The following is a 54592-nucleotide window of genomic DNA, read 5'->3' as shown; positions in this document are numbered from 1 at the left end:
TCTGACTGCGCGCCTGTCCGACGGAGGCGAGCGCGCTGCCCGCTTCGGCCTTGGCCTGCGCCAATTGACCTTCGAGCACCCGCGTCTCCAGCCGCGCCAGAACATCGCCCGCCTTCACCACGTCGCCCGCCTCGGCATTGAGGCTGACGTAGGCATAGCCGCTGATGCGTGGAAAGATCAGCACCTCCTGGCGCGGCGTCGTACTGCCGGAGACCGTCACCTGATCCACCAATTCGGCGGGCGCAGCGCGGGCCACGGTCACATGCGGCAAGAGCACCGCCTCTGTCGATGTTTCCTGCGCGGTCGCAGGCAGGGCAAGGACGGAAATCAACGCGCAGAGCGCGGCAAGTCGGGAAACAGTCATCGCGCAGGGCTCAATCCAATTCGGCGGTTATCGGATAAAGATACGCCGCACAGGCATGCCTTCAACCACTTTGTTCAAAACAAAATGAACAAACGGACTGCAAGAATGCACAGATCAGCAAGAATTCATTTCTTTCCTGCGGTCAGGTCACGCAGACACGACCCCGCCCAATCACTCATCAATTGATAAAAGTCCGCGAAATCCTGCACCCGCTTGCGCGCCGCCTCGTCTTCTATGGCCGCCGCCGTGCCGCGCACCGTCTCGCAGTTGCGCTCCAGCATGGTCTTCACATGCCGCATCAGGTTCAGATACGGATTGTCGGCCAACTGGAAAAAATCCTGCCGCTCGCCGGGCATCCCGACGCGACGAATCAGACCGCGATCCTCCAGCGTCCGCGTTGCAGTGCTCACGCTACCGCGACTCACCTGAAGTTCATCGGCCAGCGCACCGAAAGACACCGGCACGCCATCGAAAATGAGCAGCCCGAGAATGCGCCCGGCAATGCGCGGCAGTTTCTCGGACTGGGTGATCTGCCCGACCGTCTCGATGAACTCTGCCCTGATCCGTGCCTGATCCGCCATGCCGTCCGCTCCGCCGTTCTGGATCACATATGGGCGCAGCATTGCCGATGTCACGAGTTTGTTCAATTCGTTCTGAAACAGGTGAACTCTGCTCAGCCCATCACAGCGCGCCGCAACAGGTTCAATCCCGCCACCAACAGCACAACAAGCGTCGCCTTTCGGAACGCGGTCTGGTCAATCCGGTCCTGCACCAATCCGCCCAGCCACATGCCGATTACCGCAGGCGGCAGCAGCGCCAGCGACAGCCACACCGTGCGCGCATTGAGGATGCCCGACACGATATGCGCCGCAAAGAGCGCCACCGCCCCAAGACCGTAAATCACGCCCTGAATGCGCATCTGCTCGCGCTTTTCTGTGCCAAGTGCCGTGAGATAGGCCACCGTCGGCGGCCCCCAGACACCGGACACACCCCCGATGAACCCGGCAAACGCGCCGACACCCATCTCCAGGCGCGGATTTTCCGCCGCCAACTTCGGCGACCACCCTGACAGTTGCAGCAGGACGAAGCCCACCACCGGAACCCCGATGGCCAGCAGGAAAAGCTGCGTCGGCAGGATCGAAACCAGCATCGAGGAGACCAACAAACAGACCAGCCCCACCAATAGGAACCGCCGGAAGCGCAGCACCGACTGCACCGCCGCCGACGGCCCCTGCCGCAGCGCTTGCATGCCGTTCGTCACCACCGTCGGCAGGATCAAACCGGCGAGCGCGAGCTGTGGCGGCAGAAAACTCGAAAGCCCGGAAACCAGAATCATCGGCATGGCAAAGCCCACCATGCCCTTGACCACACCGGCCAGCAGAGCAATTCCAAGGGCAGCGACCCAAAGGCCGGGCGTGAGGTCAGGCAAAATCATATCCATGACTGCCCATTACAGCGTCATGGCGCAGACCGGAAACAGGAAATCGCCCGGCGGGCACCCGGGACCGTACGGTACGGCCCGGTATTGATGCTAGACTTGGCTTGGCGCGCAAAACCACCCCGCATCGCGGGGTCACGGCACATGGTCGCGCAAGAATTGAACAACTTGTCGCGCCTCACGGTATTTTTGTTGCGCTGCACCTGCAAAATGGCTATCCAGCCCCGGACAGAAGAAAGAGGACGTGAAAATGGCTCATGATGGACAGACCCCGCCGACGGCGGGCACCGTTCTTCCCGACCTGCTTGCCCTGACCGGTGCGGCGATTGCCCCGGTCGATCAGGTGTTCGAAACGGCCCGCACCCGTGTGCGCGATCTGGTCAGCGAGGGCGGGCGCGTCTCGGGCAGCTTGCTCGAAGCGAACCAGACCGTTGCCCATGGCCTTGCCTGGCTCGCCACCTACCTCGAGTCCCTTCGCCAGATGCAGAAATGGGCTGAACGCCAGACCGAAAAGGGCGTGTTTGGTGAAATCGACCAGCTGCTCCTGCAAATCGGCTTTGGCGAATACCTCGCCCAGATCAAGGGCGGTATTCCGATGAACCAGGGCGAGTTCGTGCGCCTTGCGGACCTCGGCCTCGCGCCCGGGGATATCGCCGTGCTCGACACTCCGGACATCGCCAGACTGATGACCGAGGCCAATTCCATCGCCGCCCGCACCCGCCTTGTCGAGCTGATGGAAGAGCAAAGCGCCGAGATCACGGTGGGCAAATCCGGCCTAGACGAAGAACTCGAAATGATCCGCGAGCAATTTCGCCGCTATGCCGTGGACAAGGTCGAGCCCTATGCCCACGAATGGCACCTCAAGGACGAGTTGATCCCGATGGAAGTCGTCAACGAGCTCGCCGAGATGGGCGTTTTCGGTCTGACCATCCCGGAAGAATACGGCGGCTTCGGCCTGTCGAAGGCGTCCATGTGCGTCGTCTCCGAGGAGCTCTCCCGCGCTTACATCGGGGTCGGCTCGCTCGGCACGCGCTCCGAAATCGCTGCGGAACTGATCCTCGCGGGCGGCACCGAGGAGCAAAAGCAAAAGTGGCTCCCGGCTTTCGCAACCGGTGAAAAACTTCCCACCGCCGTCTTTACCGAACCCAACACCGGCTCCGACCTTGGCGCGCTGCGCACGCGAGCTGTGAAGGATGAAAACGGCGACTACAAGGTCACCGGAAACAAGACCTGGATCACCCACGCCGCCCGCACGCACGTCATGACCCTGCTCGCCCGGACCGATCCGGACACCAGCGACTACAAGGGCCTCAGCATGTTCCTCGCTGAGAAAACGCCCGGCACCGACGAGGCCCCCTTCCCCACCGAAGGCATGACCGGCGGTGAGATCGAAGTGCTCGGCTATCGCGGCATGAAGGAATACGAGCTGGGCTTCGACAATTTCCACGTGAAGGGCGAAAACCTGCTCGGCGGCGAGGAAGGCAAGGGCTTCAAACAGCTCATGGAGACCTTCGAAAGCGCCCGCATCCAGACTGCTGCCCGTGCCATCGGCGTGGCGCAATCGGCGCTCGATGTCGGCATGAAATACGCGCAGGACCGCAAGCAGTTCGGCAAGTCGCTCATCGCCTTCCCGCGCGTGTCCGGCAAGCTCGCCATGATGGCCGTCGAGATCATGATCGCCCGCCAGCTCACCTATTTCTCCGCATGGGAAAAGGATCACGGCCGCCGCTGCGATCTGGAGGCTGGCATGGCCAAGCTGCTCGGTGCCCGCGTCGCCTGGGCGGCGGCCGACAACGCGCTGCAGATCCACGGTGGCAATGGGTTTGCGCTGGAATACACGGTTTCCCGGATCCTCTGTGACGCCCGCATTCTCAACATCTTCGAGGGTGCAGGCGAGATTCAAGCGCAGGTGATTGCACGCAGGCTCCTTGGGTGACGATGTCGCGAATGCTCCGGGGGAGCGTTCGCCTCGCCTGAACGGTGAGATCCAGGCGCAAGTGATCGCAAGACGGCTTCTCGGCTGACGGGCGGTGCGGGCGCGCTGGCCCGCAGCTCTCTGAACCAAGAAAAAGCTCAAGGCCCCGCAGCAGTTGACGGGGCCTTTTCCTGCGTGGCGACGTCAGGGCTTTTGCAGATCCGAAGCTTGATCCATCTCAAAGCCGCAGTGTGGAAATCGTGGTCTTGAACGGCAAACACATCTCAGGAGCGCAATATGTTCTACGCCGAAAAACTCACTGAAACCCGCAATAATCTGCGGGTTCTACGCAAGGCAATCCCCGAAACCTTCGGCGGCTTTGTCCAGATGGAGCAGGCCGCGAGTCCTGATGGCGCCCTGTCGCACAAGCAAAAAGAGCTTATCGCGCTGGGGATCGCCGTCGCATTGCGCTGCGAGGATTGCATCAACAGCCACGTTGGGGCCTGCATACGCGCGGGAGCGACTCGGGACGAGGTTGCCGAGGCGCTCGGAACCGCCATCCAGATGTCTGGCGGCCCCGGCCTGATGTACGCGGGCAAGGCGCTCGCCGCCTTTGACGAATTAGCAACCGCGCACTGATCCCGGGCAATGTCCGGCTTCACCGCCGTTTTAAGGGTTAATGCCGGATTGCATTCGCGGATGATTGCGACAGTGGCGCATCTAAGAGGGACATCGACGCGCGCCTGAATGCGCGGGTTGGAAAGATCAAGTATCCTGTATCGATCCTCGTGAACCGGCGGCCGGTTGGTCCAAGCGACGCGGCCATTGTCCAAATTCCCGGGGCACCGCCATACAAAAGGGGCGCGGGCTCCATCAATCAGCGTGCGCCCCTCTGAACACTTGCCGCCAGGTCAGCGGGCGACCTGCGCGTTACCCGCGCAGCGTGCCACCCGTCGCCTTCTGGACCTTTTCGACGATCTTCGCGCCAACGGCCTCGATATCTTTTTCTTTCAGGGTCTTATCGGTCGGCTGCATGCGTACGGTTATCGCAAGGCTCTTCTTGCCATCGCCGAGGGATCCTCCCACGAACTCATCGAACACCCGCACGCTTTCGATCAAAGCCTTGTCCGCCCCCTGAGCGGCATTCACCAGATCCAGCGCCTGCACGGACGTGTCCACAACGAACGCAAAATCCCGCTCCACCGGCTGCAGGTCACTGATTTGCAGCGCCTTGCGCGTGGCGCCCGTTTTGCGCGGCACAGGGATCTCCTCCGGGAAGAGCACGTAGCCCACCGCAGGCCCCTTGACGTCCAGCTCGGCCAGCACCTTGGGATGGATCTCGCCATAGATCCCGAGGACTTTCTTCGGCCCAAGACACAAAACGCCGTGCCTTCCGGGATGCCACCACTCCGGCCCCGTGCGCATCACCTGCATCTTGGCCGGGGCGCCCATGGCCGACAGAATAGCCTCGGCGTCGGCCTTGGCATCGAACAGGTCAACGGGACGCGACGCGCCATGCACATCCTTCGGTCCGGTGTTTCCGACAAGGATCCCAGCCACTTGCATCCCCTGCTCGCCCGGCTCACCACCGGAGAAGGCCGCGCCGACCTCGAAGAGTGCCAGATCATTGAAGCCGCGCGCCTGATTGCGTGCTGCCGCCTGCAGCAGACCCGGCAGCAACGACGGGCGCAGATGGCTCATCTCGCTGCTGATCGGGTTTGCGAGCATGGTCGCGTCGTCGCCGCCGCCGAACAGCGCCGCCGCAGCACGGTCGATGAAGGAATATGTGACGCATTCGTTGTACCCAAGAGCGGCGCTGGTTCTGCGGGCGATCTGCTCCCGCTTCTGGATCGGCGACAGGATCGGGCGCGGCACGCCCGTAGTGATCCGCGGCAGCGGCTTGCCCTGCAGCTTTGTCAACGATGCGACACGCGCAACTTCCTCAACGAGGTCCGCCTCGCCAAGCACATCCGGACGCCAGCTCGGCACATGCGCCATATTGCCTTCCATCCGAAAGCCCAGCGCGGTCAGGGTCTGACGCTGCTCGCTCTCGGGGATCTCCATCCCAACGAGCGAAATGACCCGCTTCGCGTCGAGCTTGTACGACCGGCTTACATCCGGCACCTGCCCCGCGACCACAACATCGGAAACCTCGCCGCCACACAGGTCGAGGATCATCTGGGTCGCATCCTCCATCGCCTGCATGTTGTAGCCCGGATCAATGCCACGCTCATTGCGGTAGCGCGCATCGGAATTGATCTTCAGCGCGCGGCCCGTCGTGGCGATCTGAATGTTGTCCCAGAACGCCGCCTCAAGGAAGACATCGGTCGTCTCCTCGGTGCAGCCCGTCTCCAGGCCGCCCATGATGCCACCGATGGATTCAATGCCTTTCTCGTCGGAAATCACCACCTCCCCGGCGCTGAAGGTATAGATCTTCTCGTCGAGACCAACGAGGGTTTGACCGGCCTCGGCGCGGTGAATGCGCAGATCACCCTGCACCTTTGCCGCGTCGAAGACGTGCAACGGGCGGTTGCGGTCGAAGGTGAAAAAGTTGGTCACGTCCACAAGCTTCGAAATCGGACGCAGCCCGATTGCCCGCAACCGATCCTGCAACCACGCCGGGCTCGGCCCATTCTGCACCCCCCGGATCATCCGGCCGGCAAACACATGGCACCCGCCCTCGCCGGCGGTGTCCGCGTCGATTGTCACCTTGATCGGACAGGGGAACGAGCCGGAAACGCCATGCTCTCTCAGCGGCTTGAGCGTCCCCAACCCACGCGCCGCAAGGTCGCGCGCAACGCCATGGACGCCAAGCGCATCGGGGCGGTTCGGCGTGATGGCGATCTCTATGACCGGATCGACCTTTGCCGGATCATTCTGTGCCAGCCAGTCGATGAAGCGCTGACCCACGTCACCCGACGGCAGCTCGATGATGCCTGTGTGCTCATCCGATAGTTCCAGCTCGCGCTCGGATGCCATCATGCCGTGCGATTCTACGCCCCGGATATTGCCCACGGACAGCGTCACGTTGATCCCCGGCACATAGTCGCCCGGCTTGGCGAGGACCACCGTGATCCCCTCCCGCGCATTCGGCGCGCCGCAAACGATCTGCTTTTCGCCCTCGTCTGTCATCACCCGGCACACACGCAAGCGGTCGGCGTCCGGATGCTGCTCTGCGTGAACAACCTTGGCCAGAGTAAAGGCCTTCAGTTTTTCGGCAGGGTTTTCAACGCCTTCGACCTCCAGTCCAAGGTCAGTCAGCGCCTCGGAGATCTGATCGACCGATGCGCTGGTGTCGAGGTGCTCTTTCAACCAAGAGAGAGTGAACTTCATGCCAAAAATCCCGGGCTCGTGACGTTGGCGCTGTCCATACCGGAACACCCCCGCAGAGAAAAGGCCAAGCCAGCCATCCGGACCGCGGAAAACGCAAACCCTCGGATTGGACCGCGCCGCAGAGCAGGCTGGCGGCGGACGGCCAGGCCCCGGCCAGGCGGCAGAAACTCCATTCGCTCCGGCCTTGGATCATCCGATCAAGGCTCATACCGGTCGGCAAGATCCTCTGCATCACCCATGGCTGCAAGCTTGAGTTCACGGATCAGCTTCAGCGTTGGCTTCATGGCGAAAAAGAACGAGCCGATGACGAACAGCCAGATGGCCGGTGTCTCATAGGCCTTCCAGAAAAACAGGATCGATCCGATCAGAAAGCAAATTGCCGCGGTGAAATCGACCAACGTGTGGGCGATCTCGAAAGCGGCAAAAATACGCCGGGTCTCGGGGGTCTTCTGACGATTTTCGTGGGAAAAGAGGGTCATGCAAAATGTCCTTTCCGTTCCATCTGCCAAGCCGTCGCAGCAGCACACAGGGACCGCATGGTGCGTGTTTGCAGCATCAGCTCCCTTTGTGGTACAGGGCCCAAGGACAGCGCGGAGCCTGGGAACCGTCTTTGCGACCTAATGTTCATGGGTTTATCGCCGCGCGCAGGCGCAGCGAGGTCCGTCACAGAAAAGCTTAGCGGCTGAGACCACCGTGCAAGGTCGGCACATCCAGCGAGGCAAAGCCATAGTGCTTCAGCCACCGCAGATCCGAGTCAAAGAACGCCCTCAGATCCGGAATGCCGTATTTCAGCATCGCGATGCGGTCGATCCCCATGCCAAAGGCAAACCCTTGCCACGCGTCCGGATCGACCCCGGCGGCGCTCAGCACCTTGGGATGCACCATGCCGGAGCCAAGCACTTCGAGCCAGCCGTCCCCTTCACCGATTTTCAGCTGACCTTCTTCCCAAGAGCACTGGATATCCACTTCGGCGGATGGCTCCGTGAAGGGGAAGTGAGAGGCGCGGAAACGGGTCTTGATGCCGTCGATCTCGAAAAAGGCCGCAAAGAACTCCTCCAGCACCCATTTGAGGTTGGCCATGGAGATGTCCTTGTCGATGGCGAGGCCTTCAACCTGATGGAACATCGGGGTGTGGGTCTGGTCGTAATCTGCGCGATACACCCGGCCCGGACAGATGATCCGGCACGGCGCGCCATGCGCCTCCATATGGCGGATCTGCACCGGGGAAGTGTGTGTGCGCAACACGTGCGGCGGACGCTCGTCGCCCTCGGCGCGGTGCATATAGAACGTGTCCATCTCCGCGCGCGCCGGGTGATGGCCGGGAATGTTCAGCGCATCGAAGTTGTACCAGTCGCTGTCGACCTGCGGCCCCTCGGCCACGGCAAAGCCCATGTCGGCAAAGATCGCCGTAACCTCTTCGGTCACCTGGCTGACCGGGTGAATAGTGCCCGTGCGCATGGCCCGCGGCGGCAGGGTGACATCAAGCCACTCGGCCTTAAGCCGCTCGTTCAGCGCCGCATCGCCCAGCGCAGCCTTCTTGGCGGACAGCGCGGCGTTGATTTCATCCTTGAGCGCGTTCAGCGCGGGTCCGGCGACCTGCCGCTCTTCGGGCGACATCTTGCCCAGCTCGCGCATTTTCAGGCTGATCTCGCCCTTCTTGCCCACGGCCGCGAGGCGGAGGGCCTCCAGCCCGGCCTCGTCGGCGGCGTCTCCAATGGCGGAAATATATTTGTCGCGCAGCTCTTGCATCTCACCTCTCCGGACTGGACCCGCAGGGAGTTACCACAGAGCCGCCGGAATGCAAGCCGCGACGGGCGCGGCCTGCCCGGCCTTATCGCGCGTTCCGGCAGGACCGCAGCTGACGCTCGTACACAAGCGCCCGCTCACCCACTTCGGAGGAGACCCGCAGCAGCCAGGACTTGGCGTTGTAGCTGCCCCGGCGATAGCCCGTGCGCCCCTCGTGATAGGCAAGGTAGTGATTGCGCGCATCCGCCAGCGGGATACCAAGCTGATCGCGCGACTGCACCATGTACCAACCCATGAAGTCCGTCGCATCGCGAATATTGTCTCGCCGCGCCCGGCGGTTGCCGGTCTCCCTGAGGTATTCGTCCCATGTGCCGTCCAGCGCCTGGCTATACCCGTAGGCCGAGCTTTGGCGCCCGACGGGAATCACCCCGAGGGTGTATCGCAACGGCGTCCGCGCATCCGGCACGAATTTGCTTTCCTGATAGATGGTCGCCATCTGAACGTGCACCGGCACGCCCCACTTTCGCTCGGTCGCACGGAACGCGGACATATAGCCGCGACGCTGCTCTAGAATCGAACATGCATTGTCGAGATCGCGTGGCGCCGATCCTTTACCGCCGCCCCCACAGGAGGCGGCCAGAAGAACGATCACCAACGCGCGAAGCCACTTGCTCATCTGCCTCTCGCTTTTGTTTTTTGGTCTTTTGTTGGTCTTTTCCTGACAGTCTAGCCGATTGCGGCTGTGGATGAAATGACATTTCCGCGGGTTTGGACCTTCCCTTCGGCGCGAAACTGCCTGTAGGGAAAGGCTTGAAATTCGCAAAATTTGGCTATTTTCTTACAGACTGTTGGTAACCGCTTCACAGAGTGTTTCCGGCGGGATTGTGTCCGAAAGTTGGACTCTTTGCCATTTTTGGAATTAGATGGACTCCGAGAGGTATGTCATGATCCGCGAACGCGCAAAATATCATCTTGGGCAAGTTGTCCGCCACCGCAAGCACCCGTTCCGCGGCGTGGTTTTCGACGTGGATCCGCAGTTTTCCAACACCGAAGAATGGTATCAGGCCATCCCCGAAGAATCGCGCCCGAAAAAGCAGCAGCCGTTCTACCACCTGCTGGCGGAGAACGATCAGAGCTTTTACGTAGCCTATGTGTCCGAACAGAACCTGGTTGCGGATTATTCCGGCGAGCCAGTGGATCACCCGGACGTGCCGGATCTTTTCGGGGCCTTCGAGGACGGCAGCTATGCGCTGCATTTCCAACTGAACTGAGCCAGAACCCGGCGCGGGTGCGGGGCAGAGCCCCCGCCCTACGTCAGCGACGGCAGAAGCGACAGGAACTGCTCGACAGCGTCGTCGGTCATGGACCAGTCACAGACCAACCGGCCAATCGCGATATCGGTGTCGCTCTGCGGCTCCGCATCGTAGATATGATAAACCGCACCCTGCGATTTCAATGCCTTGTGCTGTGCGCCGGTGGCACGAAAGAATACCATATTGGCCTGCGTGTCGTTGACGATCGCAAGTCCTGCCGCCTCAAGGCCGGCACGCATCTTGGCGCCTGCGGCGTTGGCGTGGGCGGCCATGTCCCACCACAGATCGCGCGCAAGATAGGCCTGCATCTGCGCGGAGAGGTAGCGATGTTTCGAATAGAGCTGCGCCGCCCGCTTGCGCCGCAGTTCGAACTCCCAGGCCTTCTTGGGATCGAACAAGACCACGGCCTCAACCCCCATCAGCCCGTTCTTCGTCCCCCCGAACACCGCAACGTCCACGCCGCGCTTCCAGGTCATCTCCGCAGGCGTACAGCCAAGCGCAACGCAGGCGTTCGCCATTCGCGCCCCGTCCAGATGCACCGGCAAATCAAAGCTCTTGGCCACGTCACAGAGCGCCTCGATTTGATCCAGCGAATAGACGTTGCCCTCTTCGGTGACATTGGTGATCGACACCGCGCCGCGCTGAGGACCGTGCACACCGCGCGTCTCTTCCCCGGCGATCGCCGCATGCAGCGCCTCGGGCGTCATCACATCCCCTCCCGGCACCAGCGTCAGCTTGGCACCGCCGGTATAGAACTCCGGCGCATTGCACTCATCCACGTTGATATGGGCCATCGGCGTGCAGAACACCGTATCGAAAGGCTGTACAAGCGTCGAAAGCGCCAACACGTTGCCGGCGGTGCCAAGCCCGACAAAATAGACCGCCGCGTCCGGCGCCTCGAACAGCGCCCGGATCTGTTGCGTGACCTCGGCGGTCAGCGGATCGTTCCCATAGCCCATGGCATAGCCGTCATTGGCCCGCGCCAGCGCCTCGATGACAGTCGGATGCACTGGCCCGCCGTTGTCGGATGCGAAATTCATGGCGTGTCTCCCAAGGGTTCTTCGATGATGTGGTCGTCCCAGTCCTCGTCCGAGACCTCGAACTCTGCGACTGTACGATGCTGCATGGAAACGCCCGCCGCGTGAACGCTCTCGGGCGTACCGGTCAGCAGCGGGTGCCAGTGCGGCAGGCTCCTGCCCTGGTACAGGCGTTTGTAGGCGCAGGTCTCGGGCATCCAGTAAGCGTGCTGATCAATGTTCGACGGCTTCATCACGATGCATTCCGGTACGAACTGATGGCGAATCGAATAATGTGCACAGCGGCAGGTCGTGTCGTCGAACAAACGGCAGGCGACACGGGTCAGCGCAACCTCGCCGGTGTCTTCATCTTCCAGCTTGTTGAGGCAGCATTTGCCACAGCCGTCACACAGCGCCTCCCACTCCTGCGGATTCATATCCGTGAGTTTCTTGCGCTCCCAGAAACGCGGAGACAGCCCCTTGCGGTCGATGGGATCGTCGCGCTCGGTCATAGCGCACTCAGAATCTCGCGCGCCTTGGCGCAATCCGCGTCCATCTGCGCGATCAGCGTCTCAAGGTTGTCAAACTTCAGTTCCGGTCGCAGATAGTCCACGAGCCCGACGGACAGTGTCGCCCCGTAGAGATCGCCCGTGAAATCAAAGAGGAAGGTTTCGATATTGGGAAACTGCCCATCGAACATCGGCCGCACTCCGACAGAGGCCGCACCGAAATACTGCCCCTTGTGCCGCCCGTCCATCACCTCGACCAACACGGCATAGACACCGAATGCTGGCCGGTGCAGCCCGTCGATGCTCATGTTCGCGGTGGGATAGCCCAGCACGCGGCCGCGCTGCTCTCCGCCGATCACTTCGCCCTCGATCCGGTGCCAATGACCAAGCCCCGCAGCCGCATCGCGCGGACGCCCCTCGCTGAGTGCCGCGCGAATCCCGGTTGAGGAAATTTCCTGCCCGCCGGTCTCCAGAAGCTCGGCAACGGTCACGCCAAAACCCATTTCCTCGCCAAAGCCCTTGAGGTCGGACACCGTCCCGGCACGCCCCTTGCCAAAACAGAAATCCGAGCCGATCACCACATGAGTCAGACCCAGCCCGTCACAGATCACCCGCTGTGCAAAGTCGCGCGGCGTCAGGGAGGCAAGCGCCGTGTTGAAATTCAACTGATAAAGCCGCTCCACCCCAAGCTTCTCAAGCCGGGAGGCGCGCGCCTCGGCGCTCATAAGACGAAAGGGCGGCGCATCAGGCGCGAAATACTCACGCGGATGCGGCTCAAAAGTCAGCACACCCAAACGGGCCTCGGGCGCGGCGTTGCGCGCGAGGTCAATCACCGCCTGATGACCAAGGTGCACCCCGTCGAAGTTGCCGATGGCCACGCTGGCGCCGCGATCTTCGGGGCGGACGTACTGATAATCTCGAATAATCCTCATGGGGTTCGGGTTAGCCCGGCTGAGAGAAAGGCGCAAGCGCCGCCGCGATCCGTGCAATGCCCTCTTCGATGCGCTCAGACGGGATCGAACTATACCCAAGGCGGTAGTAATGGCGTGGCGGCGCATCGCCGTCAAAGAAAGGGGTTCCCGGCTCGATCAGCACACTGTGCTTGCGCAAGTCCGCGGCGAGAGTGCGGCTGTCCACACCCTCCGGCGCCACCATCCAGATGCTGGATCCGCCATGCGCGCCCTTGCCCGCGATCTCCAGCCCATGGGCGGCAATCGCCTGCTCCATGACCTTGCGCCGCTCCCCCAGCGCGCGCCCCATGCGGCGGATCTGGGCATCGTAATGACCAAGGCTCAGATAGTAGGCAGCGGTACGCTGGATGTGTCCGGGCGGGTGGCGCAGGGTGCTGGCCCGAAGCGCCCGCGCCTCCCGGATGAACGGCGCGGAACCAACGAGATATCCAAGGCGCAGCCCCGGAAACAGCGATTTGGAGAAGCTGCCGACATAGATCACCCGCCCCTCCTGATCGAGGCTCTTGAGGGCGGGGCTTGGGGGTTTGAGAAAGGACATCTCGAACTCGTAATCATCCTCGACGATGAGCGCATCAAGCTCCGATGCCTTGGCAAGCATGGCCTCCCGTCGTCTCAGCGGCAATGTCGCGGAGGTCGGGCACTGGTGGCTCGGCGTGGTAAAGATGACCTGCGTGTCCTGCGGGATCGCCGCCGGCGGCAGCCCCTCCTGATCGACATCGACCGCACTGACCTGTGCGCCGCACTGTCGCAAGATTTCGCGCATCGCCGGATAGCAGGGGTTCTCGATCGCCACCCGCCGCCCCCGCGCAGCGAGGATCTGCGCCGAGATCCAGAGGGCATTCTGCGCACCAAGGGTAATCAGGATTTCCTCGGGTCCCGCCTGAATGCCCCGGCGCGGCAGGGTGTGCCGCGCGATGAAGCTGACAAGCTCCGGATCGTCCATGTCGAACTGATCCTGCGTCAGCGCCATGAAGTCCCGCGCGCCGAGGGCCTGCGTCGCGCAAAGCCGCCAGTTTGCGTGATCAAAAAGCTTCGGATCGGCCTGCCCGTAGATGAACGGAAACCGGAAACTCGCCCAATCCTGAGGCTTGTCCATACCAAGGCGCGGACCATTGGAAAACCGCTGCGCAATTGCGCGGGTCCAGTCAACCGTGTCACGCCGTGGCGCGAGTGGCCCGAAATCCGGTGGCTGTGGAGCGTTGTCGCTTACGAAGTACCCCGAGCGCCCGCGCGAAGTCAGGTAATCATTGGCCAGCAGTTCCGTGTACGCCAGCGTCACGGTGATCCGGCTTACGCCCAGATGCTGCGCAAGCCCACGAGAAGACGGCAGTTTTTCGCCCGGACGGAAGCGTCCGGACAGGATGCCCTCGGCGACCATCTGCTGAATGCGCGCCTGAAGCGTGCCTTGGGCGTTGGGACGGAGGCGGAATGTTTCGACGGGAATGGCCATGACCGGCAGCGTAGACTGGGCTTATGTTCGGCGCAATCTGGACCGATCCGCGCAGTGCTCAGTCGTGGGTCCGCTCGCCGAAGATGGCAGAGCCCACGCGGATATGCGTCGCCCCGAAGGCGATGGCCTGCTCGAAATCACTGCTCATCCCCATCGAGAGGCTCGCCAGACCGTTGCGCTCTGCGATCTTGCCAAGAAGAGCAAAATGCAGCGACGGGGTCTCTTCCACGGGCGGGATGCACATCAGCCCCTTGATCGGCAGGTCGAGCGCGCGGCAGTCCTTGATGAATGCGTCGGCCTCGGCCGGGGTGACGCCCGCCTTTTGCGGCTCTTCGCCGGTATTCACCTGCACAAAAAGCTCCGGACACTCGCCCAGCTCCTGCGCCAGACGCGCGATGGTTTTCGCCAGCTTTGGCCGGTCCACGGTGTGGATCGCGTCGAAAAGCTCCATGGCCTGTCGGGTCTTGTTGCTCTGCAGCGGGCCGATGAGGTGAACGTGGATGTCGTCGAACTGCGTCTTGAAGTCCGGCCACTTGCCCGCCGCTTCCTGCACCTTGTTCTCGCCAAACAGGCGATGGCCCGCGTTCAGCACCGCCTCCACGCGCGCGTTCGGCTGCACCTTGCTTACGGCAATCAGCTGCACATCGGCGCGGGCGCGGCCGGCTTCGATGCAGGCCTGTTCGATACGGGTTTCAATCTCGGTCAGTCCCAAGGGTCATCTCCCCATGCGGTCAGGAATGGTTGCAGGTCTTTTTCATATTTTCGCCACGCCTCGCGCCGTCCTGCGTGAATCGGCTGTCGCACCTGAGCCAGGCTCAGCGTCTGAACCGCGCCTTTCGCGAGGTGGAAGTCGAGGCATTGCGGCTCCCACTCCAACCCCGCCGCGGCGATCAACGCACGAGCCTGTGGCTCCGGATCAGAGACCAGGGCCTCATAGCGCACCTCGTGCAATACGCCGGGAAGCCGCGTTTTCCAATATTGGACGGTCCGACGGAAGCGTTTGATTTCATGCGCGACCTCCGCGAGATCGCTGGCGTAGCGGTGGGTGCCGAGCGCGAAGAAATTGCGATAGATCGACAGCGCGATATCACGCGGGTCGCGGTGGACCACGATAATCCGCGCGCCGGGCATGGCGCGGTGGATCAGGCCAAAAATCATGTAACTCTGGATCGCCTTGTCGGTGATCACGCCGGTGTTTGCGCCGCTGTCCCGGCACGCAAGGCGCAGGTAATGCGCGGCGTAGTCCTGCAGGGTTTCGGTCGAGGCATCGGCAATCGGGCGCATGGCTTCGGCAGCCCCAAACCGGGCGTAGGCCTGTTTGAGTGCATGAACCATCTCGCCGCCCGCGCGCGCCTGGCTGTGCGCGGCAATGATCTGTTCGACAAGCGTCGTGCCAGAGCGGGGCATGCCGGTGACAAAGACCGGACGCGGATCGAGCGGCGCGCCCTGCGGCGTCAGATCCCCCTCCTGCGCTTTCAACACAGCGGCGATTTCGCGGTCCTTCGCCTTGGGATCGACAGGCGCGAGCCGGAGCTGCGCGGCATTGGCGCGGGTGAGAAACGGGAAGACCTTGTCTGTCTCGCCCTGCTCTTCCATCGCCTTGGCCAGGGCAAAGCCAAGATGCATCCGCCCGGCGTCATTCAGACGCGGATTGTTCCACAGCTTGATCATCTGGCGCACCAGCGGATCGCCCTTTTTCGCCTTCGTGGCCCCCATGTGAATGCGGTACAATTCCGCCTGGTTCGGATGGCGCTTGAGCAGCTTGCGCAGAATGTCGCCCGCCTCGTCAAACTGGCCGAGAGCCTGAAGGAACCGTGCCTTGTCGGCCTTGGGACCAATGGCTTTCGGATCCTGCGCGATCATATGATCATAGGCTGCGAGCGCGCGCTCGGTCTGCCCTGTGCGTTCGAACCGGCTTGCGGCCGCTTGCCAGAGCTTGAGCGCCTGTGGTGCCAGCCTCAAGGCCGCGTCGGTATGGAACAGGAATCCCGGAAGATCGCCATCCTCGAATGCGATGGTCGACAGGAAGGCATGAGCCGGGGCGTGGTCCGGATCTGCCGCGACGATCCGTTCAAAGGCATCACGCGCCTTGGCGGATTGCCCGGATGCCTGCAGGCTCTGCGCCTGGGCAAAAAGAGCGGCTATGTCCTCAGGGGTGACGGGCTGCATGACAGGTCCTTTCCGACGTCCCTTTTGCACAAAAGAAAAGAGCGGGCGCAAGCCCGCTCTTCCCTTAGCCAACTGGCTGAAAGGGACTTAGAAGTCCATTTTCAGACCCAGGGAGAAGGTGTCTGCGTCTGCGGTCGCGCCGCCGACGGACACTTCGGAGTAGCCGTAGCCGAACTGTGCTTCGAGACCGCCACCCAGATCGTAGTCAACTGCGAGGCCGTAGCCTTTGGACTCTGCGTTGCCCGCGAAGTCGTACTTACCGTAGTTGAAGCCGATGGTCAGGGCGTTCATGGTGTAGCCCAGGCCGATTGCGGCGTGCGTGTAGTCAACAGCAACGTCGCTCTGGAAGTCAGAGTAGTTCACGCGGGCCTGGATGCCGTTGTTGAACGTGGTGTCGAGGCTGATACCCCAGATGGAGCTGTCGAGGCCTGCACCGAAGTCAACGGTCTGGTAACCGAGGCCAACGCCGAGGTCGAGACCGGCGAGGTCAGCGGAGTAACGGAAACCAATACCCCAAACCGGGTCAAAGGTGCCGGTGTCGTCGATTTCAGCCGACAGATACGCGGTGAAGCTGTTGAAGCTGTACTCGAACTGAGCGATCTGACCGTCGTAGGTGCCGTCGAGGCCGGCGTTGCCGGAGAAACCGGTGTGGATGGTTTCGGAGTCGTCGATGGAACCACCGATGTTGACTTCCTGCATGGCTGCGTCGAACGCACCGTCAACGTCGCCCATGGAGAGCTTGGCGTTGCCGTAGGAAACGAAGATCACTTCGCCGCCCTGGGTGGTGTTGCCGAACGCGCCGGAAGCGCCCATTGCGGTACCGGCGGTGCCGGCGATGCAGGACTGGATGTAGTCGTCGCCAACGCCGATGATGCCGCCGCCGTTCAGGTCAACGCCTGCGGTTGCGGTGGTGCAGACCGTGGGCGTACCGGACATGCCGGAGCCGTCGGATTCGTCGAGGTCGATGTTGGCACCGAAGGTCAGACCGTTGTCTGCTTCACCGGACATGGTGAAGGTGACGTCGATGTCGGTGTGGAACTGTGTGTTGTCGCCGTAGCGGGAACCGCCAAGGACACCCATTTCGGCCCAGCCGGTCAGAGCGATCTCTGCCGATGCTGCGCCCGCGGTAGCAACCAATGCGGTGGTCGCGAACAGAATCTTTTTCATTGTTTCCCTCATGTGTTCAAAGGCACGTACCAAACCGGGTTGCCCGGCGTTGATGTGATGTTCTATGCGCCCTGAGACCCGCTCTTTGCAAGCGATCCAAAAATCATCCCGGCAACAAGCAGATCAGTGATGCGCAATTGCCACAAGAGATTTCCCCACCCCGGAAATGCGGCCCGTCGTGCGCAGAAATCCGCCAATATCAACGGGTGGGCGCGATATGGCGGCATTCAGCCCCTTGCACTTTTCGGCGGGCCTTCGCAATCGCGCGCAGGCGAATCCATTTATACTGGCCTGCAGAGGCGGCGCACCACGCTCTACCGGCATTGACGGCTTGCCGCCTAGGCGCGCCGCGAGTATTCAGGGAAAAACCGGGAATTCGGCAGGAGGCTGCAAATGAATATTAAACGTCTGGCACTTGGCATTGGGCTCGCGACGGCACTGTTGGTCCAGTCCGGGTGTAGCGTTTTCGGCAATCGGCCTGTGCAGCCGGTCGAATCCGCCGACCCCGATGAAGTGAATGATCAATATGTCTACGGTGACCGCGGCCGCCCGCGCAGCACCATCTGGGACATTTTCCGCGCCCGTCCGGATCAGGGGCAGCTTGGCCAGGTGAACAAGTACATCTGGAATGCCTCGCTTGAGACGCTTGACTTCCTGCCGGTGCAATCCGTGGACCCGTTTACCGGCGTGATCATCACCGGCTTTGGCACGCCGCCGGGCGGCGGCCGCGCCTATCGCGCGACGATCTACGTCAACGACCCGGCGCTTGATGCGCGGTCTCTGAACGTGGCGCTGATGACGCGCAACGGTCCGGCCGCCGCCGAGACGGTCCGCGCCATCGAGGATGCCATCCTCACCCGCGCCCGTCAGCTGCGCGCGCAGGACAGCAGGTTGTAAGAGACAGCCGGAATTGTCGCGACAGTCCGTAGGGCGGGGTTATTACCCCGCCTTTTTCTTGGTCAGTCGCGCACCGCGCGCGGCTCCAATCCCGCAAGCTGCTCGACCCAGTCCAGATGCTGCGGCAGGCAGATGGTCTTCAGGTCGTAGTTTTCTCGAACGAAAGCCCGGGCCCCCAGGCCCAGCCGTTCGCGAGTCTGCGGATCATCAAGCAGCGCGCAGAGTCGCTCGACCAGCGCCTCTCGGTCGAAGAAATCGACCATTTGGCCGGTCTCCCCCTCTGTCAACACTTCGCGCACCGGCGCCGTTCCCGACGCGAGAATCGCGCATTGCGCGCTCATCGCCTCCAGCAGCGACCATGACAGCACGAACGGATAGGTCAGGTAGACATGCACGGTGCTGACCTGCAGCATCGACAGATACACCGCATAGGGCACACGTCCGAGGAAATGCACCCTGTTCCAGTCCTCCGCCGGGATGCGGTCCTGAACTTCGTCGATGAAGATCTGCTTCCAGCTCTGCCCCTTCGGCGGCTTCGAGCCATAACTCACCTCATCCCCGCCGATCAGCACCACATGGGCATTCGGTCGCTGGCGCAGGATGTCCGGCAGCGCCCGCATGAAGACGTGATAGCCCCTGTATGGTTCCAGATTACGGTTGATGAAGGTGATCACCTCGTCCTGTCGGCTCAATGTCACGGTATCGCGCACCATCAGGCGCGCATCCGCGTCGGGAACGACAAGGTCCGTATCCACCCCGTCATGTGCCACGGTAATCCGGTCCTGCCATTCCGTCGGAAAGCTTCCGGCCTGAAAGCGCGTAGGCGAGATGCCCGCGTCCATGATCTCTTCATGCAGGCGGTTGTTCAGGTTCTTCATGCGAATCCGCAGGGCATCCGCCTCCGGGTTCCGGGTCGGGAACTCGGGATCGAAATTCATGAAGGGCGTCGTGGTCAGGTGATAAAGTTCGCAATAAAGCCCCAACCGCGCCTGCGGCCAGACATCCTTGAGAAACATCGACTCGCCCCAGCCATGGTGCGCGCAGATCACATCCGGCTCGAATCCCTGTCCCTTCAACCCCATGGCGCCGCGATAGCAGGAGGTGGCGCGCAGCAGCTTGGTTTCGAAATCCGTCAGCCACGGGTGGATGCCCTGCGTGCTGTTGCCCTTTACCGCATAAGGAATGATCCGCACACCCTTCCACGTCTGCGCTTCCTTGACCTTGCAGGTCAGCGCCACAACCTCGTGCCCCTGCGCCGCAAGAGCCGGGGCGAGGTGTTTGTACTGCCCTGGAAAGTTCTGATGAATCAGCAGGATTTTCATGGATGCACGGCCTCGGACATTTTTGTCATTCTTGCCACGGGTGCCCGGGTTTGGCCAATACGGATTGGCTTTGGCCGCGACCTGGACTTGCGCCAGTCCTGCCGGCGCGATTGTCTGACCCCCGATCCAGATGAAGGGATGCCCGCATGCAGCTGATCATTCATGCCGGATTTCACAAAACCGGCACCTCGACGGTGCAGGCGACGCTGCTCAAGAATCGCGAGGCCCTGTCGGACCACGTGACGATTTTCCTGCGCGACGACATCCTGCCGATGGTGAAAGCCGCACGACGCTTTTCGATCCGGCGCGATTCGGCGAGTTTGGACCTGTTTTCGTCCTCTTGCGCCGCGTGGCTGTCAAATCTGGAGGAGCGTTCGACACCCATGATCATCGCAACCGAGGATATCGCCGGAGCCATGCCCGGGCGAGCCGGGGTTGCTGATTACAGTGCGTTGCCCATCGTGATGGGCGCGTTTGAGACCGCCGCGCGAAAACGGTTTGGCGATGTTCTGGATCTGACGATCTACCTTTCGACCCGTGCCCCGGATCACTGGATTGAAAGCCTGTGGTGGCAACACCTGCGCAGCACCCGGTTTGCGACCTCTCTGGAAGAATATCGGGACGAGGCCGCCCGCGCGGCGATGCTGCCGAACAGTGTCGCAGCGGTGAGGGACAGTTTGCGGACAGGACGCGTTGTCACCCACGCTCTGGAGGATTTGAAGACCATGCCGGAGGGCTTGATGTCTCCGATCTATCAGCTTCTGGACCTGCCTGCCTCAAAGCGCGTTCTTCCGCTAAAGGCCATGAACCAGCGTCCCGATCTCGGTCTGGAGCCGGTTTTCCTTGCCCTCAACCGCAGTGGGCTTCCCGATGACCTCGTCTCGCAAACCAAACGCAAGTTGCTGCGGGCCGTGCGGCAGCGGTCCGAATAAAGCCACCCAAGGCGGCCCGGCACTGGACGACTCTCGCGCAAAACCCTATCAGACCGGGCAAACCTGCCCGTCAGAGGATTTCCGCATGTCCCGTTACGACCCCGCATCGATCGAGCCGAAATGGCAAGCCGCCTGGGAAGAGGCCGAGACCTTCAAGGCCACCCGCACCGAGGACAAGCCCAAGTACTACGTGCTGGAGATGTTCCCCTACCCGTCCGGGCGCATCCACATCGGCCACGTGCGCAATTACACCATGGGCGACGTGATCGCGCGCTACAAGCTCGCCACCGGGCACAACGTGCTGCACCCCATGGGCTTCGACGCCTTTGGCATGCCGGCAGAGAACGCCGCGATGGCCTCCGGCGGGCATCCGAAAACATGGACCTACGACAACATCGACACGATGGTCAGCCAGATGAAGCCTCTGGGCTTTGGGCTCGATTGGTCGCGCATGTTTGCCACCTGTGATCCGGAGTACTACGGCCAGCAGCAGGCACTGTTCATCGACTTCCTCGAAGAGGGGTTGGTCTATCGCAAGAACGCCGTGGTCAACTGGGATCCGGTGGACATGACGGTGCTGGCCAACGAGCAGGTCATCGACGGCTGCGGCTGGCGCTCCGGCGCGCCGGTGGAGCGCAAGGAACTGACGCAGTGGTTCTTCAAGATCTCCGACATGAGCGGAGAGCTTCTTGACGCGCTCGACACGCTCGACGACTGGCCCGCCAAGGTGCGGCTGATGCAGGAGAACTGGATCGGGCGCTCGCGCGGACTTCAGTTTGCCTTCAGCACCGTCGACGCGCCGGAAGGGTTCGACAGGATCGAAGTCTATACAACCCGCCCCGACACGCTCATGGGCGCGTCCTTTGTCGGCATCTCCCCCGACCACCCGCTTGCCAAGCAGTTGGAGCAGGACAACCCTGCCGTCGCGGAGGTTCTCGCCGAGATGCGCAAAGGCGGCACCACCGCCGAGGCCATCGAAAAGGCCGAAAAGCTGGGCTACGACACAGGGATCACTGTGCGCCATCCCTTTGATACGGCGTGGGAACTGCCGGTCTATATCGCGAACTTCATCCTGATGGATTATGGCACCGGCGCGATCTTCGGCTGCCCCGGTCATGACCAGCGCGACCATGATTTCTGCACCAAATATGACCTGCCGATCATCGACACCTTCCTGCCGGTGGATGGCGAGCATGACATCCAGGCCGCGCCCTATGTTCCCGCCAAATCGGAAAAGGTCCGCTACACCCGTCTTGTTGCGGGTGAAGAGATCCAGACCGGCGATCAGGGCGTCGAGGCGACCATCGACTTTTGCGAAAAGAATGGCGTCGGCCAGGGCGTGACAAAATACCGCCTGCGCGATTGGGGCCTGTCGCGTCAGCGCTACTGGGGCTGCCCGATCCCGGTTGTGCATTGCGAGACCTGCGGCGTGGTGCCGGAGAAGAAAGAGAACCTGCCGGTTGAGCTTCCGGACGATGTGGCTTTCGATATCCCCGGCAACCCGCTCGACCGTCATCCGACGTGGCGCGATTGCACCTGCCCGTCCTGTGGCAAGCCAGCGCAGCGCGAGACGGACACGATGGACACTTTCGTCGATTCGTCCTGGTATTATGCCCGATTCACCGCGCCGCGCGCCGAGACGCCGACGGATATGGCCGAGGCCGAATACTGGATGAACGTCGATCAATACATCGGCGGCATCGAGCACGCGATTTTGCATCTGCTCTATTCGCGCTTCTTTGCGCGCGGCATGATCCAGACCGGCCACCTGCCCACAAGTGCGGCGGAACCGTTCAATGCGCTGTTCACGCAAGGCATGGTGACCCACGCGATTTATCAGACAAAGGGTGCGGATGGCCGACCGGTCTATCACTACCCCGAAAGTGTGGAGCTTCGCGACGGCAAGGGCTTCCTGCAGGACGGCACCGAGGTGGAGATCATCCCCTCCGCCAAGATGTCGAAGTCGAAGAACAACGTCGTCGACCCTGTGGAGATCATCCGGGCCTACGGCGCAGACACCGCCCGCTGGTTCGTGCTCTCCGACAGCCCGCCGGAGCGCGACGTGGAGTGGACCGCCGCCGGGGCCGAGGCCGCGAACAAGCATCTCGCCCGCGTCTTCCGTATGGCGACCGAGATCGCGGGTGCGGATGTGCCGCCGACGAATGAGGACGAGGCGCTTCTCAAAGAGACGCACAAGACCATCCATGACGTGACCATGGGCGTTGAAAGCTTCGGCTTTAACGCAGCGATTGCAAAGCTTTACGGCTTTACAAACACGCTGTCGAAGTCCCGCGCCGGGACCGAGGCCAAGACCTTCGCGGCGAAAGCCCTCGCCCAGCTTATGGCCCCGATGACGCCGCACCTTGCGGAGGAAATCTGGCAACTGCTGGGCGGTGAGGGGCTGATCGCCAAGGCCGATTGGCCGAAGGCGGATGAGGCGATGCTGGTCGAGGACACCGTGACCCTGCCCATTCAGGTCAACGGCAAACGTCGCGGCGAGATCGCGGTGCCAAAGGATCTGCCGAAGGAAGAGGTTGAAAAGCTGGCGCTGGCGCACGAAGCTGTGGTGAAGGCCCTCGACGGGGGCCAGCCGAAAAAGCTGATCGTGGTGCCGGGGCGGATCGTCAATGTGGTTGTCTAGAAGACAGTTTCTCCTTTCTTCTCTGAGCTTTGCCGGGCTGAGCGCCTGCGGGTTCACCCCGGTCTACGGACCGGGCGGGACCGGCAATCGCCTGCTCGGCAAGGTGGCCGTCGATGCACCCGAAAGTCCGGGCGACTACATCTTCAACCGCCGTTTTGAGGAGCGCATGGGCCGCCCCGGCGCCGCGCCTTACACCCTCAGCGTGTCGAAGTCCGTTGATCAGCAATCCCTCGGCAGCACCACAACGGGCAATACCACGCGCTATCGCCTGCTTGGCCGGGCGCGCTATGCGCTCCGGGACACGGGCACCGGGGCGATCCTGCTGGACGGCAAGACTGACGCCTTCTCCGGCTATTCGACGACAGGCTCGACCGTCGCGACGCTGGCGGCAGAGCGCGACGCCACGGAGCGGTTGATGATCCTGCTCGCCGACCAGGTGATAGACAAGCTGATCCTGCAAGCCTACGATTTGCCGGATGAAGCTTAACCCTCGGGACGCAAACGCCTTTTTCGCACGCCCAGACCCATCGGTCGCGGGGCTGCTGATCTTTGGCGAGGACACTATGCGCGTCGCCATGAAGCGGCAGGAAGTGATCGGCAACATCACCGGACCGGGCGCAGAAGAGGAGATGCGGCTGGCGCGGATTCCCGGCGCGGAGCTGCGCAAGGAACCGGCCATGTTGCTCGATGCGGTCAAGGCGCAGGGCTTTTTTCCCGGGCCGCGCGCGGTGTTGGTGGAGGAGGCGTCGGATGGGCTTTCGAAGACCATTCAGGCGGCGTTGGACGATTGGCAGGACGGCGATGCGCAGATCGTCGTGACCGCCGGGCAACTGACGGCGAAATCGGCGCTGCGGAAAGTCTTTGAAAGCAGTCGGAAGGCCATGTCAGCCGCGCTTTACAATGACCCGATGGGCCAGGCGGAGATCGAAGCCGAGCTGGGTCGGGCGGGGCTGAAAGAGGTGCCGCGCGAGGCGGTGGCAGCGCTGGAGGAACTGGCCCGGAGCCTGACCCCCGGAGACTTTCGGCAGACGCTGGAGAAGATTGCCCTCTACAAGCTGGACGACGCTCAGCCATTGACGCCGGAGGAGGTCGACCTGATGGCACCCGCCTCCATAGAGGCCGAAATGGATGAGATATTTCATGTACTTGCCGAAGGGCGCACGACCGACATCGCGCCAGTGATGCAGCGGTTGACGGCGCAGGGCGTGGCCCCCGTCACGCTGCTCATCATGGGCGCCCGGCACTTCCGGACGTTGTTTGCGCTGGCCTCCGCGCCGGGCGGTCCGGCACAGGGGATCGGGCGTCTGCGCCCGCCGATTTTCGGTCCGCGCCGGGACCGGATGCTGCGGCAGGCACAGGGCTGGCGAGTGGCGCGGTTGGAAGAGGCCTTGGAGTTGTTCATGGATACGGATCTCGCGCTGCGCTCGGCGGGACAGAAGGCCCCGGCCATGGCGCTTGTTGAGCGGGCCTTTGTGCGTCTGGCCTTTCTCGCCCGACGTTAACCCGACCGCGCGGCAGTCATGCTTAAGAGACCGTGCGGCACGGTTAACGCGGCGCAGACCACCGATAGCCACAAGATCTGGGGCCCCGGCGTGCCGCAGCACCAAGGCTGTGACAGACGTTAACCACTCCGCAAAGGCCATTAACCAGAGTTTGGTACGATTCGGAGCGCGTTTGGTACAAAACCCGAAAGGCGGCACCGTGAAATCGCCGGAACTGCCGGGTTGGCCCCGCGATCCGGGGAGACGGCGGTTAACGCGCGCAAATGTCGCAGGCGGGGCGGCACCGCCCCACCCCGGGTCTCACGACTTATCGGTGACGTTTTCCTTGAAGGCCTGCTCGAAGGCGGCCTGTTTCTCCGGCGAGGCAGCCGTCTGGCTCCGGGCTTTCCAGTCGTCGTAGGGCATGCCGTAGTAGATCTCGCGCGCCTCGGCCTTGTCCATGTCGATGCCGCGGTCGTTGGCGGCCTCCTGATACCAGCGCGACAGGCAGTTGCGGCAGAAGCCGGCAAGGTTCATCAGGTCGATGTTCTGCACGTCCGGGCGATCCTCCATCAGATGCTTGCGCAGGCGGCGGAAGGCGGCGGCCTCGATCTCGGTGCGGGTCTTTTCGTCCATCGGTTTATCTCCTGTTTACGTGCCTGAGCTATGTCAGTCCGGAACCTGCGCAAGAGCCTGTTCCAGCATTGGCGCCATTCGCTGGCCCCAGAGGTCTTGCGTCGCTTCGGAGCGGATGAGGTCATTGCGGACCTCGATCAACGTGTTGTTGCGCCCATAGTGCAGGGCGTGGCGATCAATCGCGTCGCCCGGCAGATGCCCCGGGTATGGCTGATTGCGGCCAACGCTGAGGTCCGGCTCGGCCTCCAGGCGCGCAATGAAGGGGTCGGAGAGCCGCCGGTCCCAGGCATGCAGGATGCCGATGTGCCAAGGTCGCGGCGGGCGGCCGCGCAACTGGCGGGTGAAGCTGTGCATGGCGACGATGGCGGTATCCGTGCGCCGCCCGGCAAGCCGCGCATAGGCCGCGTGGTACGGTCGGTAGTAGGCATCGAGGCGGCGTTCCTTCTCCGCCGCATCGGCGTGACGGTTGGCCGGAATGATGGAGCCGTCGTAAAGCTTCATCAGCAAGGTCGGGTCGTCCTCTCCCCGGTTCGGGTCAATGACGAGGCGGGAGAAATTCGACAACAGGACCGGCGCATTCAGCGCCCGTCCAAGGGCGCGGGCGACACCGGCGGCCCCCGGATCATAGGCGATGTGACGCATCATGTCGGAGGCATGCAGGCCGAGGCTCTCGCCGATGTCTGGCGGAACGGTGTTTGCCGCGTGATCACAGGTGATCAGCCACCGGCTGTCGCGGTTTTCGCCTTCGATGTGGTATGGATGATAAGTCATGATCTCTTTATCTCTTGCATGCAACAGATAGGACAGATGAGAAGCAAAGGGAATTGCGGGAATAGGCCGCGCGTGTTAGCGGTAACGCGACCCTTACGGAAGCTGGGCCGCTCAAGGTCCGCAAAGGCTCCGCCACGATATAGTCAGACTGCCGCGCCAGGAGAGAGACAATGAAACGAGATCGCAACGTCAAGATCGTCGCGACGCTGGGACCGGCGAGTTCCACCTATGAAATGATCCGTGCGCTGCATGAAGCCGGGGCCGATGTGTTCCGGTTGAACATGAGCCACGGAAAGCATGAGGAAATCGCGGAGAAGCATCGCATCATCCGCCAGGTCGAGAAGGATCTCGACAGTCCGATCGCTATTCTTGCGGACCTGCAGGGGCCGAAACTGCGCGTCGGCGAGTTTGCCAATGGCGAGGAAGAGCTGGAGTGGGGCGAGACGTTCCGTCTCGATCTCGACACCACGCCGGGTACGCACAAGCGCGTGAACCTGCCGCATCCGGAGATTTTCCAGGCGCTGAAGGTTGGCTCGCATCTTCTTGTCAACGATGGCAAGATTCGCCTGCGGGTGGAGGAATGTGGCGCGGATTTCGCCAATTGCACGGTGCTGGCCGGCGGGACGATTTCGAACCGCAAGGGCGTGAACGTGCCCGACGTGGTCCTGCCGCTGGCGGCGCTGTCGGACAAGGATCGCAAGGATCTTGAATTCGTCTGTTCGCTGGGCGTCGACTGGCTGGCGCTGAGCTTCGTGCAGCGTCCCGAGGACGTGGAAGAGGCGCGCGAATTGGCCGGGGGCCGCGCCGCGCTTGTGTCCAAGATCGAAAAGCCCGCCGCCGTGGAAGCCTTTGACGAGATCATGGCGGTCTCGGACGGGATCATGGTTGCGCGCGGCGATCTTGGCGTGGAACTGCCCGTGCAGAACGTGCCACCGATCCAGAAGCGCCTGGTGCGCAAGTGTCGCGCGGCGGCGAAGCCGGTGATCGTGGCGACTCAGATGCTCGAATCGATGATCGAATCGCCGATGCCGACGCGCGCCGAGGTTTCGGACGTGGCCACGGCCATTTACGAAGGCACGGATGCAATCATGTTGTCGGCGGAATCGGCGGCAGGGCAGTATCCGATCGAAGCCGTGACGACGATGAACAACGTCGCCATCGAGGTGGAGAGCGATCCGACCTATACCGAGATCCTCGAAGCCTCGCGGCACGCCAAGCGGGTTTCGGTCGCTGATGGCATCGTGGCCGCGGCACGCGAGATTGCGGAGACGACGGACATCAAGGCGATCTGCTGCTTCACCTCTTCGGGGACGACAGCTGCGCTTGTCGGGCGCGAACGGCCCCGGGTGCCGATCATCGCCATGACCTCGCTGCGGGGCACCGCGCGGCGTTTGTCCCTGCACTGGGGCACGATGACCGTGATGACCGGCGAGCTGGAGCGCTTCAAGCAGGCGGTGGTGAATGCCGCGCGGGCCGCGCGCAAGCATGGGTTCGCAGAGGAGCACGATCAGATCGTCGTAACCGCCGGCGTGCCGTTCAACGTGCCGGGCAGCACAAACATCCTGCGCGTGGCACCTTGCGACGAGCGTTTGATCTATAGCACCGATCCGGAGTAACCTGTTCACAGCGTTGAACAGGAGACCGGAATGGATGCGGATACGACATTGGTTGTCGGCATGGTTCTGGCCGTGCTGGCAATCCCGGCCATGGTTTCGGCCTTCTCCGAAAACCGGGCGCCGCGCGCGGCTGCGGTGGTGGTGATCGTCGCTGGCGGGCTCATGGTTTATGCCATCCAGAAAAAGGAAGGCGGCTACCGCCTGAGCGACCTGCCAAACATCGTCTACCACGTGATCGGCGACCTGATTTAAGGGGGCTGCGTCCGGCGGCGCGGCTCCGACAGAATCCCCCTTGTCAAAGCCATGATCCCCGCCTATACGGCGCGTTCCACCGCGTGGCCGGCCAAAGAGGCATGCCGAGTCGCGCGACGAAGAAGGAGATCGAAATGCCCAAGATGAAGACGAAGTCGAGCGCCAAAAAGCGCTTCAAGGTCACTGCGACCGGGAAAGTGATGGCAGGTCAGGCCGGCAAACGCCACGGCATGATCAAGCGCCACAAGAAATTCATCCGCGACGCGCGCGGCACGACCACCCTGTCGGCCCCCGACGCCAAGATCGTCAAGGGCTATATGCCCTACGACCGCTAATCAGGAGGTTTTGATATGTCCCGAGTAAAAGGCGGAACCGTCACACACGCGCGTCACAAGAAGGTCATCAAGGCAGCGAAAGGCTACTACGGCCGTCGCAAGAACACCTTCAAGGTGGCAGCCCAGGCCGTCGACAAGGCGAACCAGTACGCCACCCGCGACCGGAAGAACCGCAAGCGCAACTTCCGCGCCCTGTGGATCCAGCGTATCAACGCTGCCGTCCGCGCGCATGACGAAGCGCTGACGTATTCCAAGTTCATCAACGGCCTGAACCTGGCCGGCATCGAAGTTGACCGCAAGGTGCTCGCCGATCTGGCCGTGCACGAGCCGGCCGCATTCAACGCCATCGTTGATCAGGCAAAAGGCGCGCTCGCCGCCTGAGGCTGACGCACCCGGGCCTTGGCCCAAGGCAAAAAAGAACCCCGCCCGGTACAGCCGCGGCGGGGTTTGTTTTGAAAGGCAGCCTGCCCGGCTATCAGTCCGGCACTGCCCTGCTTGTCTTTGGTCCTGAAATACCTCGGGGGTGAATTGGCCGAAGGCCAAGAGGGGGCAGCGCCCCCTTTGCACATCGGCCAGCGCAAGCTGGCCGAAACCCCTGGGTTGCTATTGCACCATACGCGCCAGAACGCTCGCGGCGGTCACCTGCCCCAGCACCGCGTCGCCCTCAGTCACGCTCAGCGGGCCGTCCTTCAGCATCGGGATGATGTCGCGGATCGGGGTTTCCGGGCCGACCCCGCGCCCGCCCGCACCATCGACCATGACATCCCGCGCAGTGAGCACGCCAAGCGGGTTCATGTTGGCCACGAACTCCGCCACGTAGTCGGAGGCCGGATTGGAAAAGATGTCGCGCGGAGTGCCAAGCTGCACAATGCGCCCGCCATCCATGATGGCGATGCGGTTGCCCAGTTTGAACGCCTCGTCGAGGTCGTGGCTGACGAAGATGATCGTCCGTTTGAGTTTGCTTTGCAGGTCCAGAAGCTCGTCCTGAAGCCGGGTGCGGATAAGCGGGTCGAGCGCGGAGAACGGCTCGTCCATGAGCAGGATCGGCGCTTCGGTCACGAAGGCGCGGGCAAGGCCGACGCGTTGCTGCATGCCGCCCGAAAGCTCGCCGACCTTGCGGTCCTCCCAGCCGGAAAGGCCGACGAGGTCGATGGCCGTGGCCGGGGCCTCCGCGGCAGAGACGCCATCGGCCAGGTTGCCCTTGCCAAGTTCCAGCGGGAAGCGGACGTTCTCGCGCACGGTGCGCCACGGCAGCAGGCCGAATTGCTGGAACACCATGGCAATCCGCGACTGCCGCATCGACCGCAGGGTGTTGGCGTCGCAATGGGTGATGTCGACCATGCCGGAACCGTCATTGACCTCGACCTTGCCGCGCACAACCGGGTTCAGCCCGTTCACCGCGCGCAGCAGGGTTGACTTGCCTGAGCCGGAAAGCCCCATGAGTACGAGGATCTCGCCCTCCTCGACCTCAAGCGTGCAATCATGCACACCGAGCACCTGCCCGGTGGCCTCCTGAATCTCGGGGCGGCTTTGGCCCTTGTCAGCCAGCGGCAGGGCCTGTTCGGGGTGATCACCGAACATGATGGAGACATTGTCGAAACGGACAGCGGTCATTTTGCATCTCCCCAGCGCAGGGCGCGGTCGAGCATGATGGCCACCACGACGATGATGAGGCCCGCTTCGAAACCAAGGCCGGTATCGACGCGGTTGAGCGCGCGCACGACCGGCACGCCGAGGCCATCGGCGCCGACCAGCGCGGCAATGACGACCATGGAGAGCGAGAGCATGATGGTCTGGTTCAGGCCTGCCATGATTTGCGGCAGGGCCGAGGGCAGTTCCACCTTCCAGAGTTTCTGCGAGGGCGTCGCGCCAAAGGCGTCCGCCGCTTCGATCAGGGCCTGCGGCGTCGAGGAAATGCCGAGGTGTGTAAGCCGGATGGGCGCGGGCACGACGAAGATCACCGTGGCGATGAGCCCCGGCACCATGCCGATGCCAAAGAACACGATGGCCGGGATCAGGTAGACAAAGGTCGGCAGGGTCTGCATCAGGTCGAGCACCGGACGCATCCATGCGTAAAGCTTGGGTCTATGCGCGGCTGCGATGCCGATCGGGACACCGATTCCCATACAGACCACGCAGGCCGAGAGCACGAGCGTCAGGCTTTCGGTGGTTTCCTCCCAATATCCCTGATTGAGGATGAAGAGAAATCCCGCCGCGACCAGCGCCGGGGTTTTCCAGTCGCGGTGCAAGAGCCATGTGGCGAGAACAAACAGAGCGATGACAAGCAATTCCGGCGGCGTCTGCAACACCCAGAGCGTGCCGTCGATCAACGCCTCCATGACAACGGCCATGCCGTCGAAGATGACCGCGCCATTGGTTTGAAGCCAGCCAAAGAGCGCTTCGGCGGCGTCCCCCACCGGTAATTTGTGATCAGTCAACCAGTCCACACGCGTCCCCTTTGTCAGTTCGTAGTTGAGTTATTTTAATTGATTGGACAGTCAAAATAAATCCGATTGTGCCGTTTTCCCCAGCAGGTCACCCGTTTCGCACCGAATAGTAAAGCCTGCTGCGCAAAGCGGGTGCGATACGAAAAAGGGGCAAAGCCTGCGCCCTGCCCCTTTGGATTTATTGCGGCGAGAAGGGCTCAGCCTTCGAGCGCGCTCAGCACGGCGGCCTTGGCATCGCCACCGTCGAGCGTGGTCACGCCCTGCAGCCAGCCGTCGAGCACGTCGGTGTTGGCCTGCAGCCACGCCCTGGCCGCGTCCTGCGGGTCCTCGCCGTCGTCAAGGATCGCGCCCATGATCTCGTTTTCCATGGCGAGGGAGAATTCGAGGTTGGTCAGCAGAGCGCCGACGTTGGCGCATTCCTCGACATAGCCCGCGCGGGTGTTGGTGTAGACCGTCGCGCCGCCGAGGTCGGGGCCGAAGTAGTCGTCACCGCCGGTCAGATAGGTCAGGTCATAGTTGGCGTTCATCGGGTGCGGCTCCCACGCGAGGAAGACCACCGGTTCACCCTTGCCGTCGGCGCGGCCGACTTGGGCCAGCATGCCCTGTTCGGAGCTTTCCTTGACCTCGAAGTCCTTCAGACCAAAGGCATCCGCTTCGATCATGTCCATGATGAGGCGGTTGCCGTCATTGCCCGGCTCGATGCCGTAAATGGTCTGCTCCAGCGCGTCACCGGCTTCGGCGATCTTGGAGAAGTCGGTGATGCCCATTTCAGCGCCGGCGGCGTTGGTGGCCAGCGTGTACTTCGCGCCTTCAAGGTTGGCGCGGACGGTGTCGACGGTGCCAGCCTCGCGGTAGGGCGCGATGTCCGCTTCCATGGTCGGCATCCAGTTGCCAAGGAAGATGTCGATGTCGCCCTTCGCCATGGATGTATAGGTCACCGGCACGGAGAGCACCTTGATGTCGGTCTCATAGCCGAGCGCGTCGAGCACGACGGTGGTCGCGGCGGTGGTGGCGGTGATGTCGGTCCAGCCCACATCGGAGAAGGTGACGCTGGAACACTCGGCAAAGGCGGCAGAGGCGGCAAGACTGAGGGCAAGCGCCGAAGTGGTGGTGCGGATCATGGAAAGCTCCCTGTTTTTATTGACTGATGAGTCAATGAACATCTTTTCGGACGATTTGCAACAGTCGCGGCTTGAAAGCGGCGCATTGCAGACCGATTCCGGCATACCCCAGTGGTAACGCATGTTCTGCGGGCGGGCCATGGGATTGGCGCAGCAGGTTTTGGCAAGGTGCGGGCGTTTGCCGGTATGCCGCCGGGTTTGCCGCCGCGCCCTCTCGCTCATGGCGGGGGGCTGTGGCAGGATGCGGGGAAACAGCCGAAGGGGTTTGAGCATGGCCGATCTGGAACAGCGCATCGCGCAGGGGCGCGGGGATGAGTTGGCGGACGTGGTGTTGCGCGGCGGGCGGATGCTCGACCTGATCACCGGAGACTTGCTCGACGGGGACGTGGCGATTTGCGGCGGGACCATCGTCGGAACGCTGGACCATTATGAGGGGCGCGAGGTTGTGGATGTCAGCGGGCTGATCCTTGTCCCCGGCTTTATCGACACGCATTTGCACATCGAGTCGTCTTTGGTCACGCCATTCGAGTTTGACCGCTGCGTTGTGCCGCGCGGGGTGACAACGGCGATCTGCGATCCGCATGAAATTGCCAATGTGATCGGCGCCGCCGGGGTGCGGTATTTTCAGGAGGCCTCCCGGCATACGCTGATGGACATCAAGGTGCAGCTGTCGTCCTGCGTCCCCTCAACGCATATGGAGACGGCCGGGGCAGAATTGCTGGCGGCGGATATTGCCGGGTTGATGGGCGATCCCTCCGGTCTGGGGCTGGCTGAATTCATGAACTATCCCGGTGTGATCCACCGCGACCCGGCGGCCATGGACAAGCTGCGGCTGTTCGAGGGCGGGCATATCGACGGGCACTGCCCGCTGCTGTCGGGCAAGGATCTCAATGCCTATGTGGCGGCGGGAATCAGGACGGAGCATGAGGCGACATCGCCCGAGGAGGCGCTGGAAAAGCTGCGCAAGGGTATGCGGGTGCTGATCCGGGAGGGATCGGTTTCAAAGGACATGCATGCGCTGCGGCCGCTGCTGGATGAGCGCACAGCGCCGTATATGTGCCTGTGCACCGACGACCGCAATCCGCTCGATATCGGCGAGCATGGGCATCTCGATTACATGATCCGCGAGATGATCCGTTTGGGAACCGCGCCTTTGGCGGCCTATCGCGCGGCATCGCTGTCGGCGGCGGAGGCCTTTGGGCTGAAGGATCGCGGCATGATCGCGCCGGGCAAGCGGGCGGATATCGTGGCGGTGGACAGCCTTGAGGGCTGCCATGCGGCGATGGTCTGGGCCGGCGGTGTCCGGGTGAGCGATGCGGCCTTTGCGGCGCGGCAGAGCGTGGCGCCAGTCGGGCGGGGATCGGTGAAGGCCCCAAAGGTGTCCGGGCAGGATTTCCGGTCCGGCGGCAACAAGACCGCGACCGATGTGATCGGCATTCGCGAGGGTCAGATCCTCACCGATCACCTGCACGAGGAGATTGCCATCGAGGATGGCGACAAGCGGCCCGATGTGTCCCGCGATCTGGTGCGGATTGCCGTGGTCGAGCGCCATGGCAAGAACGGCAATATCGCGACGGGGTTCGTGAAGGGGTTCGGGCTGAAGGCGGGGGCGATTGCCTCCACGGTCTGCCACGATCACCACAATATCGCCTGCGTCGGAGTGGATTATGACGATATGGCGCTGGCGGCAAACCGGCTCGGCGAGATCGAGGGCGGCTTTGTGGTGGCCTCGGGCGGCAGGGTGCTGGCGGAGCTGGCATTGCCGGTGGCGGGGCTGATGTCGCTGGAGCCGTTCGAGGCGGTGCGCGATCAGCTGGTTCTGCTCCGGGAGGCGGCGAAATCGCTTGGGGTGACACTGGAAGAGCCGTTCCTGCAACTGGCATTCCTTGCGCTGCCGGTGATCCCCGCCCTGAAGATTACCGACCGGGGCATGGTCGATGTGATGAAATTCGAGATCATCGCCTGAGGCGGTGCGGGGCACAGCCCCGCCCTACGACAGGCTGCGCAGCGATCAGAGTGCCGACCAGAACCGGGTGAGCGGACCATTGGCCCCCGCGATCGGATCGCTGCCGGGCAAGGGCGTCGCGGCAATCAACCCGGCATCCTCCGGGCGGGCATCTTCGAGCCTGCGGGTTGTGAAGGATTCTTGCCCCGGCGGATAGGCCCCGCAGATCTGAAAGGCGTCATCCTGTTCAAGGCGGCAGTGGCCGGTGCCCGCAGGCAGGATCAGCAGATCGCCCGCGGCCATCGTGAAGGCCGTGCCCTGCGGACCTCCGATCAACAGGCGGGCCGTGCCCGACGCCACGGCCAGCGCCTCATGTGCGTCGGGATGGTAGTGGTGAAAGTCGAAGACGGTCCAGACCCATGTGCCGGCCCAGCCATTGCGTTCCATCCGGGCGCATGTAGCCTGCGCGCTCTCCGGCACGAAGGCGGCTGTCTGCAGAAGCACGGGCAAGACCGGATTGTTGGGCATCCCGGCATTCGGCGGAAAGACATAGGCATGCGTCTGGGACATCGGATCAGACCCTGACCGCTGATGATGCGCGGCCGGCGACTGCGCGCGCCGGGGCCACGCGGGGGGGAATGAGAGCTGTACGCGGCGTCATGGGCCGGAAACGCCCGATGCCGGGGGATGGTTCCAAAACCCGTCAGGACGTGAGGGGGGCGGGCCCAGGCGCTGCCTTTCTGCGCCCCCTGCGCCTCGAACCGATGTCTTTCCCGGAAACCGGTCCGGTCCCGTCATCAGCGTCCGCCTCCGGCGTCGAACGTCCGCCCCCGATTCCCACGATCGTTACAGCCTGTTCAACAGCGCCTGTGTTGGCCAGCCGTCCACCGGCAAGCCCAGCTCGGCCTGCATGCTGCGCACCGCTGCCCGCGTCCCGGCGCCCAGGATGCCGTCGATCTCGCCGACATCATGGCCATGGGCCGCGAGCTTGCGCTGCAATTCCTTCATCTGGGCACCTTCGAGACCCGGCTCCGGGTTTCCCGCGTCATAGACCGGCGCCCCCGTCAAGCGCGTGCCGAAATAGGCGGCGGTGAGCACATAGGTGAAACTCTGGTTCCACTCGAAATAGACGCGGAAATTCGGGTAGGCGAGGAACTTTGGACCGCCCCTGCCCTGCGGCAATATGATCGAGGCCAGCAGGCGGCCATCGTCCAGCTGCCCGTCACGGGCGCGCACGCCGAGTTGCTCCCATTCGGCCACGCTTTTTTCGGTCTGAAGTCCGGTCATCGACCAGTCGAAATTCTCCGGCAGGCGGATTTCCTGCAGCCATGGCTCGCCATAGCGCCAGCCGAGGTGGCTGAGCATCTTGGCCCCGGACATCAGAGCATCGGGCGCGGAGGTCTTGAGCATCACATGCCCGTCGCCATCGCCGTCCACCCCGTTTTCGAGGATATCCTTGGGCAGCATCTGAACCATGCCGATCTCGCCCGCCCAGGCGCCGGTGGTGGTGCGGGGATCGAAGTCGCCATGCTCATAGAGCGTCATCGCGGCAAAGATCTGCGGGCGGAAAATTTCGGGGCGGCGGCAATCGTGGGCCAGCGTCACCAGCGCATTGAGCGTGTTGAAATCGCCCTGAAACGCACCGTAATCGGTCTCGAAGGCCCAGAAGGCCAGCAAGACGCCGCGCGAGATGCCGTAGTCCTGTTCGATCCGGTCGAACACCGCGTCGTAGCGATCCGACATTTGCCGGCCCTTGTCGAGGCGGCTTTGCGAGATCAGCTTGCGCGAGAAGGTGATGAACGGGTCCTGAAAGATGCCCTGGCGCTGATCGGCCTTGAGCACGCTCTGCGCCTGGGTCGCGGACGAGAGGAACTGCCGCGCGGTTTGTTCGGAATGTCCGAGGGACACGGCCTCCTGCACGAGGCCCTCCTTGAAGGCGGAAAAGCTGCCACCACAGGGCACATCCTGCGCCTGCGCCGCGCTCGCGCCAAAAAGCGCCATCGCCACCGCCGAAACCAAGCCAAAAACCTGCATGGGACCTCCCCTTCGCTCTGATGTTGGCGGCACACTATCAGTGCATCTGACATGGGCAAGCAGCAGAACAGAGTATTTCCTGAATGGGTTCACATTTTGTTCACTAAATTTACCACCACGTTAACTTTTTATTCAGACTTCAAGCAGAGTGTCCGACTTGAAAACGTGCGTTTAATCTAAATCTTAGTCCTGCGGTGGGAGCATTACTCCATGGTCTTGATTGTCGAGAGCAATTCAGAGTTGGCGCTGCTTTGGCAGCGTCATCTGGAACGACTCGGGCGTCAGGTCTGGGTCGCGTCCAGCGATGACGAGGCCTTCGAACTGCTGCGCGAGATCACCTTCAAGGTCATCATCCTCGATCTCGTTCTGGATCAGGGCAGTGCCCTGTCGGTGTCCGATTACGCCAGCTATCGTCAGCCGGATGCGCAGGTGATTTTCGTCACCAACACGAACTTCTTTTCCGACGGCTCGATTTTCGCCCATTGCGCCAACGCCTGCGCCTTTGTCACCAGCGCCACGGCGCCCGCCGATCTGGCAGCCATGGCCGACCATTACGGGCAGGCGTCGGTGCGCGCCTGATCAGGCAGCCTTGAGCGCGTCGCGCCCATGCGCGGCGGTCAGGTTCAGCTCGGGACCGATGGGAACGATACGATGCGGGTTCACGCTCTCGTGGCTATAGTGATAATGCCTGGAGATATGAGCGAAATTCACGGTCCCGGCGACACCCGGCCATTGGTAGAGCTCGCGCAAGTAGCCTGAGATATTGGGAAAATCGACGATGCGGTTGCGGTTGCACTTGAAGTGGCCGTGATAGACCGTGTCAAAGCGGATGAGCGTGGTGAACAAGCGCCAGTCCGCCTCCGTCAGGCGCGCGCCCATGAGATAGCGGTTTGCCTGCAGCCGGTCCTCGATCCAGTCCAGCGTGTCAAAGAGGGGATAGACGGCGTCCTCATAGGCGGCCTGCGTCGTGGCAAAGCCGCTCTTGTAGACGCCATTGTTCACCGTGTCGTAGATACGGGCGTTCACCGGCTCGATTGCCTCGCGCAGCTCCTCGGGCCAGTAGTCATCCGTGTTGCCGGTGATGCCGTCGAAGGCGCTGTTGAACATGCGGATGATCTCGGAGCTCTCGTTCGAGACGATGACCTCGCGCTCCTTGTCCCAGAGCACCGGCACGGTGACGCGGCTCGTCACACCGGGATCGGACTTGACGTAGATGTCGCGCAGGAAGGGCAGATCATAGAGACGGTCCCCCGTCGCGCCATGCCCGTCGGTCTCAAAGGTCCAACCGTCGTCGAGCATGTCCGGGTGGACGACACTGACCGGGATGATCTCTTCCAGCCCTTTGAGCGCGCGGAACACGAGGGCCCGGTGCGCCCAGGGGCAGGCATGGCTGACGTAGAGATGGTAGCGGTCGGGTTGTGCCTTGAACCCGCCTTCGCCGGTGGGCCCGGCGCGGCCGTCCTCGGTTATCCAGTTGCGAAAGCTGGATTCCTTGCGTTTGAAGGTGCCGCCCTCGGCGAGTTCCTTCAGCGATTGTACGGTCCAGTCGCCGTCGATCAGATGACCCATGGTCTCCTCCTGTGGTCTGTTGTCACAAGAGGTAGCGCCCTGCCCGACCCGGACAAAGCCCGCAGAGCGCGCAGCCCCTGCGCGGGGCCGCACAGCAGGCGGGGTCAGCCGATCAACGGTTCTGGATCGCCTTGATGATCCAGAGCAGCAAAATGGCCCCGAGGACCGCACCGACAAGCCCCGCCAGCGCGCCGGTCAGCGCCATCAGGACCCGCAGGATGAGGCCGCCGATCAGCGCACCGCCAATGCCAACACCGATGGTTTCAAGGGTGCCGAGCCGCAGGTTCATGAACCGCGTCGCAAGAAATCCCGCCGCCGCGCCAACGATGATCAGCCAGAGTACACCCATGTGTCAAAATCCTTTTGCGGCAGTCACTTGCGCCAGTGGAACGGAACGATGATCAGCGCGCCGATGGACGACGCGATGGCATTGAGCCCCGGCGAGCCAAAGCCGATGCCAAACATCAGGCGAATGAAATACGCAAGGAAGGCCCCGCCAATGCAGATGATGATGCTTTGCAGGATGCCATTGTGGGTGAAACCGGACTTCTCCGAGGCATAGCCGACGATGCCCGCGATCACGACGGTGCCGATAAGGACGGGAAACATCTGTGGTCAGCCTCCGAGGGTTGTGCCTTTGGGAACGGGATGACCGCGCAGGAAAACCTCCACGTCCTGCGCCCCCTTCCCGGCACGTTGTGCGCGGGTAACCTGCACCGCCCCGGTGCCGCAAGCAATGGTGAATGCGTCGTCAAGCGCCGTGCCCGGCGTGCCCTGCCCCCCTGTCACGCGGGCACCGAGCAACTTGAGGCGATCCGCCCCATGCAGCGTCCAGGCCCCGGGAAAGGGCGACAGGCCACGGATCTGGCGGCTGACCTCGGGCGCGGGCCGGCTCCAGTCGATCGCCGCTTCCGCCTTGTCGATCTTGGCGGCATAGGTGACCCCGTCTTCGGGCTGCGGCACGGGCGAAAGAGTGTCGAGCCGATCCAGCGCCGCGCCAATCAGCCGCGCCCCGAGGGCGCTCAGCCGGTCATGCAACCCGCCGGTGGTCTCATCATCGCCAATGTCCAGCGCTTCGCGAAGCAACACCGGGCCGGTATCAAGCCCGGCCTCCATCCGCATGATGCAAACGCCGGTCTGCGCGTCACCAGCCATGATCGCGCGGTGGATCGGCGCCGCCCCGCGCCAGCGTGGCAAAAGGCTCGCGTGTATGTTGAGGCAGCCCTGCGCGGGGGCATCGAGGATCGCCTGCGGCAGGATCAGACCATAGGCCACGACCACGGCCACATCGGCGTTCAAAGCGGCGAATTCAGACTGCTCTGCCTCCCCCTTCAGGGAGACCGGGTGGCGCACCGGCAGGCCCAGCGTCTCTGCACGTGCCTGCACCGGAGTGGGGCGATCCTTCTTGCCGCGCCCCGCAGGACGAGGCGGCTGGCAGTAGACACAGACGATCTCATGCCCCGCCGCATGCAGCGCATCAAGAACCGGAACGGAGAACTCCGGACTTCCCATGAAAACCAGACGCATGATGCCGCTCCCCTGCTTCTTCTCTTCTCAAATACTCAAGACAGGCGGGGCACAGCCCCGCCCTACGGACCCGCGCGCCGCCGGATCTATGTGGCAAGCAGAGACAAGGCGCACAAGGCCGGACCCTGCGCCTTCCGTCTCGATCCACGCAACACGGCGTAGGGCGGGGTTTTACCCCGCACCGCGCAGCTTTCGCGACTTCTTGACCAGCATGTCACGCTTCATGCGGCTCAGGTGGTCAATGTAGAGTTTGCCGTTAAGGTGGTCGATCTGGTGCTGCACCGATGTGGCCCAGAGGCCGACGAAATCGCGCTCCACCACAGCGCCGGTCTCATCCATGAAGCGCACTGTCACGGCCCTGGGCCGTGTGATCACCGCCGACACGCCCGGCAGATTGGGCGAGGCCTCTTCGTGCTCGCGCAGTTTCACGCTGGCATGCAGGATTTCCGGGTTGGCCATGCGCACGACCTCTCCGCGGGTCTCGGACGCATCGACAACCGCAAGCCGCAGCAACACACCGATCTGTGGCGCCCCCATGCCGACGCCGGGCATCGCCTCCATGGTGTCGATCATATCCTGCCAGACCGCGCGAACCGCGTCGGTGATCTCACTCACTGGCTCGGCCACGGCCTTCAGGCGCTTGTCGGGGTAGGGAATGCAGCTCCGCACCGTCATGCCTGGCCCTCATACTGCGCGAGAAGGAGCGCCTTCGCCGCCGCATCCAGACGGTCGAAATGCATCACCCCATCGAGATGGTCGAGTTCATGCTGCGCTATGATCGCCTCCGCCCCGGTCAAATCAACAGACTGTCGATCCCCCCAAAGATCCATGTAGCCGAGCGTTATCATCTCATGTCGTGTGACCTGCGCCGTCACGCCGGGCATCGACAGGCATCCCTCCGGGCCAATTTGCGTGGTCTTCGATCGCGCGATGATCTCCGGGTTAATGCAAGTCCGCGGTGACCAGTTATCCACTTTCCAGCCCGCATCCATCACAAAGACACGCTGCATCAGCCCGACTTGAGGCCCCGCAAGACCACGCCCCTGGGCCCGGTACATGATCTGAAACATGTCATCGGCCAAATTCGCAATATCTCCGGCGTCGGCCACCGGCGCACAGACTTGCGCCAGTCGCGCATCGGGCCATGTCAATATATCCAGAGCGCTCACGCCTTCTCCCGCGCCAGCTCTTTCTTGAGCTTGACCATCTTGCGGGTGATCATCTGGCGTTTCAGCGGCTTGAGGTAATCAATGAACAGCTTGCCATCGAGGTGGTCGATCTCGTGCTGCACACAGGTCGCCCAGAGCCCGTCGAAGGTTTCGGTCTGCAATTTGCCGTCGCGGTCGATCCATTCGACGTCCACCGCCTTGGGGCGCGTCACCTCGGCGTATTGGTCCGGGATCGACAGGCAGCCCTCATCATAGACGTTCTCTTCGTCCGACGCCGCGAGGATCCTTGGATTGAACATCACCATCGGGCGCGGCGCTTCGTTGTCGCCCTTGACACAGTCGAGCACAATCAGGCGGGAGAGCACGCCAATCTGCGGCGCGGCCAGGCCGATGCCGGGCGCGTCATACATGGTTTCCAGCATGTCGTCCGCGAGGGTCCGCAGCTCGTCCGACAGATCGGCGACCGGATCGCAGAGCTTCTTGAGCCGGGGATCGGGGTGAATGAGAATGTTCCGCTTCATGCGGGATGATTTAGGGCCAAGCGCGAAGAATCGCAACTGTGGCTGTGCGTGTCATCCCTGCAATCGGCACCGGACGGGACAAAGCCCGCAAAACGCCCGTATCTGGCGGCGGAAAGCCAACGCCGGGCGCGCCGTGGCACGGCAGCCCGGCCCGCGTCCGGCGCGCGCGGCAGCCGGATAGGCAATAGGCGACAAAGGCTTGCCCGAATTCGCCGGAGCACGGGCGGCGACATTTTTCGCCCTTGCGGACCCGGGCCGTTCCGGCAACGAATAGGGCAAATGCTGAGAAAGGACCGCGCATGAGCCGTTTTGACGAAGAGATCGACCGTTTTGGCAGCCATTGTTCCAAGTGGGACATGATGGAGCCGATTTATGGCGTTCCCGCGGATGGCGGCCTTGCGATGTGGGTGGCGGACATGGATTTCCGCCCGCCCGATTGCGTGCAGGCGGCGGTGCAGACGATGGCGGACCACGGCATCTATGGTTACTTCGGCAACGATGGCGCCTATCTGAACGCGATCCAGTGGTGGATGCGGGAGCGCCACGGCTGGCAGATTGATCCAAAGTGGGTGTTCAGCACCCATGGGTTGGTCAATGCCACCGGGCTATGCGTCGATGCCTACACCAAGCCCGGCGACGGCGTGGTGCTTTTCACGCCGGTTTATCACGCCTTTGCCCGCGTCATCAAAGCCGCCGGGCGCGACGTGGTCGAATGCCCGCTGGTGCAGCGCGACGGCCGGTACGAGATGGATTTCGATGCCTATGACGCGATGATGACCGGCAAGGAGCGGATGCTGATCCTGTGCTCCCCGCACAACCCCGGAGGCCGGGTCTGGACGCGCGCCGAGCTGAAGGGCGTTGCGGCCTTTGCCAAGCGCCACGACATGGTGCTGGTCTCGGACGAGATACACGCGGACCTGGTGATGCCGGGGCACACGCATATCGCGATGCCGCTGGTCGATGCCGACGTGGAGGAGCGGCTGGTGATGCTGACCGCCGCTACCAAGACCTTCAACATCGCGGGCAGCCATACCGGCAACGTGATCATTCCGAACGCCGATCTCCGGGCGCGATTCGCCGCGCGGATGGCGGCGCTCGGACACTCTCCGAACTCCTTTGGCCTGCATATGGTGACGGCGGCCTATTCGCCGGAGGGCGCGGCGTGGGTCGACGAGCTGGTGCTGTATCTCGATGAGAACCGAAAGCTGTTCGATCAGGCGATCGACGGCATTCCCGGCCTGCAGTCGATGCCGATGGAAGCGACGTATCTTGCCTGGGTCGACTTTGCCGGCACGGGCATGGAGCGGGCGGAATTCACCCGGCGGGTGGAGCAGGACGCGAAGATCGCGGCCAACCACGGCCCGACTTTCGGCACAGGCGGCGAAAGCTTCCTGCGGTTCAACTTTGGCACCACCCGTGCGCGGGTGCAGGAGGCGGCGGACCGACTGCAGGCGGCGTTTGGCGATCTGCAGTAGGCCCGTCTAAAAGTTGCGCGGCGGGCGCGGTTTGTAGACCGGGAGTTTCCAGCCAAAGGCAATCGACCCGCCCCGCAGCGCAAAGGTGGCCGTCGCCGCGGCCAATGTGCCGATGTCAGATCCCAGCCCGATGGCCTGCGCCAGCACAAGCGCGGCGGACCCCGCCAGCGCGCAGGTCACGTAAAGCTCGCCCTGTTTGAGCACCAGTGGCACCTCGTTCGCCACCACGTCGCGCATCAAGCCCCCGGCGCTGCCGGTGGTGATGCCCATGACCAGCACGATGGGCACCGGCTGGCCAAGGCTGAAGGCGATCCCGGCCCCGGCCGCAACGGCCACCGCCAACGCCGCCGCATCAAGCCAGACGATCGCGGCATAGCGGCTTTCAAGCCGGTGGGCGGTGAAGAACACCACGATGGCGGCCCCGCAGGTCAGCGCGAGATAGGTCGGGTTGTCGATCCAGATCGGGGTGCGGTCCAGAAGCAGGTCACGCAGGGTGCCGCCGCCAAGGCCGGTTAGGCTCGCGAAGAAGGCAAAGCCGACGATATCGAGCTGTGCGCGGCTGGCCACCAGCGCGCCGGTCAGGGCAAAGACCAGCACGGACGTGTAGTCAAGGAAGGTCAGCAAGGTCACGCGGCACCCCCGGCTTGCGGGTGGCGACAGGCCCGCGCCTCGGCTCCGCCATTGCGGCGGACCGGAGGGCAGGCCCTTCGGCTCATCCGCCTTTGCCCGGTTTGAAGGGCTCCATGCCGGCGCGGGCCAGCTCGTCGGCGCGCTCGTTTTCGGGATGGCCGGCGTGGCCCTTGACCCATTCCCATGTCACGTCGTGGCGCGCCTGTGCCTCGTCCAGACGTTGCCAGAGCTCGACATTCTTGACCGGCTTTTTCGCGGCGGTTTTCCAGCCATTGCGCTTCCAGCCGTGAATCCAGCCGGTGACGCCGTTCTTGACGTAGGCACTGTCGGTCACGACGGTGATGCGCGAGGGGCGCGACAGGGATTCCAGCGCGTTGATTGCCGCCAGAAGCTCCATGCGGTTGTTCGTGGTGCGCGCCTCGCCGCCCTTGAGCGTGCGCTCCTTGACGACCGCGTCCGCCTCTTTGGCCTGAAGCAGCGCGCCCCAGCCGCCGGGGCCGGGATTTCCGGAGCAGGCTCCGTCGGTATATGCAAATAGGTCAGCCATGAGCGGTGACCGATATCCAGTCCGAGAGGGCGCCGTCAAGCCCCCTGTCGCGGCCACGCGCGAATGGTCCCGGCGTCAGACCGGCGGCAATCAGCAGAGCCGTGAGATCGGCTTCGGCGTAGAAGCTGTAAAGCCGCCCGAGGCGGTCGCGCCGCGCGCCAGTGCCTTCCTTGACCGCGATGTGAAACAGCCCGCCGGGGCGCAGGATGCGGGCGATTTCGCCAAGGTGACGGGGCAGCGCCTTGCGCGGCGCATGCAGGAGCGAGAAATTCGCCCAGACCGCGTCGAAGCTGTCCGTCGCGGCGTCTGCCAGGTCGTCAAAGCTGGCCAGTCGTGCGGTGACGCCCGGAAGCTTCGCCGCGAGGGCCACCATGCCGGAGGAGGCATCCCACGCTTCGGGGAGCAACCCGGCCTTGGCCATCCACGCCGCCGAAGCGCCGGGGCCGCACCCGAGGTCGAGCACCTTCGCCCCCGTGGGCAGCGCGTCGATGAAGGTTTGCAGCGTCGCGGCCGCGCCATCGGAGGCGGTGACCTGCGCATATTCGGACGCGCGCAGGTCGTAGACATCGAGGGTGATCCGGTCCGCCATCAGAGCACGACAACGAGCAGGCAGATCAGCACAAGCGTGGTCAGCAGCCCGCGCAGGCGCATCCACCAGGGCGGCGCAAGGCCCCAGCGCCAGAACTGCCAGTCGAGCAGCAGCAGGCCAAGGTAGCCACCGATCAGGTATGTCGCCGCCGAGACCGGGCCGCCGCCAGTGAAGAAAAAGGCCCAGAGCGCCGGAAGGGTCGAAAGCGCATAGCCGGTGGCGGCCTGCCTGCCAGTTGCCTTGCTGGCAAAGCCCCAAAGCACGCCGGACATGAAGGACAGGATGATCGCGCCGTAGAAAAGCTGAATGTAGGGGCCGGTGAAACGCCCGCCGAGCGTCTGTGCGGAGAATTGCGCCAACGGCGCGGACAGGGTCGTCAGCGCGCCCCAGGCGAAAGGGATCACCCCGGCAAGACCAAGCAGGAGGGCGGCGCGGGGAATCCGGGGGTTGGTGCTCATGGGCCGTCTCGGGTTTATCAAGAAAGCGGCAACGCGCCGCTCTGCGCTATCTAGAGCAAAGCCCGGCCCACGGCCACCCGGTGCGGCTCAGAGCCGTTCCAGCGCCAGCCGTCCCGCGAGGGCGGCAAAGAGCATTGCAAAGCTGCGGTTGAGCCAGCGCATGATCCGTGCGCTGCCCAGCAGCCAATCCCGCGCAAGGGCGGCGAAGGCGCCGTAAAAGGCAAAGACCGCGAAGGTCATCGCCATGAAGATTGCGCCAAGAAGCGCCATTTCGGCGCTCGCGGTGGTCGGGTTGCCGGACAGGAAAGGCGGCAGCAGCGCGAGGAAGAAGATCGAAAGCTTGGGATTGAGAATGTTGATGAGCGCCCCGCGAAGGGCGATCCGGCGCCCGGGCTCGGGGTTTGCCTCGGCCTGAACGGACAAGGCGCCGCCGCTGCGGAGCGCCTGCCATGCGAGCCAGAGCAGGTAGGCGACACCAAGGAATTTGACCAAAGTGAAGAGCGTGGCCGACGCATGCAGCACCGCCGCAAGGCCAAGCGTTGCCGCGGCAAGGTGCGGCACGATGCCGACGGTGCACCCAAGCGCCGCCCAGAGCGCCGCGCGCCTGCCCCGCCCGAGACCAACGGCGAGCGTGTAGAGCACCCCGGTGCCGGGGGCGAGCACCACGACAAGCGCGGTCAGCAGGAATTGGGCGGAAATCATCGCGGCTGCCTTTCGGATTGGGATCGTTGCAGCCTAGCGACTCGCGCGGGAATGCCAATCAGGCAATTGTCGCAAAACGTGGAGATTTGTGACGGGCGCGGTTCAGGCTGGCGTGCGCAGAACGCGCGGGACCTTGAATTCCACGTCCTCCTGCGCCGTTTCCACCAGCGTGACGGTGGCGTCGTAGCGGGCGCGGAAGGCGTCGACCACCTCGTCGATCAGCACTTCGGGCGCGGAGGCGCCAGCGGTGATGCCAATGCTGCGAATGCCATCAAGAGCGCGCCAGTCGATGTCCGAGGCCCGCTGTACCAATTGCGCATAGCCGCAGCCTGCCTTGCTGGCCACTTCGACGAGCCGCCGGGAATTGGACGAATTCGGTGCCCCCACCACAAGCAACGCGTCGCAATCCGGCGCGATGGCTTTGACCGCCTCCTGCCGATTGGTGGTGGCATAGCAGATGTCTTCCTTGTGCGGACCGACGATGGCCGGGAACCGGGCCTTGAGCGCAGCGACGATATCCGCCGTGTCATCCACCGACAGGGTCGTCTGGGTAACGAAGGCCAACCGTTCGGGATCGCGCACCTGAACATGCGCCACGTCCTGCGGCGTCTCGACCAGGAGCACCTCGCCCTCCGGGAGCTGTCCCATGGTTCCGACGGTCTCCGGGTGGCCGGCGTGGCCGATCATGATCATCTGCAGTCCGTTTTCGGAGTGGCGGGCGGCTTCGATATGCACCTTGGAGACCAGTGGGCAGGTTGCATCGACATAGATCATCTCGCGCGCGGCGGCGGCAGCAGGCACGGATTTCGGCACGCCATGGGCGGAAAAGATCACCGGACGGTCATCCGGACAGTCTTCCAGATCCTCGACAAAGACCGCGCCCTTGGCCCGCAAATCGTCGACCACGTATTTGTTGTGGACGATCTCGTGGCGGACATAGACCGGTGCGCCCCATTTCTGCAGCGCCATCTCGACGATCTTGATGGCGCGATCGACCCCCGCGCAAAAGCCGCGCGGCGCGGCGAGGTAGAGGGTCAGGGGCTTGAGGCTCGTGTCGGTCATGGCGCGTCTCCTTGCCAAATGCAGGTAATGCCTGTGTCGCGGCAGGTCCAGCCCCGGCTCACTACGCCGTGATTTGCCTTCCAGTGGGGGAGAGCGGCTAGCGTGCCGCCAAATCACGAGGAGATCGTTGACGATGCCAAGAATTTCGGGGGCCATTTGGGCCTGCCTGATGCCGTGCGCCGCCACCGCGCAGGGGCTTTTGCCTTACACCGATGCGGCGCGTGTCGCCAATGGCGCGGCGATTTATGATACGTGGTGCGCAAGCTGCCACGGCGCCGATTTGCAAGGTGAGCCGGATTGGCGCGTTCCGGATGCCGACGGCTTCCTGCCCGCGCCGCCCCATGACGAAACCGGACATACGTGGCACCATGCGGACCGGCTGCTGATCGACATCGTCACCCATGGCACGCAAGCCGTCGTCGGCGGCACCTATCGCTCCAACATGATCGGATTTGGCAATGCGCTGAGTGCGGATGAAATCCTCGACGTGCTGGCGTATATCAAGAGCACGTGGCCGCCGCATGTCACGGAAACCCATGACGAGATCAATGCCCGCGCCGAGGCGCTCACGGATTAGGACATGACCCAGCCGGTGGCCCAGGCCAGCGCAATGTAGCGCCCGGTCTTGGCCAGCACCACGAGGAGGCCGAACAACCAAAGCGGTGTGCGCATGATCCCGGCAATGACAGTGAAGGCATCGCCAAGTGGTGCCCAGCTGAGCAGCAGGGTCCAGACGCCGTAGCGGGCGTACCACCCCTGTGCGCGGGCAAGCTGGGCTTCGGAGGCCGGGAACCAGCGGCGATGACGGAAGCGCTCGATGCCGCGCCCAAGCCAGTAGTTCACCACAGCGCCAAGCGTGTTCCCGATGCTGGCCACGATTATGATCGTGACAATGGAAATGTCGCCCGCAAGCTGCAGGGCGACAAACACAAGTTCGGATTGGAAGGGGAGGACCGTGGCAGCACCGAAGGCCGCAAGGAACAACCCGCCGAGTGAAGCAAGGTCTTCCAATGGCACCGGGATCAAGCTCCGTCCCTCCCCGACGAGGAAGGGACGCCGCTCACTTGCCCGAGGCAACCTCGAAGCTGCGCTCGACCGGTTGTTCCCGCGGAGGGCGACCGATGACGTCACGCAGTTCGTCAAGCTCGATGAAATTGTCGGCCTGGCGACGCAATTCATCGGCAATCATCGGAGGCTGGCTGCGAATGGTCGATACAACCGATACGCGAACGCCCTGACGCTGCAGCGATTCGACGAGAGGCCGGAAATCGCCGTCTCCGGAGAACAGGACGATGTGATCGACGCGCGGCGCGAGTTCCATCGCGTCAACGGTCAATTCGATGTCCATGTTGCCCTTGACCTTGCGGCGGCCCTGGCTGTCGGTGTATTCCTTGGCCGGTTTGGTGACCATGGTAAAGCCGTTGTAGTGCAGCCAATCCACCAGCGGTCGGATCGGAGAATATTCGTCATTTTCCAACAAAGCTGTGTAGTAAAAGGCCCTTACCATTTTCCCACGACGCGCGAACTCTTGTCTCAGGAGTTTGTAGTCGATGTCGAAACCCAGGGCTTTTGCGGCAGCGTAGAGGTTGGATCCGTCGATGAACAGCGCGAGCCGTTCGTCCTTGTAAAACATGAAATGTCCTTCCTTACAAAGTGGCCTGCCTGAAATCGTGAGTGTGAAATAATGGGCAGACCCAGCCTTTAAGGTAAAGTAATCAGGGGCACGTTCAAGGGCAATTGCACCCCCTAAAGGATAGTATGAATACTTCGAATGACAAAGATATCGCGATTGCAATGGGTTCCAATCTGGGTTCTGCGGCTGGCGACGCGGCGGCAACTCTGTCGGCCGCGCTGCGGGCACTGGCGGCCTCGGGGCTGACACTGCGCCGGGTCAGCCGCTTTTTTGCGACGCCTTGTTTTCCGGCGGGGGCCGGGCCGGACTATGTGAATGCCTGCGCCATTTTGCGTGGCGCGGGCTCGCCCGGCACGGTTCTGGAGCGGCTGCACAGTATCGAAGCGGCCTTTGACCGCGCACGCACGTCACGCTGGGGCAGCCGGACGCTCGACCTCGACTTGTTGGCGATGGGCGATTTGGTGCAACCGGACCGCCGGACCTTCGACCACTGGCAGGCTCTGCCGCTTGAGACGCAGATGCAGGTCACGCCCGACCAGCTGATCCTGCCGCATCCGCGATTGCAGGACCGGGCCTTCGTTCTTGTACCGCTTTGCGATGTGGCGCCGCATTGGAGGCATCCGGTGCTTGGGCGGACGGTTCGGCAGATGACGGACGCTTTGCCCCTTGAATTGAAGCAAGATGTCATCGCATTGTGATATCTTTCGCCTTGTCAATAGTTTTGTTCCGCGTTATGTCGGCCTCTTCTGACGGCACCCGTAGGATATAGGAGCGCCCAATGGCCCGCGTTACAGTAGAAGATTGCGTCGACAAGGTTCCGAACCGGTTCGAACTGGTGATGCTCGCAGCGCACCGCGCCCGCGAGATTTCCGCCGGTGCCGCGATCACCGTCGATCGCGACAATGACAAAAACCCCGTCGTCTCGCTGCGCGAGATCGCCGAGGAGACCCAATCCGCCGACGAGCTGCGCGAGCGCCTGATCGAGTCCAACCAGACCCAGATCGAAGTGGACGAACCCGAGGACGACGCCATGGCGCTGCTCATGGGTGCCGAACAGGACAAGCCGCAGGAAGACGACATGTCCGAAGAAAAGCTTCTGCGCGCGCTCATGGAGGCGCAAGGCCAGAGCTGAACGCCAAAGGGTTGATCGCGGATGATCGCTGCCGAAGACCTGATTGCTCTTGTCCGCAATTATAACCCGAAGACCAACGAAAAGCTGATCCTCGCGGCCTATGACTATGGCCGCGAGATGCACCAAGGCCAGACCCGGAAATCGGGCGAGCCGTACTTTACGCACCCCGTCGCCGTTGCCGCCATCCTGACCGAGCAACAGCTTGACGATGCGACGATCATCACCGCCCTGCTGCATGACACGATCGAGGACACGCGTGCGTCCTATTCCGAGGTGTCGGAAAAATTCGGTCGCGAGGTGGCGGATCTGGTCGATGGCGTGACCAAGCTGACCAACCTGCAACTGTCGTCGAGCGAATCCAAGCAGGCAGAGAACTTCCGCAAGCTCTTCATGGCAATGTCGAAGGACCTGCGGGTGATCCTCGTCAAGCTGGCCGACCGGCTGCACAACATGCGCACGATCAAGGCCATGCGCGTCGAGAAGCAGGTGCAGAAGGCGCGCGAGACCATGGACATCTTTGCCCCGCTGGCGGGCCGGATGGGCATGCAGTCGATGCGCGAGGAACTGGAGGATCTGGCCTTTCGCGTGCTGAATCCCGAGGGCCGCGCCAGCATCATCCGCCGCTTTGTCACGCTGCAGAAAGAGACCGGCGATGTGATCCACCGGATCACCTCCGACATGCGTTACGAGCTCGAGCGCGCCGGGGTGGAGGCAGAGGTCTTTGGCCGCGCGAAAAAGCCTTATTCGATCTGGCGCAAGATGCAGGAAAAGAAGATCGGCTTCTCCCGCCTGTCGGACATTTACGGCTTTCGCGTCATCACCCGGTCCGAGCGGGACGCCTATACGGCACTGGGCGCCATCCACCAGCGCTGGCGCGCGGTGCCGGGGCGGTTCAAGGATTACATCAGCCAGCCGAAATCCAACGGCTATCGCTCGATCCACACCACGGTGTCGGGCCGTGATGGCAAGCGGGTGGAGGTGCAGATCCGCACCCGCCAGATGCACGAAGTGGCCGAAACCGGCGTTGCAGCGCATTGGTCTTATCGGGACGGTGTGCGGGCGCAGAACCCCTTTGCCGTCGACCCGGCAAAGTGGATCGCGGGCCTGACCGAACAATTCGACGCCGAGGAGGACCACGACGCCTTCCTCGAAGCGGTGAAGCTGGAGATGTACTCGGACAAGGTGTTCTGCTTCACACCCAAGGGCGATGTGGTGAAGCTGCCCAAGGGGGCGACGCCGCTGGATTTCGCCTATGCCATCCATACGCGCATCGGCTCGGCCTGCGTCGGGGCCAAGGTGGACGGCCTGCGGGTGCCGCTCTGGACCCGTCTGAAGAATGGTCAGTCCGTGGAGATCATCACCGCCGAAGGGCAGATGCCGCAAGCGACGTGGCTGGAGATTGCGCAGACCGGCAAGGCCAAGACCGCAATCCGCCGTGCGCTGCGTGAGGCCAACAAGGAGCGCTTTGCCAAGCTGGGGCACGAACTGGTCCGCGCCGCCTTTGAGAACGCCGGCAAGAAGGCCACGGACAAGGTGCTTGAGACCGCATCCAAGACCCTGCGGCTGGAGGATGCGGAGACGCTCCTCGCGCGGGTTGGCAGCGCCGAGCTGACTGCGCGGGAAGTGGTCGAATCGGTCTATCCGAACCTGGCCATTCAGGACGGCGCGTTGATCGAGGAGAAACGCGCGGTTGTCGGTCTGGAACATGGGCAGGCCTTCGAGCGGGCAAAATGTTGCCAGCCCCTGCCCGGAGAGCGGATCATCGGCCTGACCCACCGGGGCAAGGGTGTCGCGGTTCATGCCATCGACTGTGCCGCGCTGGCCGATTTCGAGGATCAGCCGGACCGCTGGATGGACCTGCATTGGGCCGATGGCGCGCATCCGGCGGTCTATACAGTGTCACTTGAAGTCACCATCACCAATGACGCGGGCGTGCTTGGGCGGATTTGCACATTGATCGGAGAGCAAAGGGCCAATATCTCGGACCTGCGATTCATGGACAGAAAACCGGATTTTTATCGCCTGATGTTAGATGTGGATCTGCGGGACGCCGAGCATCTGCACTCGGTGATGACGGCGCTGGAAGCCGAGAGCAACGTGGCCTCTCTCGACCGGCGGCGTGATCCGGGGCTGGCCGCTGCGCCGGTCGCGCGATCTGCGGCGGAGTGATTGGAAAGGCAAGGGATTGGTCTTCAAGCGACGCGATAGACGCCCGGTCCTGCAATTGGTCCGGGAACTGCTCTGGCCGCGCGGCGGCTGGGGGCGCGCGGCGCAGTATGTCCGTCATCGACTGACCCGTTTGCCCGATCCGCCGCATCGCATTGCCCGCGGCATCTTTGCCGGTGTGTTCACCACATTCACGCCATTCTACGGTTTGCACTTCCTTGTTGCCGGGACCTTGGCGTGGATCTTGCGCGGCAATATCCTTGCGGCGCTGCTCTCGACCTTTTTCGGCAATCCGCTGACCTATGTGCCCATTGGCGTTGCCTCGCTCAAGACCGGTTACTGGCTGCTTGGGGTCGAAGGCAGGCATGTGAAACCCGAGGAACACAGCGGCCTGGTGGAGAAATTCATCAAGGCCGGGCAGGATTTTTGGGGCAACCTTTGGGCCGTGTTTCAGGGTAAGCCGGTGTCGTGGCATGATCTGGGCATCTTTTACGATCAGGTATTTTATCCCTACATGATCGGCGGCATCCTGCCCGGCCTGCTGACAGCGACAGTCATTTATTACATTTCCCTGCCGCTGATCACCGCCTACAAGAACCGCCGCAAAGGCCTGATCAAGGACAAGCTCGCCGCGCTGAAAAAGAAGAAAGAAGCGGAGAACAAGGCGGACTGACATCTCTCCGCCGGCCGCCACGATCGCGCCCGTGTGGGCCACCCGAAAATCCCCTGTATCGCTACAATTCTTCACTTTTTGATCGCGGGCAGACCCCCTATGTCTTGGACAAGACCCAGGAGGATACGATGACCGACTATGCCGGACGCCTGCGCCTTGGCGTCAACATTGACCACGTGGCGACCGTGCGCAACGCGCGCGGCAGCGCCTATCCCGATCCGATTCGGGCCGCCATGATCGCCGAGGCCGCGGGCGCCGATGGCATCACCGCGCATCTGCGCGAAGACCGTCGCCATATTTCGGATGCGGATATCGATGGGCTGATGGCCGCGCTGACGCTCCCCCTGAACTTCGAAATGGCCGCAACGGACGAAATGCAGGCCATTGCCCTGCGCCATCGCCCGCATGCGGTTTGCATCGTTCCGGAAAAGCGCGAGGAGCGGACCACCGAAGGCGGGCTGGAGGTGGCGAAGGACGAGAACCGGCTGGCGCATTTCATCGGCCCTCTGCGCGAGGCGGGCTGCCGCGTGTCGATTTTCATCGCCGCCGACAGACCGCAGATCGACGCGGCCCACCGCATCGGCGCACAGGTGATCGAACTGCACACCGGGGCCTATTGTGATCTGCATGCCGAGGGCAATTTCGACGCGCGCGACGCCGAGTTGCAACGCCTGCGCGAGATGTCGACCTATGCCCATTCGCTCGGCCTTGAGGTGCACGCGGGACACGGGCTGACCTATGAGACGGTGGCGCCGGTCGCCGCCTTTCCCGAGGTGATGGAATTGAACATCGGACATTTCATTATCGGCGAAGCGATCTTCATGGGACTGGACCCGGCCATCCGCGAAATGCGACGGTTGATGGACGAAGCCCGGGCGTAGCGGCGCCCGGCGCGCCACGCAGATCGAAAAGGACCATCGCCATGCTGACCCGAATTGCCCTGTGCCTTTCGTTCCTGTTCTCACCCGCAGTGGTCAGCGCACAGCAGGTCATGGAGTGCGACTGGCAGGCGTCGGCGCGCAGTATCCCCGAGCCATGGGAAGCGCACACAAGGACGTTTTCCAATGGCACCGTCCGACTTGCCATGCTCGACACCATCGAACCGGCGGGCGGCTGGGCGTATCTGATGATCCTGTCGCCGCCGTTCGACGAGCTTGGCAGCCGACAGTGCAAATTGATCGGCACCGGCGATATGGGATTTTCCGGGATGACCTTCAGCGCATTGACAGCCGATTATGACCCGGCGCAGGGGCTGATCTTTACGCTACCGGTGCAATTCTACCAGTACGGGGATTTGCAGATGGTGGAGAAAACGCTTCGCATCACGCTGAACCAATCCAGCGGGCAGATCGACACCTGGGTGCTCGATCGATGAGGTCGCTGAAACGGATACGGCCCGTTCCAAACCTTGCGCAGCGTGGGGGCCGTTTGCTTGCTGTCGCATTGACGGTGGGCTTGTGCACGGGGTCCGCCACATTGGCCGAGCCTCCGAACGGGAAAGATGATCCGTTGCCTTTGTCCATCACGGCTCAGGACTGCGACGGGCCGGTCGACATTCTGTCCGTGCCCCGCCCCCTGCGTCGCTACCTCACGGATGTCCCGCTTGGTGCCGGCGTCATCGCCCTGCTGAACCGGGGCGGAAGCGCCGCCAACCGGTATCACATTCTGATCGTGGATCGGATCGGCCTCGACGATGTGGAAATCCTCGACCCGGTCCATTGCAAGATCGTCACGCTGACGCATCCGGGGCTGGCGCTGACACGCGACTTCCAGATAGGCAGAATATCGAGCTCCCATGATCAGACAGGCGAGGACCGGCTTGGCATTGCGGCGCAGCTTTCGCTGAAGTTTTTGCGCACGGATATGGGCGATGGCTCGTATCGTTCGGACGCGGTAGCCTATGTGTATCTCGATCATGCCACGGGAGACGCCGCTTTCGAACTCTGGTCGATCGACGACCCCCGGCGGGTGCGTCGATGATCCTTGGCATCGGCACGGATCTTGCGAATATCGAACGCATTCAGCGGGTGCTGGACAAGTATGGCGACCGCTTTCGCAATCGCGTCTTCACCGACATCGAGCAGGCCAAGGCCGAGCGGCGACGCGATGTCGCCGGGACCTATGCGAAACGCTGGGCCGCGAAGGAAGCGTGTTCCAAGGCGCTCGGCACCGGTCTGCGGATGGGAATCGCGTGGAAGGACATGCATGTGCGCAACCTGCGCAGCGGGCAGCCAGTCATGGAAGTCACCGGCTGGGCCAAAGACCGCCTCGACAGCATGACGCCGGAGGGGCATGAGGCAATCATCCATATCACCCTGACCGACGATCACCCCTGGGCGCAGGCCATGGTGCTCATCGAAGCGCGGCCGCTCAACGCTTCGTGATGCCTTCTGCCGCCTGTCCGCATCGCTTGACACCCGCGCCGGGGGCGCTCATGTAGCGCGTGTCTAATTGGGGCAAGGGATTTTCACGCATGGCCACCGAAGAAAAGAAGTCCGGCGGGATCGTCGAGACGATAAAGACAATCGTCTACGCGCTGCTGATCGCGGGCGTTTTCCGGACCTTCCTGTTTCAGCCATTCTGGATTCCCTCGGGGTCGATGAAGGACACGCTGCTAATCGGGGATTTCCTCTTCGTGAACAAGATGGCCTATGGCTATTCTTATGCCTCCTGCCCGTCGATCATCGCACCGCGGTTTGGCCTGAATATTGATGCAAAGGACATTTGCGGCATCTTCGACGGCGACAACAAACGCCTGTTTGGGTCCGAGCCGGAACGCGGCGATGTCGTGGTCTTTCGTCACCCGGTTTCGGGGCGCGATTTCATCAAGCGTCTGATCGGTTTGCCCGGCGACAAAATCCAGGTGCGCGACGGAGTTCTCAGCATCAACGGCACGCCGGTTCAGGTCGAGCCCGATG

At 62.9% G+C, this 54592-nt stretch carries 62 protein-coding genes (2 of these 62 only partly in view); 25 read left to right on the top strand and 37 right to left on the bottom strand.

Annotated elements, in window-relative coordinates:
- The 3 genes from ACN2XU_RS01105 to ACN2XU_RS01095 form a co-directional block, all read right to left on the bottom strand.
- A protein-coding gene (locus tag ACN2XU_RS01105; protein ID WP_419408535.1) for an efflux RND transporter periplasmic adaptor subunit crosses the window boundary here: on the bottom strand, positions 1 to 364 show its start. The gene continues 842 nt to the left of window position 1, outside the view; the window shows 364 of its 1206 coding nt (coding positions 1-364); the start codon lies at positions 362 to 364; its stop codon lies off the left edge, out of view.
- Positions 365 to 489: 125 nt separating this feature from the next.
- Positions 490 to 987, bottom strand: coding sequence for a GbsR/MarR family transcriptional regulator (locus tag ACN2XU_RS01100; protein ID WP_419408534.1), 498 nt, complete (start codon positions 985 to 987; stop codon positions 490 to 492).
- A 50-nt stretch (positions 988 to 1037) separates the two neighbouring features.
- Positions 1038 to 1805 (bottom strand): sulfite exporter TauE/SafE family protein, encoded by a 768-nt coding sequence (locus ACN2XU_RS01095; protein WP_419408533.1) that lies wholly within the window; start codon positions 1803 to 1805, stop codon positions 1038 to 1040.
- 247 nt (positions 1806 to 2052) lie between these two features.
- Between ACN2XU_RS01095 and ACN2XU_RS01090 the strand changes: the two genes are divergently transcribed.
- Together ACN2XU_RS01090 and ACN2XU_RS01085 are read left to right on the top strand one after the other, a co-directional pair.
- Positions 2053 to 3738: an acyl-CoA dehydrogenase family protein gene (locus ACN2XU_RS01090; RefSeq protein ID WP_419408532.1), complete on the top strand. Its 1686-nt coding sequence runs from the start codon at positions 2053 to 2055 to the stop codon at positions 3736 to 3738.
- A 276-nt stretch (positions 3739 to 4014) separates the two neighbouring features.
- Positions 4015 to 4356 carry a carboxymuconolactone decarboxylase family protein gene (locus tag ACN2XU_RS01085; RefSeq protein WP_419408531.1) on the top strand — a complete coding sequence of 114 codons (342 nt, stop codon included), beginning with the start codon at positions 4015 to 4017 and terminating at the stop codon, positions 4354 to 4356.
- A 291-nt stretch (positions 4357 to 4647) separates the two neighbouring features.
- Here ACN2XU_RS01085 and pheT read toward each other — a convergent pair whose 3' ends face one another.
- The 4 genes from pheT to ACN2XU_RS01065 form a co-directional block, all read right to left on the bottom strand.
- On the bottom strand, positions 4648 to 7050 hold the full coding sequence (gene pheT, locus ACN2XU_RS01080; RefSeq protein WP_419408530.1) for a phenylalanine--tRNA ligase subunit beta: 2403 nt from the start codon (positions 7048 to 7050) through the stop codon (positions 4648 to 4650).
- Positions 7051 to 7247: 197 nt separating this feature from the next.
- Entirely contained in the window at positions 7248 to 7529 is a 282-nt protein-coding gene (locus tag ACN2XU_RS01075; protein ID WP_419408529.1) for a YrhK family protein, read from the bottom strand.
- Positions 7530 to 7725: 196 nt separating this feature from the next.
- Positions 7726 to 8799, bottom strand: a complete 1074-nt coding sequence (gene pheS, locus ACN2XU_RS01070; protein WP_419408528.1) for a phenylalanine--tRNA ligase subunit alpha — start codon at positions 8797 to 8799, stop codon at positions 7726 to 7728.
- 82 nt (positions 8800 to 8881) lie between these two features.
- Positions 8882 to 9472: a transglycosylase SLT domain-containing protein gene (locus ACN2XU_RS01065; protein WP_419408527.1), complete on the bottom strand. Its 591-nt coding sequence runs from the start codon at positions 9470 to 9472 to the stop codon at positions 8882 to 8884.
- A gap of 268 nt (positions 9473 to 9740) precedes the next feature.
- Between ACN2XU_RS01065 and hspQ the strand changes: the two genes are divergently transcribed.
- Positions 9741 to 10067: a heat shock protein HspQ gene (gene hspQ / locus ACN2XU_RS01060; RefSeq protein ID WP_419408526.1), complete on the top strand. Its 327-nt coding sequence runs from the start codon at positions 9741 to 9743 to the stop codon at positions 10065 to 10067.
- A 38-nt stretch (positions 10068 to 10105) separates the two neighbouring features.
- On the opposite strand, the gene ACN2XU_RS01055 is transcribed toward hspQ, so the two are convergent.
- The 7 genes from ACN2XU_RS01055 to ACN2XU_RS01025 form a co-directional block, all read right to left on the bottom strand.
- Complete coding sequence (locus ACN2XU_RS01055; protein WP_419408525.1) at positions 10106 to 11149, bottom strand: threonine aldolase family protein; 1044 nt, start codon at positions 11147 to 11149, stop codon at positions 10106 to 10108.
- Positions 11146 to 11637 (bottom strand): YcgN family cysteine cluster protein, encoded by a 492-nt coding sequence (locus ACN2XU_RS01050; protein ID WP_419408524.1) that lies wholly within the window; start codon positions 11635 to 11637, stop codon positions 11146 to 11148. The genes ACN2XU_RS01055 and ACN2XU_RS01050 overlap by 4 nt, the downstream gene beginning before the upstream one ends.
- On the bottom strand, positions 11634 to 12566 hold the full coding sequence (locus tag ACN2XU_RS01045; RefSeq protein WP_419408523.1) for a bifunctional riboflavin kinase/FAD synthetase: 933 nt from the start codon (positions 12564 to 12566) through the stop codon (positions 11634 to 11636). The genes ACN2XU_RS01050 and ACN2XU_RS01045 overlap by 4 nt, the downstream gene beginning before the upstream one ends.
- Positions 12567 to 12576: 10 nt before the next feature.
- Positions 12577 to 14055 (bottom strand): MocR-like pyridoxine biosynthesis transcription factor PdxR, encoded by a 1479-nt coding sequence (gene pdxR / locus ACN2XU_RS01040; protein ID WP_419408522.1) that lies wholly within the window; start codon positions 14053 to 14055, stop codon positions 12577 to 12579.
- Between the two features lie 58 nt (positions 14056 to 14113).
- Positions 14114 to 14767 (bottom strand): YggS family pyridoxal phosphate-dependent enzyme, encoded by a 654-nt coding sequence (locus ACN2XU_RS01035; protein WP_419408521.1) that lies wholly within the window; start codon positions 14765 to 14767, stop codon positions 14114 to 14116.
- A complete protein-coding gene (locus ACN2XU_RS01030) occupies positions 14758 to 16224 on the bottom strand; it encodes a tetratricopeptide repeat-containing sulfotransferase family protein (protein ID WP_419408520.1) in 1467 nt (488 codons plus the stop codon). Before ACN2XU_RS01030 ends, ACN2XU_RS01035 begins: the two co-directional genes overlap by 10 nt.
- 87 nt (positions 16225 to 16311) lie before the next feature.
- On the bottom strand, positions 16312 to 17391 hold the full coding sequence (locus ACN2XU_RS01025) for a porin (protein ID WP_419408519.1): 1080 nt from the start codon (positions 17389 to 17391) through the stop codon (positions 16312 to 16314).
- 393 nt (positions 17392 to 17784) lie between these two features.
- Between ACN2XU_RS01025 and ACN2XU_RS01020 the strand changes: the two genes are divergently transcribed.
- Positions 17785 to 18288: a DUF3576 domain-containing protein gene (locus ACN2XU_RS01020; protein ID WP_419408518.1), complete on the top strand. Its 504-nt coding sequence runs from the start codon at positions 17785 to 17787 to the stop codon at positions 18286 to 18288.
- Positions 18289 to 18350: 62 nt separating this feature from the next.
- Here the strand turns inward: ACN2XU_RS01020 and ACN2XU_RS01015 are convergent, their stop codons facing one another.
- Positions 18351 to 19610 (bottom strand): glycosyltransferase, encoded by a 1260-nt coding sequence (locus tag ACN2XU_RS01015; protein WP_419408517.1) that lies wholly within the window; start codon positions 19608 to 19610, stop codon positions 18351 to 18353.
- Positions 19611 to 19756: 146 nt separating this feature from the next.
- Between ACN2XU_RS01015 and ACN2XU_RS01010 the strand changes: the two genes are divergently transcribed.
- The 4 genes from ACN2XU_RS01010 (at position 19757) to holA (ending at position 24685) form a co-directional block, all read left to right on the top strand.
- On the top strand, positions 19757 to 20542 hold the full coding sequence (locus ACN2XU_RS01010) for a hypothetical protein (protein WP_419408516.1): 786 nt from the start codon (positions 19757 to 19759) through the stop codon (positions 20540 to 20542).
- Between the two features lie 85 nt (positions 20543 to 20627).
- The gene (leuS, locus tag ACN2XU_RS01005) at positions 20628 to 23183 is read left to right on the top strand and encodes a leucine--tRNA ligase (RefSeq protein ID WP_419408515.1); all 2556 of its coding nucleotides are present in this window, start codon (positions 20628 to 20630) and stop codon (positions 23181 to 23183) included.
- Positions 23170 to 23670, top strand: coding sequence for an LPS assembly lipoprotein LptE (gene lptE, locus ACN2XU_RS01000; protein WP_419408514.1), 501 nt, complete (start codon positions 23170 to 23172; stop codon positions 23668 to 23670). Before leuS ends, lptE begins: the two co-directional genes overlap by 14 nt.
- A complete protein-coding gene (gene holA / locus ACN2XU_RS00995) occupies positions 23660 to 24685 on the top strand; it encodes a DNA polymerase III subunit delta (RefSeq protein ID WP_419408513.1) in 1026 nt (341 codons plus the stop codon). Before lptE ends, holA begins: the two co-directional genes overlap by 11 nt.
- A 300-nt stretch (positions 24686 to 24985) precedes the next feature.
- Here the strand turns inward: holA and ACN2XU_RS00990 are convergent, their stop codons facing one another.
- Positions 24986 to 25300, bottom strand: a complete 315-nt coding sequence (locus ACN2XU_RS00990) for a DUF1244 domain-containing protein (RefSeq protein WP_419408512.1) — start codon at positions 25298 to 25300, stop codon at positions 24986 to 24988.
- Positions 25301 to 25333: 33 nt separating this feature from the next.
- Positions 25334 to 26071, bottom strand: a complete 738-nt coding sequence (locus ACN2XU_RS00985) for an N-formylglutamate amidohydrolase (protein WP_419408511.1) — start codon at positions 26069 to 26071, stop codon at positions 25334 to 25336.
- 170 nt (positions 26072 to 26241) lie between these two features.
- On the opposite strand from ACN2XU_RS00985, the gene pyk reads away from it, so the two are divergent.
- From pyk to rplT, 4 genes are all read left to right on the top strand, one after another.
- The gene (gene pyk, locus ACN2XU_RS00980; RefSeq protein WP_419408510.1) at positions 26242 to 27687 is read left to right on the top strand and encodes a pyruvate kinase; all 1446 of its coding nucleotides are present in this window, start codon (positions 26242 to 26244) and stop codon (positions 27685 to 27687) included.
- Between the two features lie 30 nt (positions 27688 to 27717).
- Positions 27718 to 27939, top strand: coding sequence for a hypothetical protein (locus tag ACN2XU_RS00975; protein WP_419408509.1), 222 nt, complete (start codon positions 27718 to 27720; stop codon positions 27937 to 27939).
- 134 nt (positions 27940 to 28073) lie between these two features.
- Complete coding sequence (rpmI, locus tag ACN2XU_RS00970) at positions 28074 to 28274, top strand: 50S ribosomal protein L35 (RefSeq protein WP_209360579.1); 201 nt, start codon at positions 28074 to 28076, stop codon at positions 28272 to 28274.
- Positions 28275 to 28289: 15 nt separating this feature from the next.
- Positions 28290 to 28655, top strand: a complete 366-nt coding sequence (rplT, locus tag ACN2XU_RS00965; RefSeq protein ID WP_419408508.1) for a 50S ribosomal protein L20 — start codon at positions 28290 to 28292, stop codon at positions 28653 to 28655.
- Between the two features lie 222 nt (positions 28656 to 28877).
- Here the strand turns inward: rplT and choV are convergent, their stop codons facing one another.
- From choV to choX, 3 genes are all read right to left on the bottom strand, one after another.
- Positions 28878 to 29888 (bottom strand): choline ABC transporter ATP-binding protein, encoded by a 1011-nt coding sequence (gene choV, locus ACN2XU_RS00960; RefSeq protein ID WP_419408507.1) that lies wholly within the window; start codon positions 29886 to 29888, stop codon positions 28878 to 28880.
- Complete coding sequence (gene choW, locus ACN2XU_RS00955; protein ID WP_419408506.1) at positions 29885 to 30721, bottom strand: choline ABC transporter permease subunit; 837 nt, start codon at positions 30719 to 30721, stop codon at positions 29885 to 29887. The genes choV and choW overlap by 4 nt, the downstream gene beginning before the upstream one ends.
- A gap of 197 nt (positions 30722 to 30918) precedes the next feature.
- Positions 30919 to 31842, bottom strand: coding sequence for a choline ABC transporter substrate-binding protein (gene choX, locus ACN2XU_RS00950; RefSeq protein WP_419408505.1), 924 nt, complete (start codon positions 31840 to 31842; stop codon positions 30919 to 30921).
- 271 nt (positions 31843 to 32113) lie between these two features.
- On the opposite strand from choX, the gene ade reads away from it, so the two are divergent.
- Positions 32114 to 33808, top strand: a complete 1695-nt coding sequence (gene ade / locus ACN2XU_RS00945; RefSeq protein ID WP_419408504.1) for an adenine deaminase — start codon at positions 32114 to 32116, stop codon at positions 33806 to 33808.
- 45 nt (positions 33809 to 33853) lie between these two features.
- Here the strand turns inward: ade and ACN2XU_RS00940 are convergent, their stop codons facing one another.
- Both ACN2XU_RS00940 and ACN2XU_RS00935 read right to left on the bottom strand, forming a co-directional pair.
- Positions 33854 to 34357, bottom strand: a complete 504-nt coding sequence (locus ACN2XU_RS00940; RefSeq protein ID WP_419408503.1) for a cupin domain-containing protein — start codon at positions 34355 to 34357, stop codon at positions 33854 to 33856.
- A gap of 276 nt (positions 34358 to 34633) precedes the next feature.
- Positions 34634 to 35821, bottom strand: coding sequence for a lytic murein transglycosylase (locus ACN2XU_RS00935; RefSeq protein WP_419408502.1), 1188 nt, complete (start codon positions 35819 to 35821; stop codon positions 34634 to 34636).
- A gap of 210 nt (positions 35822 to 36031) precedes the next feature.
- Between ACN2XU_RS00935 and ACN2XU_RS00930 the strand changes: the two genes are divergently transcribed.
- Positions 36032 to 36400, top strand: coding sequence for a response regulator transcription factor (locus ACN2XU_RS00930; protein ID WP_419408501.1), 369 nt, complete (start codon positions 36032 to 36034; stop codon positions 36398 to 36400).
- Here ACN2XU_RS00930 and ACN2XU_RS00925 read toward each other — a convergent pair whose 3' ends face one another.
- The 7 genes from ACN2XU_RS00925 to def (ACN2XU_RS00895) all read right to left on the bottom strand — a co-directional run bounded on the left by ACN2XU_RS00925 (position 36401) and on the right by def (ACN2XU_RS00895) (position 40607).
- The gene (locus tag ACN2XU_RS00925; protein ID WP_419408500.1) at positions 36401 to 37390 is read right to left on the bottom strand and encodes a glutathione S-transferase family protein; all 990 of its coding nucleotides are present in this window, start codon (positions 37388 to 37390) and stop codon (positions 36401 to 36403) included. It abuts the gene before it with no gap.
- A 112-nt stretch (positions 37391 to 37502) separates the two neighbouring features.
- Entirely contained in the window at positions 37503 to 37739 is a 237-nt protein-coding gene (locus tag ACN2XU_RS00920) for a GlsB/YeaQ/YmgE family stress response membrane protein (protein WP_419408499.1), read from the bottom strand.
- Positions 37740 to 37762: 23 nt separating this feature from the next.
- Positions 37763 to 37999 (bottom strand): hypothetical protein, encoded by a 237-nt coding sequence (locus tag ACN2XU_RS00915; RefSeq protein ID WP_419408498.1) that lies wholly within the window; start codon positions 37997 to 37999, stop codon positions 37763 to 37765.
- Positions 38000 to 38005: 6 nt separating this feature from the next.
- Entirely contained in the window at positions 38006 to 38917 is a 912-nt protein-coding gene (gene fmt, locus ACN2XU_RS00910) for a methionyl-tRNA formyltransferase (protein ID WP_419408497.1), read from the bottom strand.
- A 171-nt stretch (positions 38918 to 39088) separates the two neighbouring features.
- Positions 39089 to 39592, bottom strand: a complete 504-nt coding sequence (gene def / locus ACN2XU_RS00905) for a peptide deformylase (RefSeq protein ID WP_419408496.1) — start codon at positions 39590 to 39592, stop codon at positions 39089 to 39091.
- Positions 39589 to 40086 (bottom strand): peptide deformylase, encoded by a 498-nt coding sequence (gene def, locus ACN2XU_RS00900; protein ID WP_419408495.1) that lies wholly within the window; start codon positions 40084 to 40086, stop codon positions 39589 to 39591. The genes def (ACN2XU_RS00905) and def (ACN2XU_RS00900) overlap by 4 nt, the downstream gene beginning before the upstream one ends.
- Positions 40083 to 40607, bottom strand: a complete 525-nt coding sequence (gene def, locus ACN2XU_RS00895) for a peptide deformylase (protein ID WP_419408494.1) — start codon at positions 40605 to 40607, stop codon at positions 40083 to 40085. Before def (ACN2XU_RS00895) ends, def (ACN2XU_RS00900) begins: the two co-directional genes overlap by 4 nt.
- Before the next feature lie 299 nt (positions 40608 to 40906).
- Between def (ACN2XU_RS00895) and ACN2XU_RS00890 the strand changes: the two genes are divergently transcribed.
- Positions 40907 to 42082, top strand: a complete 1176-nt coding sequence (locus ACN2XU_RS00890) for a MalY/PatB family protein (RefSeq protein WP_419408493.1) — start codon at positions 40907 to 40909, stop codon at positions 42080 to 42082.
- Positions 42083 to 42088: 6 nt separating this feature from the next.
- On the opposite strand, the gene ACN2XU_RS00885 is transcribed toward ACN2XU_RS00890, so the two are convergent.
- From ACN2XU_RS00885 to ispH, 6 genes are all read right to left on the bottom strand, one after another.
- Entirely contained in the window at positions 42089 to 42712 is a 624-nt protein-coding gene (locus ACN2XU_RS00885; protein WP_419408492.1) for a trimeric intracellular cation channel family protein, read from the bottom strand.
- Positions 42713 to 42794: 82 nt separating this feature from the next.
- Positions 42795 to 43259, bottom strand: coding sequence for a ribonuclease HI (gene rnhA, locus ACN2XU_RS00880; RefSeq protein WP_419408491.1), 465 nt, complete (start codon positions 43257 to 43259; stop codon positions 42795 to 42797).
- Entirely contained in the window at positions 43252 to 43848 is a 597-nt protein-coding gene (locus ACN2XU_RS00875; protein ID WP_419408490.1) for a class I SAM-dependent methyltransferase, read from the bottom strand. The genes rnhA and ACN2XU_RS00875 overlap by 8 nt, the downstream gene beginning before the upstream one ends.
- Positions 43848 to 44306 carry a DUF3429 domain-containing protein gene (locus ACN2XU_RS00870; RefSeq protein WP_419408489.1) on the bottom strand — a complete coding sequence of 153 codons (459 nt, stop codon included), beginning with the start codon at positions 44304 to 44306 and terminating at the stop codon, positions 43848 to 43850. The genes ACN2XU_RS00875 and ACN2XU_RS00870 overlap by 1 nt, the downstream gene beginning before the upstream one ends.
- Positions 44307 to 44393: 87 nt before the next feature.
- Positions 44394 to 45008: a LysE family translocator gene (locus ACN2XU_RS00865; RefSeq protein WP_419408488.1), complete on the bottom strand. Its 615-nt coding sequence runs from the start codon at positions 45006 to 45008 to the stop codon at positions 44394 to 44396.
- 102 nt (positions 45009 to 45110) lie between these two features.
- Complete coding sequence (gene ispH / locus ACN2XU_RS00860) at positions 45111 to 46070, bottom strand: 4-hydroxy-3-methylbut-2-enyl diphosphate reductase (protein WP_419408487.1); 960 nt, start codon at positions 46068 to 46070, stop codon at positions 45111 to 45113.
- A gap of 133 nt (positions 46071 to 46203) precedes the next feature.
- Here ispH and ACN2XU_RS00855 point away from each other — a divergent pair, with 133 nt between their 5' ends.
- Positions 46204 to 46647 carry a c-type cytochrome gene (locus ACN2XU_RS00855; protein ID WP_419408486.1) on the top strand — a complete coding sequence of 148 codons (444 nt, stop codon included), beginning with the start codon at positions 46204 to 46206 and terminating at the stop codon, positions 46645 to 46647.
- Here the strand turns inward: ACN2XU_RS00855 and ACN2XU_RS00850 are convergent.
- A complete protein-coding gene (locus tag ACN2XU_RS00850; protein ID WP_419408485.1) occupies positions 46644 to 47096 on the bottom strand; it encodes a YqaA family protein in 453 nt (150 codons plus the stop codon). The two genes, ACN2XU_RS00855 and ACN2XU_RS00850, sit on opposite strands and share 4 nt — an antisense overlap.
- 34 nt (positions 47097 to 47130) lie before the next feature.
- A complete protein-coding gene (locus ACN2XU_RS00845; RefSeq protein ID WP_419408484.1) occupies positions 47131 to 47703 on the bottom strand; it encodes a LabA-like NYN domain-containing protein in 573 nt (190 codons plus the stop codon).
- 161 nt (positions 47704 to 47864) lie between these two features.
- On the opposite strand from ACN2XU_RS00845, the gene folK reads away from it, so the two are divergent.
- From folK to lepB, 9 genes are all read left to right on the top strand, one after another.
- The gene (gene folK, locus ACN2XU_RS00840) at positions 47865 to 48401 is read left to right on the top strand and encodes a 2-amino-4-hydroxy-6-hydroxymethyldihydropteridine diphosphokinase (RefSeq protein ID WP_419408483.1); all 537 of its coding nucleotides are present in this window, start codon (positions 47865 to 47867) and stop codon (positions 48399 to 48401) included.
- Positions 48402 to 48481: 80 nt separating this feature from the next.
- A complete protein-coding gene (rpoZ, locus tag ACN2XU_RS00835) occupies positions 48482 to 48835 on the top strand; it encodes a DNA-directed RNA polymerase subunit omega (protein WP_419408482.1) in 354 nt (117 codons plus the stop codon).
- 21 nt (positions 48836 to 48856) lie between these two features.
- Complete coding sequence (locus ACN2XU_RS00830; protein ID WP_419408481.1) at positions 48857 to 51004, top strand: RelA/SpoT family protein; 2148 nt, start codon at positions 48857 to 48859, stop codon at positions 51002 to 51004.
- A 16-nt stretch (positions 51005 to 51020) separates the two neighbouring features.
- Entirely contained in the window at positions 51021 to 51674 is a 654-nt protein-coding gene (locus tag ACN2XU_RS00825; RefSeq protein ID WP_419408480.1) for a DUF2062 domain-containing protein, read from the top strand.
- 128 nt (positions 51675 to 51802) lie between these two features.
- Positions 51803 to 52555 (top strand): pyridoxine 5'-phosphate synthase, encoded by a 753-nt coding sequence (locus ACN2XU_RS00820; protein WP_419408479.1) that lies wholly within the window; start codon positions 51803 to 51805, stop codon positions 52553 to 52555.
- 41 nt (positions 52556 to 52596) lie between these two features.
- Complete coding sequence (locus ACN2XU_RS00815; protein WP_419408478.1) at positions 52597 to 53049, top strand: hypothetical protein; 453 nt, start codon at positions 52597 to 52599, stop codon at positions 53047 to 53049.
- Positions 53050 to 53183: 134 nt separating this feature from the next.
- Positions 53184 to 53654 (top strand): hypothetical protein, encoded by a 471-nt coding sequence (locus tag ACN2XU_RS00810; protein ID WP_419408477.1) that lies wholly within the window; start codon positions 53184 to 53186, stop codon positions 53652 to 53654.
- Positions 53651 to 54058: a holo-ACP synthase gene (gene acpS, locus ACN2XU_RS00805; protein WP_419408476.1), complete on the top strand. Its 408-nt coding sequence runs from the start codon at positions 53651 to 53653 to the stop codon at positions 54056 to 54058. Before ACN2XU_RS00810 ends, acpS begins: the two co-directional genes overlap by 4 nt.
- 89 nt (positions 54059 to 54147) lie before the next feature.
- Positions 54148 to 54592, top strand: partial view of a signal peptidase I gene (gene lepB / locus ACN2XU_RS00800; protein WP_419408475.1) — the 5' portion only. It continues 392 nt past the right edge of the window; the window shows 445 of its 837 coding nt (coding positions 1-445); it begins with the start codon at positions 54148 to 54150; its stop codon lies off the right edge, out of view.

The sequence above is a fragment of the Pacificoceanicola niger genome, assembly GCF_048553275.1.
Classification (GTDB): Bacteria; Pseudomonadota; Alphaproteobacteria; order Rhodobacterales; family Rhodobacteraceae; genus Pacificoceanicola.
The sequence above is the reverse complement of the archived record's forward strand: the minus strand, read 5'-3'. Positions and strand labels throughout refer to the sequence as shown.

Bases quoted from the DNA above. Each gene is read 5' to 3' on its own strand.
- rpmI (WP_209360579.1), top strand. From the start codon at position 28,074: ATGCCCAAGATGAAGACGAAGTCGAGCGCCAAAAAGCGCTTCAAGGTC.
- ade (WP_419408504.1), top strand. From the start codon at position 32,114: ATGGCCGATCTGGAACAGCGCATCGCGCAGGGGCGCGGGGATGAGTTG.
- ACN2XU_RS00925 (WP_419408500.1), bottom strand. From the start codon at position 37,390: ATGGGTCATCTGATCGACGGCGACTGGACCGTACAATCGCTGAAGGAA.
- ACN2XU_RS00815 (WP_419408478.1), top strand. From the start codon at position 52,597: ATGCTGACCCGAATTGCCCTGTGCCTTTCGTTCCTGTTCTCACCCGCA.
- ACN2XU_RS00940 (WP_419408503.1), bottom strand. From the start codon at position 34,357: ATGTCCCAGACGCATGCCTATGTCTTTCCGCCGAATGCCGGGATGCCC.
- ACN2XU_RS00855 (WP_419408486.1), top strand. From the start codon at position 46,204: ATGCCAAGAATTTCGGGGGCCATTTGGGCCTGCCTGATGCCGTGCGCC.
- rnhA (WP_419408491.1), bottom strand. From the start codon at position 43,259: ATGGCTGACCTATTTGCATATACCGACGGAGCCTGCTCCGGAAATCCC.
- ACN2XU_RS01085 (WP_419408531.1), top strand. From the start codon at position 4,015: ATGTTCTACGCCGAAAAACTCACTGAAACCCGCAATAATCTGCGGGTT.
- ACN2XU_RS00990 (WP_419408512.1), bottom strand. From the start codon at position 25,300: ATGGACGAAAAGACCCGCACCGAGATCGAGGCCGCCGCCTTCCGCCGC.
- ACN2XU_RS01025 (WP_419408519.1), bottom strand. From the start codon at position 17,391: ATGAAAAAGATTCTGTTCGCGACCACCGCATTGGTTGCTACCGCGGGC.
- def (WP_419408494.1), bottom strand. From the start codon at position 40,607: ATGAAGCGGAACATTCTCATTCACCCCGATCCCCGGCTCAAGAAGCTC.
- ACN2XU_RS01010 (WP_419408516.1), top strand. From the start codon at position 19,757: ATGCAGCTGATCATTCATGCCGGATTTCACAAAACCGGCACCTCGACG.
- ACN2XU_RS00830 (WP_419408481.1), top strand. From the start codon at position 48,857: ATGATCGCTGCCGAAGACCTGATTGCTCTTGTCCGCAATTATAACCCG.
- rpoZ (WP_419408482.1), top strand. From the start codon at position 48,482: ATGGCCCGCGTTACAGTAGAAGATTGCGTCGACAAGGTTCCGAACCGG.
- ACN2XU_RS00935 (WP_419408502.1), bottom strand. From the start codon at position 35,821: ATGCAGGTTTTTGGCTTGGTTTCGGCGGTGGCGATGGCGCTTTTTGGC.
- ACN2XU_RS01020 (WP_419408518.1), top strand. From the start codon at position 17,785: ATGAATATTAAACGTCTGGCACTTGGCATTGGGCTCGCGACGGCACTG.
- def (WP_419408496.1), bottom strand. From the start codon at position 39,592: ATGACGGTGCGGAGCTGCATTCCCTACCCCGACAAGCGCCTGAAGGCC.
- pheT (WP_419408530.1), bottom strand. From the start codon at position 7,050: ATGAAGTTCACTCTCTCTTGGTTGAAAGAGCACCTCGACACCAGCGCA.
- ACN2XU_RS00890 (WP_419408493.1), top strand. From the start codon at position 40,907: ATGAGCCGTTTTGACGAAGAGATCGACCGTTTTGGCAGCCATTGTTCC.
- ACN2XU_RS00865 (WP_419408488.1), bottom strand. From the start codon at position 45,008: ATGATTTCCGCCCAATTCCTGCTGACCGCGCTTGTCGTGGTGCTCGCC.
- fmt (WP_419408497.1), bottom strand. From the start codon at position 38,917: ATGCGTCTGGTTTTCATGGGAAGTCCGGAGTTCTCCGTTCCGGTTCTT.
- lptE (WP_419408514.1), top strand. From the start codon at position 23,170: ATGTGGTTGTCTAGAAGACAGTTTCTCCTTTCTTCTCTGAGCTTTGCC.
- hspQ (WP_419408526.1), top strand. From the start codon at position 9,741: ATGATCCGCGAACGCGCAAAATATCATCTTGGGCAAGTTGTCCGCCAC.
- rplT (WP_419408508.1), top strand. From the start codon at position 28,290: ATGTCCCGAGTAAAAGGCGGAACCGTCACACACGCGCGTCACAAGAAG.
- pheS (WP_419408528.1), bottom strand. From the start codon at position 8,799: ATGCAAGAGCTGCGCGACAAATATATTTCCGCCATTGGAGACGCCGCC.
- ACN2XU_RS00930 (WP_419408501.1), top strand. From the start codon at position 36,032: ATGGTCTTGATTGTCGAGAGCAATTCAGAGTTGGCGCTGCTTTGGCAG.
- ACN2XU_RS01065 (WP_419408527.1), bottom strand. From the start codon at position 9,472: ATGAGCAAGTGGCTTCGCGCGTTGGTGATCGTTCTTCTGGCCGCCTCC.
- acpS (WP_419408476.1), top strand. From the start codon at position 53,651: ATGATCCTTGGCATCGGCACGGATCTTGCGAATATCGAACGCATTCAG.
- ACN2XU_RS01030 (WP_419408520.1), bottom strand. From the start codon at position 16,224: ATGCAGCCCGTCACCCCTGAGGACATAGCCGCTCTTTTTGCCCAGGCG.
- ACN2XU_RS01015 (WP_419408517.1), bottom strand. From the start codon at position 19,610: ATGAAAATCCTGCTGATTCATCAGAACTTTCCAGGGCAGTACAAACAC.
- ACN2XU_RS01075 (WP_419408529.1), bottom strand. From the start codon at position 7,529: ATGACCCTCTTTTCCCACGAAAATCGTCAGAAGACCCCCGAGACCCGG.
- holA (WP_419408513.1), top strand. From the start codon at position 23,660: ATGAAGCTTAACCCTCGGGACGCAAACGCCTTTTTCGCACGCCCAGAC.
- ACN2XU_RS00870 (WP_419408489.1), bottom strand. From the start codon at position 44,306: ATGAGCACCAACCCCCGGATTCCCCGCGCCGCCCTCCTGCTTGGTCTT.
- ACN2XU_RS01095 (WP_419408533.1), bottom strand. From the start codon at position 1,805: ATGGATATGATTTTGCCTGACCTCACGCCCGGCCTTTGGGTCGCTGCC.
- ispH (WP_419408487.1), bottom strand. From the start codon at position 46,070: ATGACCGACACGAGCCTCAAGCCCCTGACCCTCTACCTCGCCGCGCCG.
- ACN2XU_RS00985 (WP_419408511.1), bottom strand. From the start codon at position 26,071: ATGACTTATCATCCATACCACATCGAAGGCGAAAACCGCGACAGCCGG.
- ACN2XU_RS00875 (WP_419408490.1), bottom strand. From the start codon at position 43,848: ATGGCGGACCGGATCACCCTCGATGTCTACGACCTGCGCGCGTCCGAA.
- ACN2XU_RS00975 (WP_419408509.1), top strand. From the start codon at position 27,718: ATGGATGCGGATACGACATTGGTTGTCGGCATGGTTCTGGCCGTGCTG.
- pdxR (WP_419408522.1), bottom strand. From the start codon at position 14,055: ATGGCCATTCCCGTCGAAACATTCCGCCTCCGTCCCAACGCCCAAGGC.
- ACN2XU_RS01055 (WP_419408525.1), bottom strand. From the start codon at position 11,149: ATGAATTTCGCATCCGACAACGGCGGGCCAGTGCATCCGACTGTCATC.
- leuS (WP_419408515.1), top strand. From the start codon at position 20,628: ATGTCCCGTTACGACCCCGCATCGATCGAGCCGAAATGGCAAGCCGCC.
- ACN2XU_RS01090 (WP_419408532.1), top strand. From the start codon at position 2,053: ATGGCTCATGATGGACAGACCCCGCCGACGGCGGGCACCGTTCTTCCC.
- ACN2XU_RS01050 (WP_419408524.1), bottom strand. From the start codon at position 11,637: ATGACCGAGCGCGACGATCCCATCGACCGCAAGGGGCTGTCTCCGCGT.
- choX (WP_419408505.1), bottom strand. From the start codon at position 31,842: ATGATCCGCACCACCACTTCGGCGCTTGCCCTCAGTCTTGCCGCCTCT.
- ACN2XU_RS00915 (WP_419408498.1), bottom strand. From the start codon at position 37,999: ATGTTTCCCGTCCTTATCGGCACCGTCGTGATCGCGGGCATCGTCGGC.
- ACN2XU_RS00820 (WP_419408479.1), top strand. From the start codon at position 51,803: ATGACCGACTATGCCGGACGCCTGCGCCTTGGCGTCAACATTGACCAC.
- folK (WP_419408483.1), top strand. From the start codon at position 47,865: ATGGGTTCCAATCTGGGTTCTGCGGCTGGCGACGCGGCGGCAACTCTG.
- ACN2XU_RS00920 (WP_419408499.1), bottom strand. From the start codon at position 37,739: ATGGGTGTACTCTGGCTGATCATCGTTGGCGCGGCGGCGGGATTTCTT.
- choV (WP_419408507.1), bottom strand. From the start codon at position 29,888: ATGACCGCTGTCCGTTTCGACAATGTCTCCATCATGTTCGGTGATCAC.
- pyk (WP_419408510.1), top strand. From the start codon at position 26,242: ATGAAACGAGATCGCAACGTCAAGATCGTCGCGACGCTGGGACCGGCG.
- ACN2XU_RS01100 (WP_419408534.1), bottom strand. From the start codon at position 987: ATGCTGCGCCCATATGTGATCCAGAACGGCGGAGCGGACGGCATGGCG.
- ACN2XU_RS00845 (WP_419408484.1), bottom strand. From the start codon at position 47,703: ATGTTTTACAAGGACGAACGGCTCGCGCTGTTCATCGACGGATCCAAC.
- ACN2XU_RS01045 (WP_419408523.1), bottom strand. From the start codon at position 12,566: ATGAGGATTATTCGAGATTATCAGTACGTCCGCCCCGAAGATCGCGGC.